General features: G+C 34.8%; 65 protein-coding genes and 2 tRNA genes (1 of these 67 only partly in view). 26 read left to right on the top strand and 41 right to left on the bottom strand.

What is annotated here, in order from left to right:
* The 8 genes in view from ACNF4Z_RS00610 to ACNF4Z_RS00575 are tightly spaced (at most 56 nt apart) and all read right to left on the bottom strand, a layout consistent with a single transcriptional unit that may run on beyond the window.
* On the bottom strand, nt 1-392 hold the 5' portion of the coding sequence (locus tag ACNF4Z_RS00610; protein WP_458327300.1) for a beta-CASP ribonuclease aCPSF1. Its footprint begins 1,531 nt before the window's first position; only the first 392 of its 1,923 coding nucleotides appear in the window; the start codon lies at nt 390-392; its stop codon lies off the left edge, out of view.
* Nucleotides 393-430: 38 nt separating this feature from the next.
* Nucleotides 431-1,066, bottom strand: coding sequence for an archaeal proteasome endopeptidase complex subunit beta (gene psmB / locus ACNF4Z_RS00605; RefSeq protein WP_458327299.1), 636 nt, complete (start codon nt 1,064-1,066; stop codon nt 431-433).
* 56 nt (nt 1,067-1,122) lie between these two features.
* The gene (locus tag ACNF4Z_RS00600) at nt 1,123-1,866 is read right to left on the bottom strand and encodes an enoyl-CoA hydratase/isomerase family protein (RefSeq protein WP_458327298.1); all 744 of its coding nucleotides are present in this window, start codon (nt 1,864-1,866) and stop codon (nt 1,123-1,125) included.
* Nucleotides 1,863-2,711 (bottom strand): 3-hydroxyacyl-CoA dehydrogenase family protein, encoded by an 849-nt coding sequence (locus ACNF4Z_RS00595; RefSeq protein WP_458327297.1) that lies wholly within the window; start codon nt 2,709-2,711, stop codon nt 1,863-1,865. Before ACNF4Z_RS00595 ends, ACNF4Z_RS00600 begins: the two co-directional genes overlap by 4 nt.
* On the bottom strand, nt 2,708-3,874 hold the full coding sequence (locus tag ACNF4Z_RS00590; protein WP_458327296.1) for an acetyl-CoA C-acyltransferase: 1,167 nt from the start codon (nt 3,872-3,874) through the stop codon (nt 2,708-2,710). The genes ACNF4Z_RS00595 and ACNF4Z_RS00590 overlap by 4 nt, the downstream gene beginning before the upstream one ends.
* A 46-nt stretch (nt 3,875-3,920) precedes the next feature.
* Entirely contained in the window at nt 3,921-4,742 is an 822-nt protein-coding gene (locus ACNF4Z_RS00585; protein ID WP_458327295.1) for a sulfurtransferase, read from the bottom strand.
* 34 nt (nt 4,743-4,776) lie between these two features.
* A complete protein-coding gene (locus ACNF4Z_RS00580) occupies nt 4,777-5,847 on the bottom strand; it encodes a sulfate adenylyltransferase (protein WP_458327294.1) in 1,071 nt (356 codons plus the stop codon).
* 5 nt (nt 5,848-5,852) lie between these two features.
* Nucleotides 5,853-6,539, bottom strand: coding sequence for a phosphoadenylyl-sulfate reductase (locus ACNF4Z_RS00575; RefSeq protein WP_458327293.1), 687 nt, complete (start codon nt 6,537-6,539; stop codon nt 5,853-5,855).
* 111 nt (nt 6,540-6,650) lie between these two features.
* Between ACNF4Z_RS00575 and ACNF4Z_RS00570 the strand changes: the two genes are divergently transcribed.
* A complete protein-coding gene (locus tag ACNF4Z_RS00570) occupies nt 6,651-7,625 on the top strand; it encodes a phosphosulfolactate synthase (RefSeq protein ID WP_458327292.1) in 975 nt (324 codons plus the stop codon).
* Between the two features lie 87 nt (nt 7,626-7,712).
* A complete protein-coding gene (locus ACNF4Z_RS00565) occupies nt 7,713-8,510 on the top strand; it encodes a DUF929 family protein (RefSeq protein ID WP_458327291.1) in 798 nt (265 codons plus the stop codon).
* Between the two features lie 12 nt (nt 8,511-8,522).
* Here ACNF4Z_RS00565 and ACNF4Z_RS00560 read toward each other — a convergent pair whose 3' ends face one another.
* The 9 genes from ACNF4Z_RS00560 to ACNF4Z_RS00520 all read right to left on the bottom strand — a co-directional run bounded on the left by ACNF4Z_RS00560 (nt 8,523) and on the right by ACNF4Z_RS00520 (nt 14,993).
* On the bottom strand, nt 8,523-8,810 hold the full coding sequence (locus ACNF4Z_RS00560) for an antibiotic biosynthesis monooxygenase family protein (protein ID WP_458327290.1): 288 nt from the start codon (nt 8,808-8,810) through the stop codon (nt 8,523-8,525).
* A gap of 84 nt (nt 8,811-8,894) precedes the next feature.
* Nucleotides 8,895-8,966, bottom strand: a tRNA-Gly gene (locus ACNF4Z_RS00555).
* 55 nt (nt 8,967-9,021) lie between these two features.
* Nucleotides 9,022-10,272: a Glu/Leu/Phe/Val family dehydrogenase gene (locus tag ACNF4Z_RS00550; RefSeq protein ID WP_458327289.1), complete on the bottom strand. Its 1,251-nt coding sequence runs from the start codon at nt 10,270-10,272 to the stop codon at nt 9,022-9,024.
* Between the two features lie 84 nt (nt 10,273-10,356).
* Entirely contained in the window at nt 10,357-10,722 is a 366-nt protein-coding gene (locus tag ACNF4Z_RS00545) for a RidA family protein (protein WP_458327288.1), read from the bottom strand.
* 35 nt (nt 10,723-10,757) lie between these two features.
* Nucleotides 10,758-11,993, bottom strand: a complete 1,236-nt coding sequence (locus ACNF4Z_RS00540; RefSeq protein WP_458327287.1) for an MFS transporter — start codon at nt 11,991-11,993, stop codon at nt 10,758-10,760.
* A gap of 34 nt (nt 11,994-12,027) precedes the next feature.
* On the bottom strand, nt 12,028-13,053 hold the full coding sequence (locus tag ACNF4Z_RS00535) for a methionine synthase (protein ID WP_458327286.1): 1,026 nt from the start codon (nt 13,051-13,053) through the stop codon (nt 12,028-12,030).
* A gap of 4 nt (nt 13,054-13,057) precedes the next feature.
* On the bottom strand, nt 13,058-13,888 hold the full coding sequence (locus ACNF4Z_RS00530; RefSeq protein ID WP_458327285.1) for a hypothetical protein: 831 nt from the start codon (nt 13,886-13,888) through the stop codon (nt 13,058-13,060).
* Nucleotide 13,889: 1 nt separating this feature from the next.
* Complete coding sequence (locus ACNF4Z_RS00525; protein WP_458327284.1) at nt 13,890-14,687, bottom strand: methylenetetrahydrofolate reductase; 798 nt, start codon at nt 14,685-14,687, stop codon at nt 13,890-13,892.
* 69 nt (nt 14,688-14,756) lie between these two features.
* The gene (locus ACNF4Z_RS00520) at nt 14,757-14,993 is read right to left on the bottom strand and encodes a winged helix-turn-helix transcriptional regulator (protein WP_458327425.1); all 237 of its coding nucleotides are present in this window, start codon (nt 14,991-14,993) and stop codon (nt 14,757-14,759) included.
* Nucleotides 14,994-15,221: 228 nt separating this feature from the next.
* Here ACNF4Z_RS00520 and ACNF4Z_RS00515 point away from each other — a divergent pair, with 228 nt between their 5' ends.
* Both ACNF4Z_RS00515 and ACNF4Z_RS00510 read left to right on the top strand, forming a co-directional pair.
* Complete coding sequence (locus ACNF4Z_RS00515; protein ID WP_458327283.1) at nt 15,222-16,013, top strand: serine/threonine-protein kinase; 792 nt, start codon at nt 15,222-15,224, stop codon at nt 16,011-16,013.
* Nucleotides 16,013-16,086, top strand: a tRNA-Arg gene (locus tag ACNF4Z_RS00510). The genes ACNF4Z_RS00515 and ACNF4Z_RS00510 overlap by 1 nt, the downstream gene beginning before the upstream one ends.
* A gap of 23 nt (nt 16,087-16,109) precedes the next feature.
* Here ACNF4Z_RS00510 and ACNF4Z_RS00505 read toward each other — a convergent pair.
* Complete coding sequence (locus tag ACNF4Z_RS00505) at nt 16,110-16,334, bottom strand: hypothetical protein (protein WP_458327282.1); 225 nt, start codon at nt 16,332-16,334, stop codon at nt 16,110-16,112.
* Between the two features lie 203 nt (nt 16,335-16,537).
* Between ACNF4Z_RS00505 and ACNF4Z_RS00500 the strand changes: the two genes are divergently transcribed.
* The gene (locus ACNF4Z_RS00500; protein ID WP_458327281.1) at nt 16,538-18,085 is read left to right on the top strand and encodes an aldehyde dehydrogenase family protein; all 1,548 of its coding nucleotides are present in this window, start codon (nt 16,538-16,540) and stop codon (nt 18,083-18,085) included.
* On the opposite strand, the gene lipB is transcribed toward ACNF4Z_RS00500, so the two are convergent.
* Together lipB and ACNF4Z_RS00490 are read right to left on the bottom strand one after the other, a co-directional pair.
* Nucleotides 18,054-18,722 (bottom strand): lipoyl(octanoyl) transferase LipB, encoded by a 669-nt coding sequence (gene lipB / locus ACNF4Z_RS00495; protein WP_458327280.1) that lies wholly within the window; start codon nt 18,720-18,722, stop codon nt 18,054-18,056. The genes ACNF4Z_RS00500 and lipB overlap by 32 nt on opposite strands.
* Complete coding sequence (locus ACNF4Z_RS00490) at nt 18,706-20,568, bottom strand: phosphoenolpyruvate carboxykinase (GTP) (protein WP_458327279.1); 1,863 nt, start codon at nt 20,566-20,568, stop codon at nt 18,706-18,708. The genes lipB and ACNF4Z_RS00490 overlap by 17 nt, the downstream gene beginning before the upstream one ends.
* A gap of 164 nt (nt 20,569-20,732) precedes the next feature.
* On the opposite strand from ACNF4Z_RS00490, the gene ACNF4Z_RS00485 reads away from it, so the two are divergent.
* Entirely contained in the window at nt 20,733-21,512 is a 780-nt protein-coding gene (locus ACNF4Z_RS00485; protein WP_458327278.1) for a hypothetical protein, read from the top strand.
* Nucleotides 21,513-21,696: 184 nt separating this feature from the next.
* A complete protein-coding gene (gene speD, locus ACNF4Z_RS00480) occupies nt 21,697-22,080 on the top strand; it encodes an adenosylmethionine decarboxylase (RefSeq protein ID WP_458327277.1) in 384 nt (127 codons plus the stop codon).
* Between the two features lies 1 nt (nt 22,081).
* Here the strand turns inward: speD and infB are convergent, their stop codons facing one another.
* The 6 genes from infB to ACNF4Z_RS00450 form a co-directional block, all read right to left on the bottom strand.
* Complete coding sequence (infB, locus tag ACNF4Z_RS00475) at nt 22,082-23,854, bottom strand: translation initiation factor IF-2 (RefSeq protein WP_458327276.1); 1,773 nt, start codon at nt 23,852-23,854, stop codon at nt 22,082-22,084.
* 21 nt (nt 23,855-23,875) lie between these two features.
* The gene (ndk, locus tag ACNF4Z_RS00470; protein ID WP_458327275.1) at nt 23,876-24,325 is read right to left on the bottom strand and encodes a nucleoside-diphosphate kinase; all 450 of its coding nucleotides are present in this window, start codon (nt 24,323-24,325) and stop codon (nt 23,876-23,878) included.
* Nucleotides 24,322-24,546: a 50S ribosomal protein L24e gene (locus ACNF4Z_RS00465; RefSeq protein WP_458327274.1), complete on the bottom strand. Its 225-nt coding sequence runs from the start codon at nt 24,544-24,546 to the stop codon at nt 24,322-24,324. Before ACNF4Z_RS00465 ends, ndk begins: the two co-directional genes overlap by 4 nt.
* A gap of 5 nt (nt 24,547-24,551) precedes the next feature.
* Complete coding sequence (locus ACNF4Z_RS00460) at nt 24,552-24,764, bottom strand: 30S ribosomal protein S28e (RefSeq protein WP_458327273.1); 213 nt, start codon at nt 24,762-24,764, stop codon at nt 24,552-24,554.
* Between the two features lie 9 nt (nt 24,765-24,773).
* On the bottom strand, nt 24,774-25,142 hold the full coding sequence (gene rpl7ae, locus ACNF4Z_RS00455; RefSeq protein ID WP_458327424.1) for a 50S ribosomal protein L7Ae: 369 nt from the start codon (nt 25,140-25,142) through the stop codon (nt 24,774-24,776).
* Between the two features lie 75 nt (nt 25,143-25,217).
* Nucleotides 25,218-26,090 (bottom strand): dihydrodipicolinate synthase family protein, encoded by an 873-nt coding sequence (locus tag ACNF4Z_RS00450; protein WP_458327272.1) that lies wholly within the window; start codon nt 26,088-26,090, stop codon nt 25,218-25,220.
* Between the two features lie 105 nt (nt 26,091-26,195).
* Between ACNF4Z_RS00450 and ACNF4Z_RS00445 the strand changes: the two genes are divergently transcribed.
* From ACNF4Z_RS00445 to ACNF4Z_RS00415, 7 genes are read left to right on the top strand one after another with little or no spacing between them, the layout of a single operon-like run.
* Nucleotides 26,196-26,798, top strand: a complete 603-nt coding sequence (locus ACNF4Z_RS00445) for a hypothetical protein (RefSeq protein ID WP_458327271.1) — start codon at nt 26,196-26,198, stop codon at nt 26,796-26,798.
* Nucleotides 26,782-27,339 carry a DUF309 domain-containing protein gene (locus ACNF4Z_RS00440; RefSeq protein ID WP_458327270.1) on the top strand — a complete coding sequence of 186 codons (558 nt, stop codon included), beginning with the start codon at nt 26,782-26,784 and terminating at the stop codon, nt 27,337-27,339. The genes ACNF4Z_RS00445 and ACNF4Z_RS00440 overlap by 17 nt, the downstream gene beginning before the upstream one ends.
* A gap of 21 nt (nt 27,340-27,360) precedes the next feature.
* Entirely contained in the window at nt 27,361-28,650 is a 1,290-nt protein-coding gene (gene asnS / locus ACNF4Z_RS00435) for an asparagine--tRNA ligase (RefSeq protein WP_458327269.1), read from the top strand.
* Nucleotides 28,578-29,630, top strand: a complete 1,053-nt coding sequence (gene hemE, locus ACNF4Z_RS00430; RefSeq protein ID WP_458327268.1) for a uroporphyrinogen decarboxylase — start codon at nt 28,578-28,580, stop codon at nt 29,628-29,630. Before asnS ends, hemE begins: the two co-directional genes overlap by 73 nt.
* Nucleotides 29,627-30,502: a ferrochelatase gene (hemH, locus tag ACNF4Z_RS00425; protein WP_458327267.1), complete on the top strand. Its 876-nt coding sequence runs from the start codon at nt 29,627-29,629 to the stop codon at nt 30,500-30,502. The genes hemE and hemH overlap by 4 nt, the downstream gene beginning before the upstream one ends.
* Nucleotides 30,489-31,388, top strand: a complete 900-nt coding sequence (locus ACNF4Z_RS00420) for an EF-Tu/IF-2/RF-3 family GTPase (protein WP_458327266.1) — start codon at nt 30,489-30,491, stop codon at nt 31,386-31,388. Before hemH ends, ACNF4Z_RS00420 begins: the two co-directional genes overlap by 14 nt.
* A 45-nt stretch (nt 31,389-31,433) precedes the next feature.
* Nucleotides 31,434-31,655, top strand: coding sequence for a hypothetical protein (locus ACNF4Z_RS00415; RefSeq protein ID WP_458327265.1), 222 nt, complete (start codon nt 31,434-31,436; stop codon nt 31,653-31,655).
* Here ACNF4Z_RS00415 and ACNF4Z_RS00410 read toward each other — a convergent pair.
* The 4 genes from ACNF4Z_RS00410 to ACNF4Z_RS00395 form a co-directional block, all read right to left on the bottom strand.
* On the bottom strand, nt 31,639-33,102 hold the full coding sequence (locus tag ACNF4Z_RS00410; RefSeq protein WP_458327264.1) for a helicase HerA domain-containing protein: 1,464 nt from the start codon (nt 33,100-33,102) through the stop codon (nt 31,639-31,641). The genes ACNF4Z_RS00415 and ACNF4Z_RS00410 overlap by 17 nt on opposite strands.
* Nucleotides 33,103-33,277: 175 nt before the next feature.
* Complete coding sequence (locus ACNF4Z_RS00405) at nt 33,278-34,231, bottom strand: hypothetical protein (RefSeq protein ID WP_458327263.1); 954 nt, start codon at nt 34,229-34,231, stop codon at nt 33,278-33,280.
* Nucleotides 34,231-34,491, bottom strand: coding sequence for a hypothetical protein (locus ACNF4Z_RS00400; RefSeq protein WP_458327262.1), 261 nt, complete (start codon nt 34,489-34,491; stop codon nt 34,231-34,233). The genes ACNF4Z_RS00405 and ACNF4Z_RS00400 overlap by 1 nt, the downstream gene beginning before the upstream one ends.
* Before the next feature lie 80 nt (nt 34,492-34,571).
* Nucleotides 34,572-35,093, bottom strand: a complete 522-nt coding sequence (locus ACNF4Z_RS00395; protein WP_458327261.1) for an acyl-CoA thioesterase — start codon at nt 35,091-35,093, stop codon at nt 34,572-34,574.
* A 41-nt stretch (nt 35,094-35,134) separates the two neighbouring features.
* On the opposite strand from ACNF4Z_RS00395, the gene rpiA reads away from it, so the two are divergent.
* From rpiA to ACNF4Z_RS00375, 4 genes are all read left to right on the top strand, one after another.
* Nucleotides 35,135-35,806 carry a ribose-5-phosphate isomerase RpiA gene (gene rpiA / locus ACNF4Z_RS00390; RefSeq protein ID WP_458327260.1) on the top strand — a complete coding sequence of 224 codons (672 nt, stop codon included), beginning with the start codon at nt 35,135-35,137 and terminating at the stop codon, nt 35,804-35,806.
* A gap of 44 nt (nt 35,807-35,850) precedes the next feature.
* On the top strand, nt 35,851-36,159 hold the full coding sequence (locus ACNF4Z_RS00385; protein ID WP_458327259.1) for an Lrp/AsnC family transcriptional regulator: 309 nt from the start codon (nt 35,851-35,853) through the stop codon (nt 36,157-36,159).
* A 5-nt stretch (nt 36,160-36,164) separates the two neighbouring features.
* Complete coding sequence (locus ACNF4Z_RS00380; protein ID WP_458327258.1) at nt 36,165-36,422, top strand: UPF0147 family protein; 258 nt, start codon at nt 36,165-36,167, stop codon at nt 36,420-36,422.
* 61 nt (nt 36,423-36,483) lie between these two features.
* Nucleotides 36,484-36,867 (top strand): ArsR family transcriptional regulator, encoded by a 384-nt coding sequence (locus ACNF4Z_RS00375; RefSeq protein ID WP_458327257.1) that lies wholly within the window; start codon nt 36,484-36,486, stop codon nt 36,865-36,867.
* 7 nt (nt 36,868-36,874) lie between these two features.
* Here the strand turns inward: ACNF4Z_RS00375 and ACNF4Z_RS00370 are convergent, their stop codons facing one another.
* Entirely contained in the window at nt 36,875-38,689 is a 1,815-nt protein-coding gene (locus ACNF4Z_RS00370) for a glycoside hydrolase family 15 protein (RefSeq protein ID WP_458327256.1), read from the bottom strand.
* 51 nt (nt 38,690-38,740) lie between these two features.
* Here ACNF4Z_RS00370 and ACNF4Z_RS00365 point away from each other — a divergent pair, with 51 nt between their 5' ends.
* From ACNF4Z_RS00365 to ACNF4Z_RS00340, 6 genes are all read left to right on the top strand, one after another.
* Nucleotides 38,741-39,421: a ThiF family adenylyltransferase gene (locus tag ACNF4Z_RS00365; protein WP_458327255.1), complete on the top strand. Its 681-nt coding sequence runs from the start codon at nt 38,741-38,743 to the stop codon at nt 39,419-39,421.
* 81 nt (nt 39,422-39,502) lie between these two features.
* Nucleotides 39,503-40,234, top strand: coding sequence for a DNA-directed RNA polymerase (locus ACNF4Z_RS00360; protein ID WP_458327254.1), 732 nt, complete (start codon nt 39,503-39,505; stop codon nt 40,232-40,234).
* A 4-nt stretch (nt 40,235-40,238) separates the two neighbouring features.
* Complete coding sequence (gene spt4, locus ACNF4Z_RS00355) at nt 40,239-40,460, top strand: transcription elongation factor subunit Spt4 (RefSeq protein WP_458327253.1); 222 nt, start codon at nt 40,239-40,241, stop codon at nt 40,458-40,460.
* Entirely contained in the window at nt 40,441-40,941 is a 501-nt protein-coding gene (locus ACNF4Z_RS00350) for a GTP-dependent dephospho-CoA kinase family protein (RefSeq protein WP_458327252.1), read from the top strand. The genes spt4 and ACNF4Z_RS00350 overlap by 20 nt, the downstream gene beginning before the upstream one ends.
* A complete protein-coding gene (locus ACNF4Z_RS00345) occupies nt 40,938-41,237 on the top strand; it encodes a 30S ribosomal protein S24e (protein WP_458327251.1) in 300 nt (99 codons plus the stop codon). The genes ACNF4Z_RS00350 and ACNF4Z_RS00345 overlap by 4 nt, the downstream gene beginning before the upstream one ends.
* A complete protein-coding gene (locus ACNF4Z_RS00340; RefSeq protein WP_458327250.1) occupies nt 41,237-41,392 on the top strand; it encodes a 30S ribosomal protein S27ae in 156 nt (51 codons plus the stop codon). Before ACNF4Z_RS00345 ends, ACNF4Z_RS00340 begins: the two co-directional genes overlap by 1 nt.
* Nucleotides 41,393-41,405: 13 nt before the next feature.
* Here ACNF4Z_RS00340 and ACNF4Z_RS00335 read toward each other — a convergent pair whose 3' ends face one another.
* Nucleotides 41,406-41,708 carry a DUF2175 family protein gene (locus ACNF4Z_RS00335; RefSeq protein WP_458327249.1) on the bottom strand — a complete coding sequence of 101 codons (303 nt, stop codon included), beginning with the start codon at nt 41,706-41,708 and terminating at the stop codon, nt 41,406-41,408.
* A gap of 99 nt (nt 41,709-41,807) precedes the next feature.
* Here ACNF4Z_RS00335 and rqcH point away from each other — a divergent pair, with 99 nt between their 5' ends.
* Nucleotides 41,808-43,613 (top strand): ribosome rescue protein RqcH, encoded by a 1,806-nt coding sequence (rqcH, locus tag ACNF4Z_RS00330; RefSeq protein WP_458327248.1) that lies wholly within the window; start codon nt 41,808-41,810, stop codon nt 43,611-43,613.
* Here rqcH and ACNF4Z_RS00325 read toward each other — a convergent pair.
* The 4 genes from ACNF4Z_RS00325 to ACNF4Z_RS00310 form a co-directional block, all read right to left on the bottom strand.
* A complete protein-coding gene (locus ACNF4Z_RS00325) occupies nt 43,608-44,546 on the bottom strand; it encodes a bifunctional phosphoglucose/phosphomannose isomerase (RefSeq protein ID WP_458327247.1) in 939 nt (312 codons plus the stop codon). The genes rqcH and ACNF4Z_RS00325 overlap by 6 nt on opposite strands.
* 127 nt (nt 44,547-44,673) lie before the next feature.
* Nucleotides 44,674-45,894 (bottom strand): arginine deiminase family protein, encoded by a 1,221-nt coding sequence (locus ACNF4Z_RS00320; protein ID WP_458327246.1) that lies wholly within the window; start codon nt 45,892-45,894, stop codon nt 44,674-44,676.
* Nucleotides 45,894-46,907: an NMD3-related protein gene (locus tag ACNF4Z_RS00315; protein WP_458327245.1), complete on the bottom strand. Its 1,014-nt coding sequence runs from the start codon at nt 46,905-46,907 to the stop codon at nt 45,894-45,896. Before ACNF4Z_RS00315 ends, ACNF4Z_RS00320 begins: the two co-directional genes overlap by 1 nt.
* Before the next feature lie 2 nt (nt 46,908-46,909).
* Nucleotides 46,910-48,061, bottom strand: a complete 1,152-nt coding sequence (locus ACNF4Z_RS00310) for an acyl-CoA dehydrogenase family protein (protein WP_458327244.1) — start codon at nt 48,059-48,061, stop codon at nt 46,910-46,912.
* A gap of 488 nt (nt 48,062-48,549) precedes the next feature.
* Between ACNF4Z_RS00310 and ACNF4Z_RS00305 the strand changes: the two genes are divergently transcribed.
* On the top strand, nt 48,550-50,037 hold the full coding sequence (locus ACNF4Z_RS00305) for a glycosyltransferase (RefSeq protein WP_458327243.1): 1,488 nt from the start codon (nt 48,550-48,552) through the stop codon (nt 50,035-50,037).
* A 2-nt stretch (nt 50,038-50,039) separates the two neighbouring features.
* Here the strand turns inward: ACNF4Z_RS00305 and ACNF4Z_RS00300 are convergent, their stop codons facing one another.
* The 5 genes from ACNF4Z_RS00300 to tes are packed head-to-tail and all read right to left on the bottom strand — an operon-like array spanning nt 50,040 to nt 57,348.
* Nucleotides 50,040-51,977, bottom strand: coding sequence for an SDR family NAD(P)-dependent oxidoreductase (locus ACNF4Z_RS00300; RefSeq protein ID WP_458327242.1), 1,938 nt, complete (start codon nt 51,975-51,977; stop codon nt 50,040-50,042).
* Nucleotides 51,978-51,982: 5 nt separating this feature from the next.
* A complete protein-coding gene (locus tag ACNF4Z_RS00295; RefSeq protein WP_458327241.1) occupies nt 51,983-54,646 on the bottom strand; it encodes a leucine--tRNA ligase in 2,664 nt (887 codons plus the stop codon).
* A 5-nt stretch (nt 54,647-54,651) separates the two neighbouring features.
* On the bottom strand, nt 54,652-55,200 hold the full coding sequence (locus ACNF4Z_RS00290) for a pyruvoyl-dependent arginine decarboxylase (RefSeq protein ID WP_458327240.1): 549 nt from the start codon (nt 55,198-55,200) through the stop codon (nt 54,652-54,654).
* 43 nt (nt 55,201-55,243) lie between these two features.
* A complete protein-coding gene (locus ACNF4Z_RS00285) occupies nt 55,244-55,630 on the bottom strand; it encodes a hypothetical protein (protein ID WP_458327239.1) in 387 nt (128 codons plus the stop codon).
* Nucleotides 55,631-55,632: 2 nt separating this feature from the next.
* Nucleotides 55,633-57,348 (bottom strand): tetraether lipid synthase Tes, encoded by a 1,716-nt coding sequence (gene tes, locus ACNF4Z_RS00280; protein WP_458327423.1) that lies wholly within the window; start codon nt 57,346-57,348, stop codon nt 55,633-55,635.
* Between the last annotated feature and the right edge of the window lie 194 nt (nt 57,349-57,542).

Genomic DNA, 57,542 nt, shown 5'->3' with positions numbered 1-57,542 from the left:
GGAGACCACCTTGTGAGGTAAAGTATTTTTTTTATATATTCGGAATCCCTTCCTGATATCACAGATGGTTCATCAAGTTCAATGACCATTTCCCCTGTATCTGCCTCAAAATATACTTCCTTAAGACCTGCCTCCTTTGGAATTATGCTCTCTGCAATTTCCCTTGCCTTTTCCTCATTTTCCATTATGGAAGGATCAGGTCTTATTGCAATTCTTCTTCTTATCTCCTGAGCCAGTTTGCTAGCAACCTCATTGCTCTCTCCAAGAAGTTCAGGATTCTTTGTGTATATTACAATGTTTGGCCCCTCGTATACAACATCTGAAACCTCACTATTGGGGTATATTCGTTCCAGAACCTCCCTCGTATTCGCTATATAATCTCTGTATGACATTAAAAAACCTCTGAAATGGTTATAATTTAAAATATAATTTAAAGATTTAATTTAAGTTTTTTTATTCTTTCAAGAACTTCTGTTTCCGGAACTTTCTGGAAACCATCTTTCTTTGTTATTACTGCAAGATCAATCATTCCACCTGAGGCAGAATCCCTTGATTTTGCTGCACTAATGCCCCTTATTGCCAAATTCAGTCCATCGTCCACAGACATGTCTTTCTGATACATACTTTCAAGAACACCGTAAACAAATGGTGACCCTGAACCTGTGCTTACAAATATGTCTTCAACCGCTCCCCCTGCTGCGTCTATTGAGTAGATATGGGGTGATGTATCAACTCCTCCAACAAGCAACTGAACCATGTAAGGATAAAACTTTGACTGGTTCAATATATTTGACAGAAGAGTGGCTGCTGCACCAATGGGCATCTCCATCTTTCGCTGCATCCTGAACAACTCAAGCTCTGCCTTCATATATCTTACAAGAACCTGAGCATCCCCAACAAGACCTGCTATGGTCATTCCTGCGTGATTATCTATTTGATATAGCTTCTGCCCATCCTTGTGTGCAATGAAATGATCCATGGTCACCCTTCTTTCTGTTCCCATTATCACTCCATCTTTGATCACGAAACCAACAGTGGTTGTACCTGTTTCCATTAATTTTTCCATACAAAGCACCTTCTTATTCCTCAAATATGCTGTAATATTAAATGTTTTCTTATTTTTCAAATGTTTTTGTTAAATTGAGGCTTTCTCTTTTCAAAGAATGCCTTTGCCCCCTCAATCTGATCTGGTGTTCCGAACAGATTTGCAAAATACTCCTTTTCGAGATCATACTTTTCATCCCTTCTATCATATACAAGTTTCTTGATATACGAAAGGGATTGAAAAGGAGCATTGCACAATCTTTCAGCCAGTGAAACAGATGCTTCGAAATAATTTTCAGATACCTCATCAATAATGCCATATTCAAAAGCTTTCTGAGCATCAATTCTTTCTCCAAAGCTGATCATCCTGAATGCCAAGGTTCTGCCGGCTATCTCCTTAAGTCTTTGGGTTCCTCCAAAGCCAGGTATGATTCCAAGGGTAATTTCAGGGAGACCCATCTGAGTCTTTGGATGCGCAACTCTAAAATCGCATGCAAGTGCAAGCTCAAATCCTCCTCCAAGTGCGTATCCATGAATTGATGCAATAACAGGCATACTTCTTTCACTGATCTGATCCATCACGTCATGACCCTTTCTTGCAAATGAATATGCAGTTGATTTGTCAAGATTGAGAAAGATATTAATATCTGCTCCTGCACTGAAAGCCTTATTTTCCCCAGTAATTATTGCCACCTTTTTTTCATCCTTAAGGACTTCCCCTATTTCCTCAAGCATCTCTATATTGAGCGGATTTAACGGATTCTCCCTTGCCATTTTTACAATCAGAATTCTTCCCCTTTCCTCGGTTTTTATGTTTTTCACTTTTTCACCTCGTATTTGTAAAATCCCTCACCAGATTTTCTTCCGAGCTTTCCAGAATTTACAAGGTTTCTCAATGTTATTGGTGGCTTAAAACGTGGATCTCCATAATCTCTGTAAAGAACTTCCATGATATCGTAACAAACATCCAGACCTATGAAATCCGCCAGCTCTAGAGGGCCCATAGGATGATTCATTCCAAGCTTCATGCATTTATCTATATCTTCTTTGGATGCAACACCCTCTTCATAGGCTAGAATTCCTTCCCTCAACAAAGGTATGAGTATTCTGTTTGAAATAAAACCCGGAAAATCCTTGGCATAAACTGGTTCTTTTTCACATTCTATGAGAATTTGCTTCACTCTTTCCATATTCTCTTCAGAAGTATCGTTTCCTTTAACTATTTCAACAAGTTTCATCACGGGTACTGGATTGAAAAAATGTATTCCCATGAATCTTTTCTTATTTCTAATTTCTGAAGATAGAAGATTGATGGAAATTGAAGATGTGTTAGTACCTATTATGGCATTTTCGGATACATATTCAGATATCTTTCTCAGTGTTTCTTTTTTTACCTCAACCCTTTCAAAAACAGCTTCAATTACCATTTCCCTGTCTTTCAGATCCTGAAAATTTGTTGAATAAATTATTCGCTGCATTATTTTTTCAGGTGACTCCCTTAATGCACCCTTCTTCTCCAGTCTGGCCAGTGATGATTTTATATTATCCTTTGACCTCTGAAAGATGCTTTCCACCACATCTATCATGATCACGTCATGACCAAATTGAGCAAAAATCTGTCCAATTCCGCTACCCATTGTTCCAGAACCTACAACTCCAATTTTCATTCAAAAACCTCCAAACTTAATGTGTGTCCTCCGCCTCCACCATGGCAGAGTGTGGCAATTCCTTTTTTCATTTTTTTCTCCCTAAGAGCAGTAAGCAGTGTTAAAACGATTCTTGAACCGCTGTTTCCAAGTGGATGACCAATGGCAATTGCTCCACCGAAGGGATTAAAATTTTCATTATCAATACCCAGCTGATCCCTTACGATTATAGATGCTGCTGCAAATGCTTCGTTATGCTCAACTAAATCGAAATCTCTTATTTTCCACCCCTTTTTATCCAAAAGTTCTCTTGTAGAGATAACAGGAGCCTCTATGAAATCTCTTGGATCAAGGCTTGAAGACCAGTATCCTGTAATCTTGCCTATTGGCCTAAGATTTTTTTCCTTAACTGCCTTCTCTGATGCTAAAACCAATGCTGATGATCCATCTGAAATTTGTGATGAATTTCCAGCAGTATGTAAACCGTTTTTATTGAATGATGGATTGAGTTTTGACAGAGTTTCCATGTCTGTCTTTCTTATGCCCTCATCCCTCTCCAGTTCCTCCATCTTTATTACCTCTTTTTGAAAGTGCCCATTATCCCAAGCTTTCTGAGCTCTCTCATAGCTCTGTATTGCAAACTCATCGAGCTGTCTCCTTGTAATATTGTATTTTAGGGCAGTCTTATCAGCATAATATCCCATTGAATTATGATAAAAAGCATCTATTAGTCCATCATTAAAAAGTGAATCTGTGATTTCCTGGGAAATGCCTGAAATCTGCTTAACACCCCACCTAAACCCTGAAGATAGTAAAAATGGTGCATTACTCATGCTTTCGGTTCCTCCTGCCACTATTATATCTCGTTCACCAAGAAGAATCTCTCTGGATGCATTTTCAATAGCAAGCATACCTGATGCACAGACCACATTTACAGTATTTTTCACAACAGTTTCACTTAAACCTGCAATGGTTGAACACTGACCAGCTATATTCTGCCCGTTTCCAGCCTGAATTACATTACCAAAAATTACCTCTTCCACATCTTCTTTTTCTATTCCTGATTTTTTAATTGCACCTTCAATTGCAATTCCACCAAGCCTGGCTGCAGATGTGTTTTTCAGTGATTTGCCAAACTTTCCCATGGGTGTCCTTGCTCCACCCACTATGTAAACATCAGTCAATAATATCGACCCTTAATCCCAATTATGTTTAAAATGTTTAAATTTTTTATATATCATCCCTTTCAACAGATAAACCCCTTGAAATCCAGTCACTGTAACTTCCTGAATAAAGAAGTGGTTTTTTCCCCAAAATCTTCATTGCAACATAATCAACACATGCTGTAACTCCTGATCCACAATATATAACAGGATTGTCACCCAATTTTTTAAAAATTTCAGATAATTCTTCAACTGGTTTGAATGAGCTCTCATCTGACATCAGTTCCTTATATGGAATGTTCAAACTTCCAGGTATTCTTCCAGGTACTGGATCAATAGGTTCCTTTATACCTCTGTATCTCTCATTTTCCCTTGCATCAACAATTGTTATACGACCTCTGTTATCTAAAATAAATTGATGATCTACCTCCATATCTCTTTTTATTTTGAATGTTATTTTACCTTTTTTCCTTATTTTTTGCTCCCCAACTTCAATATCGTATGAAAGTTTTAACCATCTGTTGAATCCGCCCTGCAATATTCTAACATTTTTAAAAGATATCATTTCCATGAGAAAAAATAACCTGCTAGCTCCTGAAAGATTGTCGTCGTAGGCAACCACAACATCTCCACTAGAGAGCCCTATTTTTTCCAGCTTTTCAACAAACTTCTCAAGATCTGGAATGGGATGTCTTCCACCAACCCTTCCCACCTGCCCTGCCATATCCTCATTAAGATCCAAAAACACTGCCCCAGGAATATGTCCTTCAAGAAATTTCCTTTTGCCATATTCCTTATCCATGAGGTTGTATCGGCAATCTATGATAAAATATCCGTCTATATTATTTTTAAGTTCCTCTGGATAAATCAATATATTTGAAAACTCCATAACACTTAATTGCGTAAATTTGATAATTATTTTTCTATTTTTCCTGTAAAGTTGATATGATATAATTTCTTATTGTCTGTAGAACTTCTGGTCTTATTAACATTAGATCATTTTTCATATCTGAAAAGATGATATTCCTGAGGGATGTGCCACTTATTTTTTCTCTAAACTGATCTGAATGTCCGCATTCCCTGTCAGTACAGAAGAGTTCACATTTTTTGCAATAAAATATCTCTTCAATAAAAAGAGGTTTTATTCTGTCTGGTAAATTTTCATTTACATATTGCCATGCTTCATACCTATCATAGAAAGAACCGATCCCACAGGGATCTCTTCCTAATACATAATGGGAGCATCCCATTTTTTCTCTCATTAACATTAGGTGGAGTGCTTCTCTTGGACCGGCATACATCATATTGTAGTTCAATGGTTCAATGATTGCATGTTCACTGTTTAGATAGTTTTTTACGTAAGTTTCGTATGAAGAAATTAAAATCTCATCTGAAAAGTCTCCAGTCTTTTTAATTCCCAAAACTGGATTGAGAAGAATTCCATCGCATAAATTAAGAACTATTCTGTGAATTGCCTCATGACCCCTGTGTGGAAAATTTCGAGTCTGGAAACCACACACATCTCTCCATTTTTTATTTTTGAACATACTTTTAATAGAATTGGCATGCCTCTGTGGATATTTGAAATATTTTTCAATTTCACCATATTTCAAAATTTTTCCCCCTATGAAATAACAAGGAAGATCAATCCAACGGCTCACTCCTGGGTGGGATTTATCAAGTGTTTTAAAAATTCCATGTATCAGATTGCGTTTATCACATGTGAATTTTTCATACACATCAATATCTGCTATAAAATCAGACTTGTAAAATATGGAATGTGTCCCTTCCCTTAAAGATATGAAAGTAATTTCATCAAGGGGAAAAAGTAAAGGAATAGGTTGTATTTTATCATTTACATCCCTTGAATTATTTAAAATTGAAGTGGTATCGTCCAATCCATTAAAATATTCTGAGTAATAACCGCATTTCATGGCGTATATTTTGGTTATTATGTCAAAACTAAAGTAATTTCCAAGTGCATCAATATTCAAAAATATCACCTTCTGTGAAGACCACATTCCCTGTCAGATCCAGACTCCCACCACCATCTTCCCTCCCTTTCCGTTTCATTTTTTATTAAAAATCTTGTGCAGGGTTGACATCCAATACTTTTGTAGCCTCTGTAGTATAGAGGATTGATGGGAACCTGAAAACATTCAATATACTCTTTAACTTGATCTGAACTCCAATCTATCAGTGGATTTATTGTTGTAAAACCGTTGATCACTTCCTCCTCTTTTAGGTTTTTGCGGTTCTCAGTCTGTTCCTTGCGAATTCCGGTTATCATCGCCTTCATTTTTCTTTTAATTTGAGCTAGTGGTTCAACCTTCCTGATATAGCAGCAAAGATCCCTTTTTTCTTTTGATTCAAAAAAAAGATTGGGGCCATGATTTTCAACCATCTCCCTTATTTTATTCGAATCACCATAAATAAAATGGATATTTATTCCGTAATTCTCCTTTATGAATTGGATTAAATCGTATGTTTCCTGAAACAGCCTTCCAGTATCTATTGTAAATATTTGAATGCCTATTCTATTTTTTTCTATTTCGTTGAGTATTATCATATCCTCCATTGAAAATGAACAAGAGAAAAAAATTTCACTACTAAATTTATTTTCTGCATTATTCAGTGTCTCCCTTAGCTTAATGCACAATTCATTCAGAGTTTCCTTTCCTTCCATATAATTGTAATATTGATAATTGGATTTACTTTGCTAAAGTTGAAAACAGCTACAAAATTGTTTTGATTTTCCTATAACATAATATTAAATCATTTATTTTATTGTGAGATTGTGAAATTTTTAGAGAACGAATTTAAATCTCATTTCGAAAAATCGGATGACAGATCAATTACAATGTGCCTGGATAAAATGTATCTAAAAAATTCAACCATAGGTTTGCTATCTACTTTTTCTACTTATGTTAAATTTGGATGGGGGCTTCCCCTTCTCTTTGATGAAAAATTTATCTCTGACAGAATTAGAGTAATAAAAAAACACAACTCTGGTGTTTGTAATGGAGGCACATTACTTGAAATAGCATCAGAGTACGGAAAATGCAAAAATATAGTGGAAAAATTGATTAGTATTGGTTTTACACACATTGAACTGAGTGAGGGTATTAACAATTTGAAAAAAAGTGATAAAAAAGAGGTTGGAGAGATTTGTAAACAGAAAGGTATAATCCTTGTAATGGAGGTTGGAAAGAAGGTTAAAAATAATCAACTCAGCCTAAGGGAAACCATCAATTCAATAAATGAAGCGTTGACATATGAGCCGGATCTCATTATTATAGAAGGGCGTGAGTCAGGAAAAGATGTTTCTATTTACGATTCTGAGGGGAATATAAAATGGACATGGGTTGAGGAGATTCTTGACAATTTCAAAGTAGAAAGACTGATGTTTGAAGCTCCAATGGAAAGCCAACAAATAGAATTTATAAAAAAACTAGGAAAAAATGTAAACCTTGGTAACATACTACCTGAATCTCTTATATCTCTTAAGTCTCAGAGACTTGGAATAAGAGGGGATTCCCTCAGTATAGAGAATACAATGGGGGAATTTGAAGCAAGTCCGGCCACAAAATTTGTTTACCATGTGATTTGTAATTCCATTAAAGCTGATCAAAATCTCATCATGAGAATAACAGGTTTAAAAAGAAGGACAGTATGTAATTCAATAAATGAACTTATAAAATTAGGAATGATAAAGGAAACACTTGATCAATCAGACCTGAGGAGAAAATTTTATACTGTGGTCAAGCATTAATGTGAAAAATTTTCATAAAAATCTTCTCTCTTTGCATATTTATTCCAATTGGAAAAAATATTTATGAGAAAATTTTGATAAATAATTATGAAAAAAGAATATATATTCATAGTAATATTAGTGGCTGCAATAATTGTAGGTTCTTTTGTTGCCTTCAACTTTGTACAATCTAAAAGTACCTCTGATTCACAGGTCCTTAAACTTGGTGTGTATGAAAAAGTAACATCAAATGATCTTATTTCAAACAATCAAAACCACATATATTTCATTTCCTGGTACGGATGTCCAATAGGTGCCGACAATTCATGGGTTCTTTATGATCTTATTAATTCTAGCATGAATGGAAATGGCACCCAATATGTCATACCACATCAGTCAATTGCCAATACTCCCGGACTTCTTTTCTTAAAAGGTAAACCTTATGACAATATTGGAGAAAATTTCACATTTTCATATGCAGGAGTTCCGTTTTGTTTTACATCCATCTATCTCTACAATCAAACACTTACAGGAATGTATAACAATCAATCATTTGGTAATATAAGCAAGAATACTTATAATATTTCAAGAATTGATGACGGACTTGCACTACTTCAAAAATATCTTCCTTCTTCAGTATACAATGTTGCAAAGCAATACGAGACTGAAATACCACTTGAAAACCACACCGAATCCATTGCCAATCTTTCAGGACATCTGGTTACAATGCTTATAATAACAGGTCCTGATGGTACATTTGTTCATTTCTTTTTCATGTTCCCATCATTCTCAAGTGGAGTAATGGCCTCCACCGTATTGAGTGATTATATGAAAAACCAGCAAATTCAAAGTGCTGAACAGGAACTAATTTTGATAATGGGAGAGGCAGACACAGCCTGCGCCTGATAAAGTAAAAATTTATCCTATTATTTCATGAATTGTGAGAATATTATCTCCATCTAATATTTCCTTATTTAATCCTTTATGTGACCTGATAAAATCTTCGCTTTTGAGCCATGCATTAAATGATTCCAAGTTCTCCCAGTAGGTTTCTACGATATAATCTTCCCCCTTGATTGGCCTCATAAAATTAGTTCTCACAAAACCTTCAATTTTTTTAATATTTTTCTCTCTTTTTATAAAGGAATCTTCAAACTCTTTTTCCCTACCCTTTTTTACTCGGATATGATTCTGTGTAACAATCATATATAAATATTGGTCGTTCCTATTTAAAAATTTTTTTAATAGGTGTTCATCTATCTTACTCATAGGAAAATTTTTTAAATTTAATGCGGGAACCGGGATTCGAACCCGGGTTAAGGGCTTGGGAAGCCCCTGTGATAACCACTACACTATTCCCGCTCAAGTTTCATATAGATAAAAAATTAATAAATAATTCTAAATGTGAATGGTACTTTCAGTACCATCCTCTTGCTTTCATTGCGTCTGCAACTCTTTTAACTGCTATTACATATGCTGCAGTCCTTGGATCAACTTTGTATTGATCAGAAGCTGCAAGAACTGCCTCTGCAGCAGCAGTCATCTTTTTATCAAGTTTTTCATAGACCTCGTCAAGTGTCCAGTAATATCCACCTATATTCTGAACCCATTCGAAGTATGATGTTGTCACTCCTCCAGCATTGGCCAGGAAATCTGGGAGAACAAGAACATTGTTTTTAAACAATATCTCATCTGCCTCCGGAGTGGTTGGTCCGTTTGCAAGCTCAAGAACTATCTTCGCCTTTATTTTTGATGCGTTGTCACTTCTTATCTGGTTCTCAATTGCCGCTGGAATTAGAACGTCCACATTTAGTTCAAGAAGTTCTTCGTTAGAGATGTTCTTAGCTCCTTCAAAATCCTGAACACTTCCGTGTTTCTGTTTGTGCTCAAGAAGTTTTTCAAAGTCCAATCCTTTTTCAGAATAGATTCCTCCCTTTGTATCTGATATTGCCACAACCTTTGAGCCAAAATGTTCCTTAACAAGTTTCATTGCAAACTGTCCTGCATTTCCAAACCCCTGAATTGCCACAGTAGCCTTTGATAGATCAATATTCTTCTTCTTTGCCCCTACCTTGAGGACGTACATTCCCCCCTTTGCTGTTGCGTCTCCCCTTCCTTCAGATCCGCCAACAGTAAGTGGCTTGCCCGTAATAACACCAGGAGCAGATTTTCTAACTATGTTCTCGTATTCATCCATCATCCATGCCATTATCTGAGGTGTTGTGTAAACATCAGGTGCAGGAACATCAACCTCGGGCCCTATGAATTCACCAAGTGCCCTAACATAGGCTCTGCTTAACCTCTCAAGCTCTCCAGCACTCATCTTCTTTGGATCGCATATCACTCCACCTTTTGCTCCACCAAGTGGAATGTCCACAACTGCAGTTTTCCATGTCATCCAAGCAGCAAGAGCCTTAACTGTTGAAATAGTCTCCTCAGGATGAAATCTAATTCCACCCTTTGTGGGTCCTCTTGCATTGTTGTAGTGAACCCTAAACCCTGTGAAAACCTTAACCTTTCCGTCATCCATCCTCACAGGAAGACTTACAGTCATTATCTGCTGTGGTTGCTTTAATATCTCAAGAGCCTGCTGGTCTAGTTTCATAACCTTTGCAGCTTTTTCAAGCTGTTTAACGGCTATGTCAAAAGGATCTAAATCTTCTGCCATTAAATCACCTTAGGCGTTTGGGTATTTAACCAATGAATTAAACCTTTATGCATTTTTTAATTTCATATTTCATAATATGGTGTTTCATATAAAAGCCGTTACCTCTAATTCAACCAGGGCGTCTTTATTTGAAAAAGAACATACAACAGTTGTCCTTGAAACGGGGTTTTTTCCAAAATATTTCTCAAATAGATCATTCATTTCTTTAAAATTATCAGCTGAAGAAAGGTAAACAACTACTCTTACCACTTTTTCCATGGAACTGCCTGAATGTTCCAGGATTTTCTTGACGTTTGAAATTGCTTTCTCAAACTGTAATGTAAAGTTCCCTAAAGTTTCCTTTGAAACGCCAAGCTGACCTGACAAAAAAACCAACCTGTCAAAAACTGTAGCATGTACGTATGGCCCTGCTCTCCCTAGATCTTCAACAACTACTGTTTTTTTATCCATAATATGAATATACTTTGTTATTATTTATTATTTTTTTATATTACACCGGAGGGTTTTTCCTTAATAAATGGAAATTCATAGTATTTTGAGTATAATGAAGTGGCAATAAAACCAGAGAATGAAAAAATACCAAAAAATATTAAACCTGAATATACGCCGTACAATCCTGACAGAATTCCAAACCCAAAGATTCCAGTAATACCGCCCAGCCTTCCAATCATCTGAGAGAAGCCTTCTCCACTTGCCGAGTGTCTTGTTTCATAGGCATCAGCAGGAGCTATTACGGTTGTTTTATCTGGCCCCATAGCACCAAAGAAAAAAGATGTGAATAAAAGAGAGAAAATCAAAATGTAATTTATATTAGTGTTGATATATCCTATTGAGCCCAATATCAAAAGTGGGATGGCCCGACCAAGAAAGCCTATTTCTTGCAATCTAAGAATGGCAATTTTTTTTATTAGCCAAACAGTTACAAGGGCCGCGGGGATTGTGACCATTTTAGTTATGAGGCTAAAATAATCTGAAACAGGATTTGATACAAATAGTATTACTGCGAAAAAAGCAGGTAAAAACACTGAAAAACCTTGATCTGACACCTGATATGAGAACCATGAATAGCTGTAAAACGCTATTCTTATTTTCTTATTACTGAAAAAGTCCTCCATTATATTTTTCATGCTTTTTCTACTTTCATTCTTCCATTTTTTTGATTCAGGAAGGAAACCTCTTAAGAAAATGAATGGCAGTGAGATAACTGACCCAGAGAGAAGAATGTACCTCCAACCATCAATTTCGAAATAAGTGTTTAGCAATGTTCCAAGTCCATATGCAACAATCATTCCAAAATTGGCGGCAAATAGAATAACTGCCATGTTTCCTTTAGAAGAACTTTCCTCACTTAACTCTTTTATGTATGGAAATGCAACTGAAAAATCCATACCGATTGCAAAACCAACAAATAATCTTGATATAAACAGTGTTTCAAAATTGAATGATAATGCAGCAAAAGTTTCGAATATAAAATATCCTATAATATCGACGGTTATCAATGACTTTCTTCCAAATCGATCAGAGAAAAGACCGGATGGGAAAGAACCTATTGCTGCACCCATAATAGAGGAAGCTGCAATTAAAGTTATCTGATATGTCCCAAGGCTGAACTGTTCACTTATTGGTTTAATTCCAACCGAGATTGCGGCAATATCAAAAGTAGAGATGAAGATGCCACTGCCAAGAATTAAAATGTATATGTTGTTGCTTCTAAAATTCATGTAAGGTTTCCCTTACAGATATTTACAATTGGTATTAAAGATTTTTTCTTATTGATTTTACAGCCTCTCCCATATTTTTCAATTTTTTATATGCCACATCCCTTGATCTTGTCCTTAGTCCGCAATCCGGGTTAACCTTTATAAGTTCCGGAAAAGGCATTAGTTTCATTGAGTATTCCAGCCTATCTTTAATTAATTCTTGACTCTCCAAATCATCAATATGGACATCTGTTACACCTATTCCAAGGAATTTCTTTTTATTCAAAGTTTCATTCATTTCATTGAACCTTTTTACGTCATAGTAACCCTTTCTTACATCATCTGTCAAGCCTCTGTTAAGGCTATCTCTGTTGGCAAATTCAAGATTGTATCCGTCAACCTTCAAATCAGGCATAACATTAAATAGCATTCCATAGTCAGAACTGTAACAGACATGTATTGATGATTCTATTCCATCTATATTTGAAATTGTTCTGTTTACTGAATTCACAACTATATCCATCTCGTCAGGATGAGTGGTTGCTGCTGGTTCATCTATTTGAATCTCTAGTTTTCCAGTTTTACCATTCTCCCTCCAGATTTTAAGAAGATGGAGAATTTCTTCCCGAAGTACCCTGGCAAAGGAATCTGCAAGTTCAGCCCTGTCCCTATAATACTCATTAAATGACCAGTCCATCATGGTGTAAGGACCAGTAACTGGAATCTTTATGTTTTCCCAACCCTGTTTAATCAGGAATTTTAATTCATCTTCAAGAGGGTGATACTTCAAATTCAGTAATCCTTTCACACTTCCTTTTTTATAATATCGGTTATCAAATGATCTGACCGGCCCATAAAATTCTATATTTTGCATCGCTATGGCGAAGTTCTCATACATTTCCCATCTAAACATTTCGCCACCAACCCCTATATTATCAATACCTGCTTTTTCAAAAAGTGAAATCGTTTCTATAGTTGCCCTTTCAGCCTTGCTTTTGAATTCCGGTGTTCCAAAAGTTTTATGGAATACACTGCTCAGATATTCAGGCTTCCTGAAACTCCCTATCTCTTGTAATATCAAATTTTTATTCGTTTTCCACCACCTCCTTCATTACTTTTACCTTTTTATCAGCAATTACCCTTGGAAGAAAATCCGGATAATCATTAAATCCAATCAAAACATTTCCGCTGTTAACTTTTTCTAATTGTTTTATAATTTTTTCCTTGGACTCTATTGTTGTGGTTTTTGCCTCAAAAATTCTCATTATCTGGATTTCTGATTCATTGGGATTTTCATTTTTCCTTTCTGAAAAACCTGCTATGGCATCCAGAACTATTTTCTTGTTTCCTAGAACCTCCTTTATTGAGATCAAAGTATCATAATGTACAGGGACTCGTTCCATTATGATGACACCTTCCTTTGAAAAATTTCTCAGAAGATCTCCGTAGGCTTCCAAAATGCTAACAATAAAATCCTCTTTTTTTAATTTGGCATCATTATAGCTGTATGAGAAAAAAGTTTCTGGCCCGGGAAGAAATCCGTAACCCCCCTTTGATCTGTAGACTGGGCCTGGTATGTTGTCCTTTCCGCTGGCCTCCGAATCTCGGAATTTTGGTTTTCCAACTATTTTAGGTTCCCGGTAAAATGTATTTGTATATTCAAGTCTCCTCAATGGGCCAACTTCAAAACCGCTAAGGGAGCCCAGTAGAGGGCGGAAAATATCAAACCAATTATACAGTGGGTCTGAGGACAAGATATTTTCCCCTCTGAATTTTAGAAATTCCTCAGTCTCCTCGTCTATTCTGTTATTAAGATCTTTAACCCCTAAAATTCCTCTTTGCCATCTTCCGATCAATATCCTTAGATTTTCATCCTTTGGATATATTCCATCAATCAAACCTTTTACATTATTCATTTTATACACACTCCAATATATTTTTAGCTATTTCATAATCATTCATTGGCATAATGTGAATCCCAATAACATACTGCTTTAGCTTTTCATATGTTTCAAGGATCAACCTTGCAGATTCTGATCTTATGTCTTCTGTATTTTCCAGTCTCCTAATTGTTTCTTCATCAATTTCTACCCCAAGTTTCTTTATGAAATTTAACTGAGATTTAGATTTAAGAGGCATAAATCCTGCGATAATTTTTTTTTCTTTCAATTTAATGAAAGAATCATGAAAACCAAAGATAATTTGGCTAACAAAAAAGTTAGCACCTGAAGAAATTTTCATTTTAATTATCTCAGTTTCGTTTGACCTGTATGGATTGAATGCCCCCCCTATTGAAAAATTTTTGTCTTTTAGGTTCTCTTCCAATGTTTTTTTAGCCAGCTCCATTGTTTTAAAAACATCCAGTTCCCTAACCTCCCTTGAATTCATACTTTCATTTATTTTATCTCCACCGATTATAAAGAAGTCCCTTATGCCAAATTTTACACCTGTTTGAAATTGAGATGACAAATAAAGAGAGTTTTTGTCCCTTGGTGTTATATGTGGAATTGCAGAAAGTGAGGTATTTTTAGATAGTTCAATAGCTGTAATTATTGGATCGATGCCGGGTTTTCCCTGTGGATTTTCCGGTATCATAACATGGTTTGCAACACCATCCATGATGTTTTTTGCCCTGTTTATATCCTCTATGGTTGGAGACTTCTCAGGCAAAAATTCAAATGACTTTACAGTCTTCGATGCTGATATGATGCTCATTTCCTGACTTTTTTAAGATTGAATTATCTTATTTAATATATTGTTAAATTTTAATTATCCATAGTAATACTATGATAGAGTCAAAAGTATATCTCTCAATTTTGTGTAAACCTCATTTCCCTTATTTGTTAATGAATAGGTAAGATTCTCTTGATCCCTATAGACAATGTTCGCTTTCTGTAAGAATTTAAGTCTCTTTGATATTATATTGTTGCTTGCATTTGGTACTGATTCCACAATCTCAGAGAATCTTGCTTTCTCCTTGTTTTTTATGACAAAAATTATCAATACCGTAAACTTTCTGATAATTTTTGAAAGAGTTTCAGCACCATTATCAATACAAACTTTTTTCCGGAAACTTCAATTATACAATTTTCCCATTTTTTTTCCAGTCTGTAAGAATCTAAATTGGGCATTAAATTCAAAATTACATTAACAGTATTAATGGTTTTAACTGTAATAATCTAAAAAGTTCTTATTGCTATTTTGAAAAATAGATAAAATGATAATATACAATAAAATGTACCCCCATAAATGATGGATTATCCTAAAAAACTTGAAGGGAATAGGGACACTTATTACATAAAAAGACATTTAGCGACTGGGGGAATGGGGGAAGTTCTTGAAGGAGTGGATTCCAGTGAAAGACCAGTTGCAATTAAGATTCCACTGAACTACAAGCCAAATAGGAATGGTGACCCCGTAAATGATCAATTACAGAATGAAATAAACAATCTAAAAATTGTAACTCATCCAAATATAGTGAAATATTATGATGACGGTATTTTTGAACAGAATATATTTCTTGTTATGGAAATGGTAAAGGGAAAAAGCGTCAAAGATCTTGTTGAGGGAGGAGAATTTGAATATGCGTTTGCAAAAAAGGTTTCACAGGGAATCGCAAATGCTTTAGGCTATCTGAGGAGATATAGGATCGTACATCGTGATGTTACCCCAGTAAATCTTATAATTTCAGAGTCAGATGATATTGTTAAACTAATTGATTTCAGCACATCTGTAAGGTTAGGGGAAGATGAAGAGTACATGAGAATAAGAGGAAGTAAGGTAGGTACTGCCAATTTTTCAGCGCCAGAGCAATTCACTCAGGGACTTTGTTATATAGATTCAGATGTCTACTCACTTGGTGCAAATGCTTATTATTGTTTAACTGGAAATTACCCAGAAAAAATTAAAAACGATCTAAAGGCCATAAAAAGGTTTGAAGGATTGTCAGTTTACGAAGTCATAAGAAAAACACTTCAGATTAAAAGAGAAGACAGAGAAAGAGATATTTTTAAATTGATAGATATTCTAAAAGGTAAGTAGGGCCTGTGGGGTAGTCAGGATATCCTTACGGCCTTCGAAGCCGAAGAGCCGGGTTCAAATCCCGGCAGGCCCGCTTTAAATATGTTATTTAAAATTTTAAATAATTTTTGTAAAGTATAATACTAGAACCACAACAATTATCACAACAACAACGCCAATACCAGCAATGAGTCCTTTATTGCTTTTTTTATCAGCTTTTGTTATATCAAGGTGGTGGACGGTCCTTGCATGTTCTATCAAAGCCTCCTTTGTGTTAAATACCTGCTGGCAACCTGCTGCTGTGCATTTAAATTTTCCCTCTGTATTTTCTGCACTGTTCATAATAATTTATAGAGGCATAATGTTAAAATTTATATAAAATATATTTTTACAAAAAATTTTATATCGAAAATAAATCATTACTGATTATTTAGTAACATACTAAATTAATTAGATACTTAATAAATATAAAAATAATATGTCAGAATCTTAATTGTTTGAAAAACTGTTTTATAACATATACCAATATAGATATTGTGATTTAAATGTTCGAAAACGAAGTGACATACGTAAGATATCAAAAAAAAGGAAAGGAAGAAGAATTTGATCAAAAATATGAAGAAGCTTTGAAAGATGTAAAAAAATATTTTCATAAAGAATACCCACTTATAATAGGATCAGAAATATTAGAGGATAAAAAGATCAGTGAAATATCCCCTGTTGACGGAAATGAATTGGCAAAATTCCAGGCTGCGTCTAAGGAAACCATTGACAATGCCATAAAAATGCTGAAGAAGGGACAGAAAAAGTGGTATGAAAAAGGATATTTGGAAAGAGCAAGAGTGATGTATAAAGTTGCGGACAAATTAAGTGCTGATAAATTTAATATTTCCGCAATTCTAGCTTTTGAAAATGGAAAAAACAGATTGGAAGCAATGGCAGATGTTGATGAGGCAATTGATTTTCTGAGGTATTATGCAACAAATCTCATAGAAAACCAGGGTTTTGCCAGACTAACAGGGAAAGGATATGACAATGAAGAAAGCTTCAGCATTATGAAACCCTATGGTGTTTTTGCAGTAATAGCTCCATTTAATTTTTATGCCATAACAGTTGGAATGACGGTTGGTCCACTGGTTGTTGGTAACAGTGTGTTATTGAAGCCATCAAGCAATATTCCGCTCTCTTCTTATCTGTTTGTAAAAACACTGATAGAATGTGGTGTTCCTGAGGATGCAATTGCGTATGTTTCAGGAAATGGTGGTGAAATAGGACCTTATATTTCACAGCATAAAGAGATTTCAGGAATACTTTTCACTGGTTCAAGGAATGCGGGACTTGATATATACAGAAATGCCACAAAGGAACACCCCAAGGTGGTAATCACAGAAATGGGAGGAAAGGATGCAATAATAGTCTCCAACAAAGCGTCCCTTAAGAAGGCTGTTAACGGAGTGTACAGAGCTGCTTTTGGTTATTCAGGCCAGAAATGCAGTGCTTGCTCAATAGCTTACGTGCATAAGGATATTTATGATAATTTTTTGAAAGAGATAAAGAGTGTTACTGATAATTTAAAAGTGGGAGAGCCATACTTAAAGGAAAATTTCATGGGTCCGGTCATAAACAAAGAGGCATTTGAGAAATATAAAAAATATATTGAAATTGCAAAAAAAGATGGAAAGATAGTTTCAGGGGGACAGATAATTGAAAAAAATGGGTTTTACGTAAGACCTACCATAGTGACAGACCTGCCAATGAATTCAGAGATAATAAAAAACGAACTTTTCTTGCCCATATTGGCTCTTGTAAAAGTCGATTCCTTGGATCAGGCAATAGAATTTGTAAATGATTCAGATTATGGACTGACTGGAGGAATATTCACAGAAGATCCTGATGAGATAAAGAAATACTTTGATACCGCTGAGGTTGGAGTGCTTTATGCAAACAGAGAGAGGGGAGGATCAACAGGGGCAATGGTTGGTTCTCAGCCATTTGTGGGCTGGAAACTTAGCGGTATAAGTGGAAAAGGTACTGGTTCTTACTATTATCTGCAACAATTCCTCAGGGAGCAATCTCAGACCATAGCTCATTGATCGACCATATTGAAAAAATTTCTCCAATTTTTTTAATTAGTATATCTTTATAAATCTCAATTTCTTTTTCAATATTTAATTTTGTACCCAACTCTATCTCCTCGGAAGTCATTATGGAGGGATCGAATCCACAAGGATTGATTTTGGAAAAATATGTCATATCAGTACATACATTTAGTGCTGTGCCATGCATTGTACAATCTTCTTCAATAGAAAATCCTGTTGATGCAATTTTTTTACTTTTAATCCATATACCAGTTTGTTTACCTAACTTAGATTCTCCTATCAATTTATTCTTTAAAAGGTAAGAAATTTCAATTTCATGAGCCAGAGATATCACATCAAGAATGTTAAATTTCAGCTTTCTAAGGTTGAGAATGTAATAGGTTACGATCTGGCCAGGCCCATGAAAGGTTACTCCACCTCCCCTTTTTATATTTACGGCATTAACAGGATAATTAGTATCCTGGTGAATACCTACTGTGTAAACGGGTTTATGCTGAAGAATCAATATGTAACCAAAATCATTATCTGCAACTTTTTTCCTCAACCTTTGCTGAAGTTCCAATACATCTAGATAATCTTCTGTAAAATTTGAAATTAATATTTTAATATTATAGTTATAGTGAAGATTCAATCCTTTTTTTCACCCTGTTAAATATATCCCACATCCTTTTTGGCATTTTGTTCCCGAATGACTGAAAGAAGATCTCAATCTGATCGAATTCATTTAGATATCCTTTTAAATCAATTTTCAGTAATTTTGACAACGTTTGCTCAGATACCAATGAATTTGGCGCAATGTCCTCAGGGTATGGAACATTTCCAACTGGTGTTTCAATATATCTGTTAACTTTTCCATTGACTCTTCCCACTATCCATTTGATAACATACATGTTGTAAGAGTAACCTGGCCACATGAATTCGCCATTTTCATCTTTTCTGAACCAATTAACATTGAATATCTTTGGTTGCTCTTTCAGACTTTTGCCAACTGATAGATAATGATCAAAATATTTACCCATATTGTATGGCATAAATGGTTTCATGGCCATTGGATCATGCCTAAGCTGTCCAACCTTCCCTATTGCGGCAGCTGTTGTTTCGACCCTTTGCATTGCTCCAAAAAGAACTCCCTCCTCCCAGTCTCTGGCCTCCATAACCAATGGAACCAGGTCAGATCTTCTTCCACCAAATAAAAATGCAGATATTGGGACTCCCTCAGGGTTTTCATACTCACCTGAAAGGTTCCTGTAATTATTTATAGGTGTTGTAAACCTGGAATTGGGATGAGCAGCTTTCTCCTTACCGTTGTATGGTTTTCCAGTCCAATCTGTAAGATTTTCCCTCTTCTCGTCCATTCCCTCCCAGAATGGTCTTCCAAGGCTGTCCACAGCAACATTTGTAAATATTGTATTTCGAGATATTGCATCCATTGCTCTTGGATTTGTTTTTCTGCTAGTATGTGGAGCAACACCAAAAAAACCATATTCCGGGTTTATTCCCATTAGTCTTCCATTCTTTGGATGCATCCAGGTTATGTCATCACTTATAAGAGAGGTATCCCATCCAAGATCCAATAATTCCTTAGGTGGTTGCAGCATTGCAAGATTTGTTTTTCCGCTTGAGCTTGGAAATGCTCCTGTTATATATGTTATTTGACCTGCCGGATCTTTAACTCCTACGGCCATCATATGTTCAGCAAGCCATTTTTCCTCCAAAGCCCTGAAAGATGCTATTCTTAAAGCATGACATTTCTTGCTCAAAAGGGCGTTTCCACCATAATTTGTGTTAAAACTAATTATCAGCCCCATTCCCTCATTTTCATCTGGAAAGTGGAAAATATATCTGTTTTCTGGATCAAGATTTACAGTTGAATGGAGACCTAGCACAAATCTACCTTCTTTTGCTATTGAGGATGCTATTTTATAACCTACCCTTGTAATTTTAATCAGATTTAGTACCACATAAAGGCTGTCAGTAAGCTCCAGACCACCCTGACCATATTCTGAGTTTAAGGGACCTAACCAATATGGAACCACATAGAGAGTTTTTCCTTTCATGGATTCTTTCATAGTTCTTTTAGATATTTCAAGCGCCTCATCTGAATGAATCCAATTATTTGTTGGTCCTGCATCCTTTTTTGAGCCTCTTGTACAAGTATATGTATCCTTTTCAGATCTAGCAACATCATGAGGTGAACTTCTATATAGATAACAACCAGGAAATTCATTCTGATTTAGAGTTATCAATTTACCTTCATTTACAAGTTCTCTTATTATACTCTCTTCTTCATCCCCCTCTATTACATTTATCTTACTGGGATTGCACAAGTTAGCATATTCTAAAACAGCTCCAAACATTTTATCTGAAAGTTCAGGATTCAAATCCTTTAATTTTTGAAAAAATTCTGATTTCTCTACTGCCTCCTCAACCATTTTCATAGCTCTGTCATCTGATCCTTGCTCACACAACCCTAACATCTACTAACCTCAAACAAATCATTTTTTTATACATTTAAATCTTTTGATAATCTCCATCGATAAATAACGAATAGAAGTTATTAATTTACATCAATTTAAATAAATAAATTCCTATTTTTTAAAAAATAATAATTTTTATATAGTTAAACTAAAATACGGATTGATTGGAAAGAGAAAAGAGAATTCCACACTTAAATGTTAACGAAATAGCAGTTCTTCTTATGCTCGCAAGAGGGGAAAAAAACCTTGCATTCATATCAAGAGAATTGAATATGACACTTCAGGGAGTACGTTATTACGTTTCAATTTTCAAAGATATGGGACTAATAAATGAACTTGATGTGACTGAAAAAGGATATGAGTATTTATATGAGACTCTTGGGGATTTGAGAAAATTCCTCATTATGGGGTCAGAAATAATTTATAAAAACAGGAACTGGGAAGCAATAGCAGACGAAGATATAAAAAATGGGGATAAAGTTTATCTTAAGATGGAGGGTGGCTTTTTACATGCATTTAAAAGTGGACCCGTAACTGGTGCCAGCGCAATTGCCAATTCAGATTGTTTAAAAGGTCAATGTGCCAGGATAAGTCAGATTAAGGGCTTTATAGACGTAAAATTTGGGAGAATAAATGTGAAAATAATAAAAAATGAAAAATTAAGAAAATACGAAGATGTCAAAAAAACACTAACTGAAATTGTGAAAAGTGAAAAAAATTCAAACGTAATTTTTGGAATTGGAGAGGGGATTAAAAGCCTCTTATGGGATTCTGAATCAGTCATATTTTTTTCCCCTGTGGAGGGTTCATTTAATGCAGCCATAAGAGGTTTGGATTCAATATTATTTTGCACAGAGGATTCTTTTAATATGTATATGGAAAAGATAAGTGAAGAAAAGTCAAAATATGAGGATGTGGAAATAAGTTTTGAGTATATTAATTGAAATTGTAAATTTAATATTATAATAATTTTATTATTTTTTAATCTATTATTAATTAGAGATATTGAAAAATATAAAAAAAAATATTCCTATGGGAAAATAGTCTTTCATTAGCAACCATATAAATATTTAAATAAATAGAAAATATTACATAGAAGCAACATTGAGGTGAAAAAAATGGAGGACGATGAAAGTGGCCGTGGGAATTCATATTTTTGCAGATCTCTATGGGATAAATCCGGAAATTATTTCCGTCAAGGAAAAAATGATGGACATAATTGAGGAGTCTGTAAGGGCTGGAAACCTAACAAAGATATCTTCTGATTACCACCAGTTCCATCCTTTCGGGGCCAGTGGTATTGTACTTCTTGCTGAATCTCATATTTCTTTCCACACATGGCCGGAATATGGTCTGATAACCCTGGATATTTTTACATGTGGAGAACCCGAAAAGGCTGACAGGGCATATGAGTATTTGGTTAATGTTTTAAAACCTGAGGCAATAAATTATAAAAAACATGAGAGAGGAGATCTAATTGGAATAGCAGTATCTTCTCCCGAAAGAACTTAAATCAAGCTTTTGAACCCCAAAAAATATTTTCCTTCCTCTTTATTTTTATGATTTCTTCCATTGTTTTCATTGTTTCCTCATCAAGGGGGTTCTCCCGTAATGCCTTGACAGTATTCTCCGTAATGTCCACATAAATAATCTCGTCTGGAAAAATATGCCTGTTCAGTATCACTCCGTCAATAGCTACCGATACTTCAGAGCCGGCATCTGCAAATTTTCTGTTAACGTCTCCATCCTTAATGCTCTTTATCGTACCTGCATATTTTCCATCCTGTCTTATCAATGTGTCATTAACCTTTATCCTTCCAGATAACACCCTAATACCAACCAAAACAGGTTTTGCCTGTCTGAATATATATTGTGGCAGTATTGTAATTTTTGAAGGAATTGGGAACGATTGTTTTTTCTCTTCCTCAAGTTCGGCTTTTTTATCTTTTAACCATTTTTCTGTTTCTTCTATTAATGAATAAATGATATTTGACGTAATAACTCCGCAATCATATGTTATTACGGAATTCCTGGCATCAGGAGAAAGCTCAACATTAAAACCAACAATTAATCTGTCCATTGCATCAGGAAGTGTTGAAACATCTATGAGATCCCTTTTACTAATCTCTCCAGTGGCAGCAGATCTTATTGGAATATTTTTCTGCTTTAGTTCATAAGCAACAGCTTCGAGAGAGCCAAGAGTGTCAGCCTTCAGTGTTACACCATTCTTACTGAGATCAACATTTACACGGCTCTCCTGGGCAAATTCTTCCTCGGCTTCAGCTATGTTTCCATTGCTAACCATAAGAGTAGAGCCAGGTATTACATTGTAAGAGTCTGATATTAAAACCCTAACTCCCGCAGCAGATTTTACCAACTCCTTTTCCTTTATTGTTGATCTTCTAGTTGATGAGTTCACAAACAAACCTTTTATTCTGGTCTCCTTTATTCCAGCATCTGTGTTTACATAAATTTTTGAGCCTTTTTTTAACTCTCCTTGATAAAGAACAGTATCAAGGAATATTCCAGCTGAGTCGTCCTTCCTAACCTCAAGCACGCTTGCCTTACCTAAACCCTCGATTCTCGATATATTTTCAGAAAGATATTTCTGAGCCAACCCAGATATTGTTAAAAGGGTTTCATATATCCCAATTCCTTCTCTTGAACTGGCAGGAATTATAGAGACAAATTTTGAAAAATCTGTTACTCTGTCATATCTTTCGGCCTGAAAACCTTCATTATACAACTCATTAACAAGATTATAAAATCTTTTGTCGAATTCCTGTATATATTCATCTCTTTGAGATTTAATAAACTTACTAAATAATTTTGACTCAGTTTTTCTATAATAGGGAATTAGATCTATTTTGTTTGCTACAACAACAAAGGGTGTGCGAAATTTTTTAAGTATGTTTATTGATTCTTTTGTCTGAGGCATTAATCCGTCATTAATGTCTATAACAAGAATGGCTATATCAGCAAGAGCGCCTCCTCTTGCCCTCATATTTGAAAACGCTACATGACCTGGTGTATCAACAAAAAGTATCCCTGGAATTTTTAAAATGCCTTTTTTTAATGTACCCTCTGATAATTCCATAATTCTGTTTATTGATATTTCAGTTGCGCCTATTCTCTGGGTGATTCCTCCTGCCTCCTTTAAAGCTACCGAACTTCCCCTTATAGCATCAAGGAGTGAAGTTTTACCATGGTCTACATGACCTAAAACACTGATAATAGGTTGCCTCAAATCTTCTTTATTCTTTAATTCTGCAGGAATAAGTATCACCCCAAATATTTAATTATAAATTTATAAAAGATTTTCGTCGCCGTAGCTGAAATTTAAAATTTCTTTTTCTGAGAAAAAAATTTTTGATTCATGTTCGTAAGCTTCAATTGAGTCTGAAGCATGGACAAGGTTTCTTTCTATGCTATTGGAATAATCCCCCCTTATTGTTCCTGGTGAAGCTTTCGAACCGTCAGTAGCTCCAACAATATTCCTCACTGTAGATATGGCATTCCTTCCTTTTACTATAATGGCTATTATGGGCCCTGATGTTATGTATTCAACAAGTTCCTTAAAAAATGGTTTTTCCTTATGAACAGAATAATGTCTTTCACCATTTTCCTTTGAAAGCTGAATCATTTTCAAAGCAACAATGTTGAGGCCTTTCTGTTCAAGTCTTTTTATTATCTCTCCAGCAAGTCTTCTTTTGACTCCATCTGGTTTAACAAGAACAAGCGTCAGCTCTTCATTCATTGCTCAGCACCTGTTTTTTTCTCAGCCATCTTTTTTAAATTCTTAATATTATGATATTCCGCTGTCCATTTAACCTTTCTCGGGATTCTTTTTAGCTTCAACATATTTACCCTGCATTTTTTACTGCAGAAGTTAAGTGTTGCCCCATCTTTTCTGATGTAAAGCATTCCGGTTCCCGGTTCAATGTCCTTTCCACAAAAAGTACAAATTCTCTCTGCCATAATCTTCACCTGATTGATAGCTTCCTAGCCTCTCTGGCGGTTTCCCTTAACATCAGTATATCTCCAACCTGTACAGGACCCATGACGTTTCTTGCGATAATTCTTCCCTGATCACGTCCAGATAGCACCCTTACCTTGACTGTGGTCGCCTCACCTGTCATTCCTGTCCTTCCCATTAATTCAACAACCTCTGCAGGTGTTGCTTCGTTATCAGCCATTTATACCCCTCATTTTACAAGATTTTTAATCTCGCCTGATATCTGCTTGTAAATTTCTTCATTTTTTCCGTAATCCACAATTGAGACAGAAGCCGTTGAATTTATGCCCACCTTTGATCCTAGATTTTCCCTCTTTTTTACATATACAAAAGGAACTTTCCTCTCTTCACACAACTTAGGCAGAAAGAACACAACTTCTGGTGGGTTTACATCCTCTGCAATAACCACAAGCTTGCTTTCTCCTCTCTCAACAGACTTAATAACTTCATTTGTACCTTTTCTTATCTTTCCATTTCTGAAAGAATTTTCAACAAGCTCAAGAACCTTCTTTTCCAATTCCTCGGGAGTTTCGAATTTTACATATCCAGATTTATCCATTTTATATTCCTCCTTCACAGAGTAAAAAGGTAATTTAAAACTCTATAAATAAGTTTTTATCGAAAAGTGATTTGTCTAGAAGACAAAATCTATTATTTCCTTTACCTTTGATTCAGGTATCTTTTCCATTGTTGTTATAGGTTCAGGTATTTTCCCTTTTATGTTGTGCTTTTTGTAGAATGAAGCATACGTCAATGCGGGGAATGGATATGAATTTATCATATTATAGAGGCGAATTAGCTTTTGCTGAAGGTTTATTGCCTCTTCTATCTCTCCAGATATGAATTTTCTGTACACATTTACAGCTAATGGATTCACATTTGTTGTTCCACAAACACCTCCCTTTGCCCCCATTATTAATGATTGCAATAGCAGGTCATCCTGTCCCTGATATACAGAAATTTTATTTTTGAAACGATCTGTGAGCGAATTAAAATACCTTATGTCACCACTACTGTCTTTCAGGCCTCGTATTCTGCATATATCCATAATGTTTTCAATGGTTTCCAATTCAAAACGAGAGCCTGTAAATTGAGGTATGTTGTATATGTATAGGTCTCCGTTGAATACCTCAGAGATTTTTTCAAAATGTCTTACCATCCACGACTGCTCAGCCTTAATATAATAGGTTGGTTGCAATACTGCATGTTTTACTCCAAGGTCTTCAGCAAATTTTGCAAATTCCACAGCCTCTTCTGTATTCTGTGAGCCAATTCCTGTTATTACCTCAAAGCCATCGCTATTATCAACAATGATTTTAAGGAACTTTTTTCTTTTTTCCATGGAAAGGAGATTAAAAAGGCCGTTGCTACCTAAAGGGAATATCTTGTTTATTCCAAATTCAGTCATGTCTTCAAGGAGTATTTTCGTATATTGCTCCGATGGTTCTCCATCAGCATCAAGAGGGGTTATCAATGGACATATTATATCAACATCAGCCTTATTCATATATCCTTATTGCCAAATCATATATTTGTTTATTCAAAACAGTTTTAACGTTAAAAAATAATAAACAAAATTTAAATACGCCGATTTGCTTTTTATTTTGATAATATGGAAGAATCAGTATATGATAAGTATCTCAAAAGGATTCTTCATTCAGACCCAAAGGCTCTTCTTATTGTGCTTGATGAGATTGAAAATGATCCTTTCTTAACAGATGCAGAAATTAATATCCTTGAGGAGGAAATTCAGAATGTACTTAAATTCAGATCAAACGTAAGCGTAAAGGTGGTTAACAAGTACACAGGAAGAGAAGAGATGCCTCCTAAAACATATGTGAATAACTTTGATGGTTCAGTAGTTTATGAAGGTGAAAAAATAATGTACGGGATAATATGGAGGGTTTATACACCAACCATAAGGTATGCAGACAGTAAATACAAAATATGGTATTACAATGAAAAAATTTCAAAAATACTTTCAGACGTTCTATTAGAGGAGGTTCCTGGAAGACTTCCTGACTATTTTGATTATCCTCCGTGGCTCTTTGGGAGAGATAATTTTCTAAGGATACAGTATGTTCCTCTTCAAGACATAGTTTTTAACGCGATAATAAATGGGACAATAAAAGGTTGGGAAACTCTTATAGAGAAGGGGATTCCCAGAGAGATGGTAGATGACCTGAGGTCAAAAAACCTTGGAAACTATAATTGAAAGAGTTATAATTGGATTGAATTTAAAGCAATTTTATCATTATAATTACCTTTTAAGAGATATAAAATTTATTAAGAGAAGAACTACCTATGGGTTTGAAATGGATTTTTTCAAAGGTATCCCAATATCTCTTATTGAGGTTATTGAAAAAGATTCATATTTTGTATCATTCCCGGAGAAGATAAACTTTCATTGTTTGATTAATTTTAATAAAATTAAAATGATGATAGAAAAAGAAAGATTTTGGGAAATCCACAACCTTCTAGAATTTTTTTGGAGAAGGAAAAAAGAACCAGACAGGCTTTTTCTTAAGGGTGTTATAGATATTTGCGTTTCCCAGGTTAAGGTTCAAATGGGTCAGAATAACCTCTGTAATAGAATAATGAAAAGAGGTGAACTGGAAATAGAAAACTCAGGTCTTTCTAAACACATAGAGAAAATTATGGATAGAAAAGAATATCCTGTAAAATTTACAAATTTTTTTTTACTGTATTTAATAAATCGTCTAAATGAAGATAATGGAATTGTAGAAAATAAATAATTATAAAGCATTAACCTTTGTATGCAATCTATATCTGAGGTTTTGCATCCTGAAATGGAAGGTAAGCAATGCCATATAAGGGGCTGGGTTTACAGAATAAGATCTTCAGGAAAAATCGTTTTTCTTATTCTTAGGGATTCATCAAATATAATTCAGACCGTCGGGAAGGTTGAATTTCTTGGAGAAGAAAAATTTTCCAAACTTGAATCTTTGACCATAGAGAGTAGCCTTGAAATTGTTGGGATTGTAAAGAAAGATGAAAGAGCAATAACCGGTTATGAACTAACGATCACAGATTTTAAGATTTATCAGAGAAATGAAAATTTTCCAGTATCAAAGGACATATCAGAAGAATTTGAACTTGATAACAGACATCTGTGGATAAGGAGCCGAGAATTCAATGCCATATTAAAAATAAGATCAACAATTTTCAAGGCATTCAGAAACTTTTATTATGAAAATGGTTTTTATGAGGTCCAGCCTCCTTTAATGGTTTCAACAGCAACGGAGGGAGGGTCTACTCTCTTTGAAGTGCCCTTTTTTGGTGAGAAGGCATATTTGACCCAGAGTTCGCAGTTTTATCTTGAAACGTTCATATTTTCATTGGAAAAGGTTTTCACAATTTCACCAAGTTTCAGAGCCGAGAAGAGCAGAACCTGGAGACACCTTACAGAATACTGGCACGCTGAAATGGAAGAGGCTTGGGTAGGTAACGAAGAAATGATGAAAAGAGAAGAAGATATGCTTCATTATATAATAAAAAATGTACTTGAGGACAACGAAGATGAATTAAAAATTCTTAACAGAGATGAAAAACCTTTAAGGGATTCATTAAACAGCTTTAACAGAATGACCTACAGAGAACTAATTGAAAAATCCAAGGATCTTGGTATGCCATTAAAGTATGGTGATGATCTTGGTGCGGACGAAGAGAGAAAAATAATGCAAAATTTCACTAAGCCGTTGTTTATTACACATTTCCCTGCAGAACTAAAGACATTTTATCACAGGCCAGATCCGAAAAATCCTGATGTTATACTCTGCCATGATTTGCTGGCACCCGAGGGATACGGGGAGATAATAGGTGGAGGGGAAAGAATCTGGGAGTATGAGGTTCTAAAGAAAAGGATTGAAGATGCTGGTCTAAAAGAGAAGGACTACTATTGGTACCTGGATCTGAGAAAGTATGGAAGTGTTCCTCATTCGGGATTTGGTTTGGGAATGGATAGACTGGCAATGTGGATTATGCATCTACCCGCCATAAAAAATGCGATTCCATATCCAAGAACAATAAGAAGGTTAAAACCTTGATTAAAGAAAATCCATTCATTCAGGCGCTTAATAAAAAGCACCATGACTCTGTTCCCGTATGGTTTATGAGGCAGGCTGGACGTTATATGAGTGAATACAGGGAGGTTAGAAAGAAACATTCAATAATTGAAATCTGTCATGATCCAGAATTGTCCAGCTATATAAGTTACAGAGCAAAGGAAATTCTGGGAGTGGATGCGTCTATAATTTTTTCTGATATAATGATACCTGTTGAAAATTTAGGGTATTCAATAAGCTATGTTGAAAATATTGGACCGGTACCAAAAAAGGAAAGAGAAAGAAAAGAGATGTATTTTTCACATGCCGCTGAGGCATGCTTTCAATTCAAAACAAAACATCCAGAGGAGCCACTAATAGGTTTTTCGGGTGGTCCCCTAACTATTGCTTCCTACATAATTGCAGAGGGACCAGATAAAAATTTGGAAAAAACAAAGATGAAATTTTTTGAGGATGAAGAGTATTTTGATAACCTTATGGATGATATAACTTCAGTGCTAATTCATGATGTTAAAAAACAGTGCGATGCGGGATGTGATGCCATACAAATATTTGACAGCTGGGCAGGTTATCTTGATCCGTATTCATTTGAATATATCAATAAATGGAATAAGAAAATTGTGAACGCAATAAGGGAAAAAAATAAGAAATCTATATATTTCTCTACACAGACTGCTGGTATGATAGATCAGTTAAAAAAAATAGGTGCAGACTTTTTAAGCATTGATTGGAGATGTGATATCTCATATGTTGCAGAACAGACCGATTCTGGCATACAGGGAAATTTAGACCCTACGATTCTCCTAAGTGATGGAAACAAATATTATGAAAGAACAAAAAATATTATTAAAAGTATGAGAGAAAAAGATGATTTCATTTTTAATCTTGGACATGGAGTATTACCTGGTACGAAAGAACATAAACTGAAAGATATAGTATCTATTTGCAGGGGATATATATGAGTAGAGAGATTGTATTGATGGCATACGGAAGCCCTTCTTCAAAGGAAGAAATAATGGATTATCTAAGAGACATTTACCATGGAAAAGAACCACCAGAATACGCTATTAAGGAAACTTTTGCAAAATATGAAGCTTTTGGATACAAATCACCATCCAACGAAATTTTGGAAAGTCTTGTTTCAAAACTGAATAAAAATTCAGGGGATCACTACGTTTTGTGTTTCAAACACTGGAAACCTTCAATCGAAGAAACTTTGAAGAACATTATAGAGAGAGGGCCTGAGCAAATTGTGCTTCTACCACTTTTCCCTTTTAAAAATAAAAGTGTTGAAAGATCTTATATTGATGTTTCAAAAAAGGTCGTTGAGGAGAAAAATTTTACGGGAAAAGTAAAAATAGTGGATAGATTGAATAATAATTTATGGAGAAATTTTTGGGCCGATCAACTAAAAAATAAGAATGACGATGGTATTTTTTTTCTTTTCAGTGCTCACAGTCTTCCTTACAATATTAGTGAAGAAGAAGATTATTACAACACAGTAAGAGGTGAAGCAACTGTTTTGTCTCAAATGGCCAGATTGAAAAATTACTCGTTTGGTTTTCAGAGCCGAGGATCATACGGTAAAGTATGGCTTGAACCAAGTGTTTATGACAGACTTAAGGAAATAGGAAAAGAAATTGATGAGATTACAACAGTTCCTTTTGGATTTTATTATGATCATCTGGAAGTTCTTTTTGATCTCGATAGACTATTTGGAGAGAAAGTTAGAGAAAACGGTTTTAAATACAGTAGATTATCCCTCCCAAACAACAGTGAGAAATCAATAAATATAATTAAAGCAGCAGTAGGTGATCAAAGTGAGGAACATTAATGCATTTTATTATGGGGATGAAGAGTGGATTAAAAAAATTGTTAAGAAGCATACAGAGAGTGACATAACCATTTATGGAAAGAAAACAGAAAACATAAACATTACTGTAATAAGACCTTCAAGATTTCCAGATAAAATTTCTTCATTAACGGATTCCATACCACCCTGCAACATTTTCATTGTTGACTTTTCCAAAAGGGATTCAAACCTGGGTGAAGTTATTCTGGCCTGTTCACTTTACAATGACAGGGAGTTCGTGGTAATAAATTCTTCAGATAAAGAAAAGGACGCAAGGATTTTAAAATCTATGAACATAAATAAAATAACATTCTTTGAAGGTGACCATGTGGAAATGGAGCAACTTCTTGAATCAAGATCAATGGATGAGGAGTTTTCTTCTGAAACAAGGATACTCATAGATCACTTCTTTAAAGTTAAAAGCGTGGGAACAGTGGTTCTTGGTTTTGTTATATCAGGCTCAGTTGAAAAGCACCAAACACTGAATCTCAACAACGGTAAAATAAAGTGCATGGTGAGATCAATACAGATGAACGATGTGGACTTTGAGAGGGCGGGGAAAGGATCAAGAGTAGGCCTCGCTTTAAAAAATATTGAAATAGATGACCTGGAACGTGGAGATATACTTTCAAATGAACCTTTGGATATCACTAACAGCATATCAGGAAAGATCAAAAGCTCCTTACCTGGAAAAACGGTTGATGACGGGGAAATATTTATATCTGGATCAATGAAGTTTATAAGAGGAAGAAAAAATTCTGATGCCATAATTATGCATAGGCCAATTGTCAAATTAGAAAAATACTGGGTTATAAAACAAAACGCAAATCCAAGAATACAGGGATTCATAAACAATAATGATTTATAATGTACTCATGAAAAGTATAATAAGGAAGTTTAAATTCTATCATCAATGACCGACGGTTTGATAACCCGTATAATTGGAAAAATTAACTATAGAAACACCATAAAAGCATTGGGGATTATACTATTCCTCATTGGATTACTGTTTTATGTGGCGTGGTCAATCCTTTACAATACGTGGTCAGATCCGGGCTTGTATTCATTCTGTATAGTTCTTATAGTTTTTGGCCTTATAGTGATTTTTGGTTCTGATCTTAAGGATGAGAACTGAATCTTAGCTTTTTCATTTCGTCGTTTGCTAAATAAAAAAAATCTGAATAAGAGCTTCCTCTTCCTCCAGCTGTGTTTAGATCATTATAACCGTATTCAAGAGGATTTATTCCAAATTCTATGAGACTCCCCCAAACCTTATTTCTAAAGATTATTTTGTTGTAACAGTTGTTAATAATTGCTCCTTTCTGATCTAATGTGAGACTGCCAAAATCCTGACATATCAGATATATTGAACAATTAAAGTGTCTTGATGTTCTTAGCATTGAAAGTACTGAATCCAAAACTATTAAGTCCTTTGTAAAAAGGTGGAATTCATCTATTATAATCAGCTTTGGCTCTTCGTTTTTATTCATGAAGCTTTGAAGTTCGGTAAGAATATTTTGATTAAAATGTTCCTTTACTTCAAATGTGTCTCTGTAAGTCTCATAATCTCCGAGAGGATCTATTATAAATATATTTTTGCTGTAAATTTTTGAGAATTCCTTGATGAAGTGTTTAGAGAAATATGTTTTTCCAGAACCAGTTTCCCCCAATATTAAAAAATTGTAGGAAGGATAATTGAAAATGTTAACCCTTATTGGATGCCCCAAGGAATCCCTGCCAAGTATAATGCCTTCCTTTTCAAACTTTTTCCACAATAGAGGGTTAAATGGAAATAAATTTCTTGAAGTTAACAGGTAATTTCCAGGTATTTTTAAATCAAGAAATCGTTTTAAAGATATTAAGGGGTAAGATTTTACATCACATTTGAATCCAATTGATCTCAATTTTTTAAGTGTTCCCTCTACATTTATATTTAATTCGTAGGATTTATTTGAAGATAAAATTACAAATACTGAGCATCTGAAAAAGTCTTCAATGGGGATTTTACTAAGATATTTTGCATCCTCTATTTTGATGTATTCTTGATTTTTAAAAAGTGATTTTTTACCTTGCAATATTTTTTCCTTAAATTTAAGATATGATATTTTACGCAGAATATATTTAGGTTGCGCTCCAACAGTCTTTTTGAGCATTACACATACCACTGAATTGTTATCATCAATCAGAGTGCTCACATTGAATGGAGTTTTAAATGCAACATCATAGATCTCAAGAATAGAGAAGTATCGATTTTGATATTCAAAAAAATATTTAAACGAGTTACCTTGTAAAAGCCAATCCAACAATTCTATTTCATTAGGCTCAACTTTTAAAATTTTTTTGAACGGAAAATAAATTTCAAAATCTTTTTTATCACTCAAAATGTATGATGAGATGTTATGATTATCTTGCAGATTTTTTATTGAGAGAATAATAAAATTTTTATTAATACTACTTATATGTCTGAAATTCTTTACATACTGAATGATTTTTTCTTCCTTTAAATTCCATGAAAAGTCAATTTCCACCTTAAAATATTTTAATGTCTCTTTTAACTTTTCAAGTTTACGGATCGTTTTCACATATTTATTTAAAAAAATTACTAAAATTAAAATTAAAAACGATATTATTATTTTAATAAAAACATTAAATTGATAATATATTATAAAAAATATTAAGTACAAAAATAAAAGTAAAAAAAGCGGAAATCTCTCATATTTTCCAGACATTATGTTTGATAAAGGAATTAGATCATTATTATTTTCTCTGTTCATTTTCAACCTTCCAGTATATTGAATTTGAGATCCTTGAAATATCATTATCCAACATATTTGATGGACTTAATTCAAATATTGATTTCTCAATATGTTTATCCTTCATTATAGAATCCTTAAAATTGTTGTAATTCCCAAAATTTCCAAATAAAAAAGGATTTAATGATATTGCAAGAAATCTGTTAAATATATTGAAACCATAGAGAAAAATTGTTGGTAGAACTGAAATTAGAATCAAGAATCCAAACTGGGAGAATGGGGAATTTCCATAATTTTGGGAAATAAAGAGCAAATATAATATTAAAGATGGGAAAAGCAAAATTTCAATATAGATTTGAACAAGTTTTACGAATATCCTTCTTGATTTTTGGAATGGAATTAAAATTATAAAGAGAGGAAAAGACAAGTAAATACTTATCAAAATTGCCTGCCTGAGCATAAGAAATATCAGTGTGGAAAGGCCTGAGCTCATGAGTATTCCGTTGAGTATTATTGTAAATAATATTGAATTGGGAGTGTATGAATTTTCCAGAAGCCTAATGATTATATCGATAGATGGAACTTTTACATTCAGGTTATAATACATATAAAGGGAAAGATCGTATGAAAACATATTTAGCTTATTCAACAATGCAAATATTGTAAAGTAAACAATCAAGTAAAATAAATAATTAAATATTATGCTATCTATATTCCTGAAAATCATTATGTAAATGGCCAAGAAAATTCCTAATATTGGAAATATATATGGAAAAATAGACATAATATTATTGTAGAAAAAAATTAAATTTGGATCAAAATAATTTGAGAACAGATATGATGAAGGATCAAGTATTCCATATTTGAAAGCCATCTCCCAACACAAAGTGGATGTGGCAACTTCAAGGCCAGTAAATGAAGTAAGAAGGGATAACAACGAAAAACCAAAAAAGGTCATCAGGATCCGACAATAATATATTTAAAAAGTGCATACAAAATTCCTGAAACGGCCATTATGTATATTATGGTTCCTATGGCACCATTCTTAGCCCTTGCATATGCTTCCATTTTTCTGTTTTCGTCCTGGCTAAAAAATGAAAGTGCTATGAATATCCAGAATATGACTATAATAGAAGCGGACACACCTATTGCAAGATCGGTAAGCCTGTTTATAATAGGTACTAATGGATCTGAGGAAAATGCAATATACCTAATCATATATTTTTGGGCATATTATTTTTTATTTATAAATTTAGAATAGTGTTTTAATCGCACTTTATTTTAAAAAAATGAAAGTTTTAATTAAATTCCTCTTCAAATCTTCTTGCCTCTTCCTTTGTACTATTTAGAAGGTCCAGACGTTTCTCAGCCCTTCTTTTCCCATCTTCGAATCTTTTTACAACGTCATCGCTTTCGAGTTTCAATTGAGGGATAAATGTTGGCCTTCCATCCTGATCTATTGCCACATAAGTAAGATAAGCTTTGGTGGCGAATTTTATCTTTCCTGTTCCTGGATCCTGAGAGTGAACGTTAACTTCAATTTCCATTGTTGATCTTGTTGTATAATTAATCCTTCCCTCCATCCTCACAATATATCCAAGATGGATGGGCGAAAGAAAAAAAATATTGTCAATGCTTCCAGTGACTGTTCTCTGCCTGCAGTGCTTGAAAGAAACTATTGCAGCAACATTATCTATCCATTCCATTAATCTTCCACCATAAAGAGAATTGAAAACGTTTGTATCTGGAGGCAGTACAAGCCTTTCCATAACTGTAAGACTTTCCGTCCAGGATTTTTCTTCGTACCTTGTATTTTTCATATACTATGAATGTTTTTTAAATAAATAAATATGTATGGGTAATGTCATTAGATTATGAAAAAAGAATTGCTGCGGAGAGCGCTTTGATAATGATTCCAGAGGGGAAAATAGTGGGTATTGGTACAGGATCCACAGTAAAATTTTTAATTGCGGCCCTTAGTGAAAAAAAAGAACGCTATTCTGATAATATATTTGTTCCAACTTCTGAAGAAACCAAAAAACTTCTTCTTTCCAATGGATTCAATGTGTCTGATGACATTGACCAGAGGATTGCACTAACCATTGATGGAGCTGATGAAATAGACCCAACTGGAAATCTTATTAAAGGTGGTGGTGGAGCGCTCCTCAGGGAGAAAATTGTAGCCTGGAACAGTGAAAAGTTCATAGTTATTGCGGATCACACAAAATATGTTGATAAACTTGGAAAATTCAAAGTTCCAGTTGAAATAATAAAATTCATGGCAAATCGTACGTTGAAAAATATAATTGAAATTGGTGGAAAATGCAGGTTAAGAGGGGTACCCCCATTTGTAACCGATAACGGGAATTTCATAGTAGACTGCGATTTTGGTATCATTGATGATCCAATATCACTTGAAAAAGAACTTGATGAAATACCTGGTGTTGTTGAAACGGGAATATTCTGCAATATGAGTCATCTGTCAATAGAAGGTAAAGATGATAAAACTTTAATACACAATTACAGGATTTAATAAAGCTTATCTGACAGAATTAAATAGCCTATGAAGGGCTGCCTATGAGATACAGCGAGGATGACTTGATTGATATGGAAATGGAAAGTAAGATACAGGCATTCATCGGATTAAACATCGATCTTAAAAAGGCAGAGGAGATTCAAATAGAACTTGCTTCAGAACCAGAAATATCAGATATTTACATGATTTCAGGTGAATTTGATCTGCTTGTCAAATTAAAACTAAAGGATTACAATGATCTACAGAAGTATATAATGGATAAACTAAGCAAAATTGATGGTATCAAGGGAAGCAGAACTATGTTTGTAATAGGCACCAAAAAAGAAGATGGTAAAGTATTCGTGGAGTGATTGATATGGATAGTGGTCTTTATAATGAGATTTTAGCAATGCTGGATGAACTGAATCAGGATCTTTCAGTACCTAAGAATGTGAGGAAAAGTGCGCAGGAAGCAAAGATGAAGATGGAAAATCAGAAAACAAGTCTTGACTTAAGGTGTGCAACAGCCATATCAATTCTTGAGGAGATATTCATAGATCCAAATGTACCCTCACATGGAAGGGAAGAGTTGTACACTATAATAAGTAAATTAGAAGCGTTATCTAAATCTTAAGTTTTAACTTACATAAAAGATATTTTTAGAAGAATATATATGTTAAAATTTTATTCCTTATATGATTTATATGACACTGAACGAAGAGAGCATGAAACTTGTAAAAATTTTATCAGACTCTGGAATACCAAGAAGTGTCGCATTCACAATAGTGTATACCAGAGGAAAGGAAGAGGTAACAAGCGTTGAAATTGAGAGAGAAACTGGTCTGAGACAGCCAGAGGTTTCAATTGCAATGCAATGGCTGAGAAGAAAAGGATGGATAAACAAGAGGAATATGAAAAAAGAGGGAAAAGGAAGACCTGTTCATGGTTACAGGCTTTCAAAGGATTTCAATGAAATACTGGAGGAAATAGTACAGGATCTGACAAATAAAATACAGCTAATAGAAGATGATATAAAACAATTACAGGAATATAAAAGAAATCCTGAGATAACACATTAAAAATTTTTTATTTTTTGACCCTATTTAATTTTGAGATTGCCCTTATAAAACCCAACATTGATATTGCCTGAGGAAAATTTCCAATCTGTTCTTTTGATTTTATGTCGATTTCTTCAGATATTATGCCCAGGCCATTTGTCAGATTTATGATTTTTCCAATTACCTCCTCCGCTTTTTTCTGATATCCCATTTCAATAAGAAGTTCAGCATACCAGAATGACATCAATAGGAATGCATTATCTTCACAACTAAGTCCATCATAATTTTTGTACCTTTTAAAAAGAAAACCGTCATACATCAGCTCATTTTCAATCCTTTTTAATGTGTTGACTGCAATGGGATCCTCTGGGCTTATAAAACCTGTAAGTGGTATTCTCAAAAGAGAGGCGTCAACTTCTTCACTTCCATAAAATTGCACAAAACTACCAGATTTTTTTGAAACACCCTTTTCCATTATATCGGATTTTATTTCACTCATCAGATTTTCCCAATCATCGTATGGTGCATTATATCCAAGGGTCCTGCCAAGCTTAATTGCTTTTGAAACCCCAAGCCAGCACATAACTTTTGAATAGACATAGTGTTTTCTCTCCGTACGAAACTCCCATATACTTGAGTCTGGAATTTTCCATATATTCCCTATTTTCTCAACTATATTCATTACAAAATCCCACATGTAAGAATTTATTATTCCATTTGCTTCATACATATGTTCAATCGCGTTTATCATAGATCCATAAACGTCCAGCTGAAATTGCTCAGACGCAAGATTTCCTATTCTCACTGGATTTGATTTTCTGTATCCCTCGTAATCTATCTCCATCTCCTTAAGATTCTGCTCCGGATCGATTGGATACAAAACTTTTATGTCACCCTCATTCTCTATAATTTCCACCATATCGTATAGATAATTGATTGCCCTTGTTTTCAGGCCAACCATGGATAGTGCCTCTATTACATAAGATGTGTCCCTGATCCATGAGAACCTATAATCCCAGTTTCTTTCACCCCCTATACATTCAGGAAGACTTGTTGTTGGAGCAGCAACCATCATACCATTTGGACCAAAGAACATTCCTCTGATTATTATTGCTGCTCTTTTGGCATATTCTGCCCATTTTCCCTCTATTTTTATTTCACTGGAAAATCTCTTCCACATGTTCATTGTCATTTCAAGCCTTTTCTCTGAATCATAATTATATAGGGAATCGTCCTCCCTCATCTGATAAGATAGAACAAATACCTGTTTTTCCCCCTTTTTCATTTTGAATTGATGATGATGCTCTTCGTTAACTAAAAGATCAAGATTGCTGGAAAAAAATAAACCCACCCTTTTATTTCCCTTCTCAAACAATAATTTTCCTTTTTCATTTTTTCTAAATAATGGTTGGATCATGTAATTAATAGTAGGTTTAATTCCCAATTCCATTTCTATATCTTCAAATGATTCCACGATTCTATGTATTTCAGGAAATTTTATGCTGTAATATTCCGTGGATGGCATGAAATCTGTGATGCATGCTGAAGGTTTACCCTCCTTGTAAAACCATGTTTTCAATATTAAAGTGTCCCCATCATACTCTTGAGAATATGAATATTTTTCCTTCTCTTTCGGCCTTATAAAAAAATATCCTCCCTTATTTTTATCGAGAATTTTATCAAAAACTGGATCTGATGAAAAATCAGGCAGGCATAACCAGTCAACCGTTCCATCCACGGCTATGAGAGCCCCTGTCCTGTTATTTGCAATATAACCGTGTGCAGATATTTTAGGATATCCATCTATAAAAATATCTTCATATCTGTATAATTCACTTTTCATGTCATACTATTGTTTGATTAATTATAAATCTTCTTTGAACATGATGGATTAATGGAAAAGATAGCTCTAATAGGGGCTGGAGCAACTGGAAATGGGATTTTGCAATCTCTTCTAATAAAAAACAAAAAAGTTACACTTATTGATGGTGATGTTGTTGAAAAAAGAAATATGAAAAGGCAACCATTATTTTCAAAGGATGATATTGGAAAAAAGAAAGTGGATGTACTCAAGAGATTCGCAGAGAAAAGTTTTGGTATGGATGTTGAAACTTACGACTGTTATATTGATTCAGGAAACATTGAAATTCTCAGTGAGTTTGATGTTATATATGACGGAACTGATTCCTTCAAAACCAGAAATTTGATAAATGAATTTGCAGTTAAAAATTCAATTAGATGGATTATGTGTTCCACCTCATCAAATTTCAGTGAAATCAAGATAATAGAACCTGAAAAAACATCCTGTTTAAACTGTATTACTCATGGAAGGAATCTCATACCTGTTGGTTGTGATAATGAAAATGAAACGTTGATGATTCCATATATTACAGGACAGTTTGCCGTAAATTATTATGAAAAATGGAGTGGGGAGGATGAGCTTCTTTTCATAAATTTTAATAAAATGATGATAGATCATATTAATCTTTCAATTGATAAAAAATGTGAAATTTGCATGAATTTTCAATTCAGTTTTCTCAATAAAAATAAAATATATGGTAGACAATACATATGATAATTAACATGAAAAAAAGTAAATTTATTACATAGTTGAATATAACCTAAAAGTCTTCCATTAAGGTGATAATTGTTGTATGTGATTGTTGAAGATGAATATATAGTTAGAGTTGATCCTACTTTACTGAATGAAGATTATGACTTGGCAGTTGAAAAGGTTGCACATGAGACAATTCAGGGAAAAATTGTTGACCAAATAGAAAATGATAACCTATCTGAAATAAAGAAAATATTCATAGTTAGTATTCTAAAAGTTGAGAGGATAGATGATGGTACCATAGTTCACGGGGATGGCGGGGTTTATCAAAAAATCAAATACACAGCACTTGGTTATTATCCAAGAATTGGAGAAATTGTTGATGGAATAATAACAAACATAATAAAAATAGGAGCTTTTGTAAAATTCGGGCCATTTGAGGGGTTTTTACACGTATCTCAAATAATGGATGACAGAATAGATATTGATGAACAGAGCAGGGTTGTAACTGGAAAGGAGACAAAGAATACATTAAAGGTTGGGGATGTCATAAGAGTAAGAATAGTAATGCTAAACATAGCATCATCTAGTCCTTCAGATAGAAGGATAGGTTTAACATCAAAACAACTTGGGCTAGGAAAAATTGATGTGAAAAAAACGGAAGGATTTGAAATACAGAAAGAAGAGACAAAGAGGAAAACGACCCCCAAGAAGAGATCGGATAAAAAAGAATCTTCACAGGAATTTGTGTCCACTGAGGAACACCCGGAGGAAATGGATGATGATGAAGAAAATCAGAACCCGTATGAGGATGTAACTGACGAGGAGGCATAAACAAATGGTACAGAAAAAAAGGAAAGAATTCAGAGCTTGCCGGGTTTGCAAGAGGATATTGCTGGATGCTGCCTGCCCTGAGCATGGAGAGAAGGCAATGTCACAGGACTGGTATGGATTCCTTATAATTGTAGATGATAAGAATTCAAAGATTTCGGAACGTGCTCAGATTAAAAAGCAGTTCGAAACAGAAAAAGAAGAAATATATGCAATCAAGGTTAGATAAGACACTTGCATTAACTGAAGAGGCCAAGTATTTAATAATTAACAACAACGGTCCTTTGATTGATCCAAGTAAACTCAAAGAAGTTGATAGGCGATTAATATGTTCGGTCGGTGACTATACCACAGAGATTTTACATAAAAATGGCATAATGCCCTTTCTTGAAGTTTGTGATCTGAAAACGCAGAGAAATGAAAAGGGCTATAAAAGTGTGGCAGGATCAAAGAAAATAAAGAACTCCCCAGGCACTATTTCTAAAGAACTTTCAGTGGAAATAAGAAATTTGCTGGAAGGTGGAATAGGTGGGAGAATAGAGGTAGAGGGTGAAGAGGATTTAGCAGTGATACCAATAATTTTTTATGGTCCTATACATACCCATATTACTTATGGGATTCCAAATAGTGGAATGGCCTGTATAGTGGTTAACCAAGATGTTAAAAAATTGGCTATAGAAATAATATCTAAAATGGAAGTGATAGGGTGAATTTAAAAATTATGGACATGAAAGAAAACAAGTTGCTTGGAAGAAAAGAGATAAAATATCTTTTGGAGTACAGTGGTTCCCCAACACCATCGAGAGACCAGATAAGAGAGGTGTTGAGCAGAAACACCAACTCAAAAGCTGAGTTGATAATAATACACCGTAATATTCAGAAGACAGGAAAGGGAGTTCTTGAGGGTTACGCGAAGATCTACAGTAAAAAGGAAGATGCAATGCTCTTTGAACCAGACTACGAATTATTCAGAAACAAACTAAAAACAAAAGAGGGTGAAAACTGATGCAGAAAAGGGAAATTTACAAATTGGAGAATAACAGAGTTGTTAGACAGAGAAGAAACTGCCCAAGATGTGGATCAGGAGTATTTCTGGCAGAACATGAGGATAGGTTCTCCTGCGGAAAATGTGGATATACTGAATTTAAGAAGAAAAAATAATTATTAAATAAATTTATAGTTCGTAAATTCTTTTTGTGGTGTCTCCAGCCTGTTTTTCAATTTCCTTATATTTTGTATTGAATAAGTTTTTAGCCTGTTCCGTCTGTGGATGAATTGAAAGCATTCCAATTAAATGGGTTAACTCCAGATCAAGTATTAGTGAAAGTGTTCTCAATTCCTCCTCTTTATCTGAATTGATTTTTCCTCTCTTGTTGGAAATAAAACAGTCAAAATGAACAGCCCCTTCTTTTGTAAATGTGAACTTTTCCCCGGTCTTCACTATTTTACCACATAGATAACATTTAAACTCTGCCATACCAAGAAATTCTTATTTTACATAAATCTTTTTTGTGAAAAATTATTATGTAAATCAGTACCCTGAGAATGCTTATTACCTTCTGAATAATTTTCCACTATGGATCTTAGAGAGAATTCCCTAGACATTCATGGATTTGTTTCAATTTACGGCAATCTCATTAGGGGATCCTTTTTTAAAAAAATTTACAGAATAAATGAAAATATCTTTATCTTTCAATTTCACAGCACTGATGTAAAAAAAGGATCACTTTACGTAGATTTGAGGAGAGGTATATGTCTGAAGGACGTCGAAAGAGGGAATGAACCAGACAGTCTTACAATGTATCTAAGAAAAATATTCTCAGATAAAAAAATTTCAGATATCAGACAGATAAACTTTGATAGGGTTGTAAGAATAGACACATTCAACGGATATTCAATTGTGTTTGAAATGTTCAGGGAAGGTAACCTCATTATTCTCAATGATAACATAATAGAGTTTGCGTTAAATCAAAAGGAGTGGAAAAATAGAAAAATAATCAAGGGTGAGATGTACATACCTCCAACACTTAATGATCCCTTAACTATGGAGGATGAAAAAATAGCTGAAATATTTAGAAGTAGCAAAGGTTCAATAGTTCAGACAATGGCAACAAGATTGAACCTTGGAGGACAACTTTCAGAGGAAATTCTATACAAGACAGGAATAAATAAAGATGAGAAACCTTTAAACCTCATTGAAAAAATTAGCTTAATAAGAAGTAGTTTTATTGAAACCATAAAACTTGTGGATATGGATAGGGGATATGTCTATGGAGATAACTTGACACCCATCCTTATGAAACATATTCAAAGTGAACCTGATAAAATATTTGAAAGTTTTAATGCAGGGCTATCAGAATTTATGGACAGGACCTTTGAAGAGGAAAAAGATACGAAAACAAAGGCAGAAAAAATAATGGAAAGCCAGAAGAAAACCATGGAAACATATGAGAAACTTGCATATATGACACAGCAAATTGGCGAATTTATATCTTCAAATTTTTCCATTTTAAATCAAATTTTAAAAAATTCCATTAAAATGAAACCGGGTGAAAAAATAAATACAACTGAAGGAGAGATGGAATTAGTTGAATTTGACGGTTCAAAAAAGATTTTGAAATTTTCTGTTAATGATAAAGTTATTGAACTGAATTTAAAAAAAAGTATTGGAGAAAATATGAATATCTACTTTGAAAAATCAAAGGAATACAGAAATAAAATTGAAGGTATAAAAGAGGCTATAAAAAAGCAGATGGAGAACGAAAAAATTGAGGAGAAAAAAAGAAAGGTGCAGAGGCAGAAATTCTGGTTTGAGGCCTACCACTGGTTCTTCACGGAATCAGACTTGCTTGTTATCGCGGGAAAAAACACAGATACAAATGAGAAAGTTGTTAAGAAACATCTTTCAGATCACGATATATATGTACATGCGGATATGTACGGAGCTCCGAGCACAGTTATTAAGTCAGAAGGTAAGGAGATAAGGGAACAAGACATAATTGAGGCTGCTAAGTTCAGTGTATCATTTTCAAGGGCCTGGCAGAATGGACTGGTAAGTTCCAGCGCATATTGGGTTTATCCTGTTCAGGTAAGTAAAACTCCTGAATCTGGTGAATATGTAAGAAAGGGCTCATGGGTTATCAGGGGACAGAGAAATTACATGTTTGAACTGCCACTTAAATTGTCAGTAAAAAAAATAACGTATAAGGGCGTGGAAATTCCAATGATCTATCCATACAGAGAAGGAGAAAATGACTGCGTCACCATAATCCCTGGAAACGAAAAAAGAGAAAAAGTGGCAGAGATAATATCAAAAAGACTTGAACTTGACAGAGATGAGATTTTTCAGATACTGCCAAATGGTGGATCCAGGATTCTATGAAGATAGGAATTTTTTAAGATTTTCTATAGACTTAACACTTTCTGGGTCCACGTTCCTGTTTTTTGCAACATAATATGTTAAAAGATCAAAATAGTGTATGAGATAAAATGATTCTTCAATTTCATTATTGCAAACAGGATTGATTTTCATAATCTCAAGATTTTGGTCCTTGGTCATGAAATCCACCCTTTTTCTTATTCTCTCATTATTAATCCTGCCAGCAAATATATAAATAAACTTATCTGACATATCCCTGTTTTCAAGCATGGGTACAATTTCGTTATGATTCTGTTCAGAAAGGTTGCTGCTGATTGCAAATATTTTTGAAATTTCGTTAAATTGAGTCTTAGCCCTATAACTGATACCAGCCTGTTTTCCCCATGTTATTATATAAGGAATTTTTCCATCAGATGCTATTTTTCTGGCCATAGTCTCAATTTCTTTCTCTTTTTCCCTTGCTTTTCTTACGGAACTAATTATACCTTCAATATCCACATTCCCAACAAGAGTATTTATCAATGGAATAAGAAGGAAACCTATGGCCTGCCTAGGCTGTAAACCCTTGGGAACACTAATTATCCTATCCGCAATTTCAGATAAAACTCCACCTGAAGTGATTGCATGAACTTCTATTCCTCTTTCCTTTGCCTGTTTTGCCACACTGATGGTTTCCTCTGTATTACCCGAGTAACTAATTGCAACAAAGAAGCTTTTCTTCCCTGCATATTTTGGCAGATCATATGAATCTACAGTAATAACAGGCATATTTTCATAAAAACCAGCCAATAACCTTCCCGCCACACCTGATCCACCCATACCAGAAATTATAACATTATTGTATGAACCTTCTGTAATTTGGAATCTTTCTTTGAATTTAACCTGGTCTTCCAGTGAAATTATCTGTTCATAAAAGGAAGGGAAGAAAGTGGCCATTTTATCACAGAGGATTTATTACCATCATGAAACCCCATATGCTTGGCAACAATGCTCCCAGGATAATCAGAAGATAGATCAGTGATTTTTTCATATTTTGGAATTAAAAATTATGTAATATATTTTTTTATTTTCTACGCAGTGCCATTGTCATGCAATGGGCACCCCCATAACCCCCTGTGAGTTCCTGGAGATCAACGTTTATGCAATCTACTCCGTTTTCAGTGAGATCCTTTCTATATGGAAACATATGTTCCTCATTTTCACCTCTTACAATATTTGAAGTTAAAATTCCCTGCTCCCTCAATCTTTTATAAACCTTTCTTGAATCTATCCCTATAATTTTTCCGTCAGAAACGGTAAGGAAATTTGAGGAATAACTTAGCTGTTCCTCAATTGACAAATCTATGAAATTGAATTGCTTCTCCTTCATATAAGAGTATAGATCAGTTTCTCCCTCCATTTCATATATCTCACCATTCCTCTTATAGATCTTTCCATTCGCCCTCTTTGCAAGGTAGACTGAACATATCACTGTGTTTTTTGATGCTATATTGAAATATGTGTCAAGGTGCATATTGTTCAAAAAGTCGTTCTTCATGAAATCATATTTTGGATTTTCCACAACAAGCACTTCTTCATGTTCAAAAATTCCTGAATTCATTGCACTTAATGCCCCCTCCATGTTTGACCTTGATCCTACCCCAATTAGACCAAATTTATCGCAGGGGATGTAATCTCCACCTTCCAGATATCCGGAATTTAGTTTCTTTACATCCTCATTGCCAAGTATTTCCTTTGCAATATTATACATAAGTTCTGTTTCATTGGCTCTTTGTGGAAGTTTCAGATTCAGTGATAAAACCCCACTACTGCCAACAATCTGCTGATCCCTCATGAAATATAAATTTGTGAGAGGCCTAATAAGAAAACCGTCCGGATACTGCATGTTTGTTTCAGCATCTTCCATAACATTAAGGCGTGGGTCAAAAAGTAGGAGGTTGAGAACAGTTTCAATGTCTACATTTTTCAGGTTTTTGGACATTTCATCCCTGTATGCTTTTCTGTTCTTTGCCTCCATGAATATTCCCTTATCCCTTAATATCCCTTCAAGGGAAATTCTTAATTTTTCATCGTTTTCTTTTACAATGTCTCTTAGAAGTCGGACCTGAACACCATTCTCTTTTAGGATGGTCCTAAGATTTTCATGTTCAATTATGCCCTTTTTTCTATTAAATGCCCTTTCAAATAGAAATGCCCTCGGAGTAAGCATTGCACAGTCAATCTCAACACCAGGTTCATGCATCCAGACCTCCTTTAAACTATCCCACTCAGCCTTGATGTACATCAGATCATCTCCGGACACAATGATTCATTATAAATGAAAACATTGACCATTTTTCCTGGTTCAGGTGCATTTTCCCATCTGTGTGCTGTATACCTTTTAAAATTTTTATCGTCAAGAAGTTCAAGCTCATCTCCATTGCTTGACAATACGATCATTTTCCTCTCTTCTGCCTTGTTTCCTGTATATTTGATCTCCATAAGGTCTATTGAATTTCTCCTTAGAAAAAAATTTCTATCGTTGTTAAAATCATATAAATTTAAGCCACCTTTCATTTTCCCAAGATAAATATAATTTTTCCCTTCAATTTCAATTATTGAGCCCACGGGTGCATCAAAAACCCTCAATAAGTATGTAAATCGATAGAACTTTTTCCCATCCTTAACCCCTGCCAGGGTATTTGAAGTGTTTGTCTTGGAATATTCTCTGCCGGAAACATCCTTCACGAAACTTTCACCGTCCCTTTTCTTTCCAAGATAAACATCTATGCCTTCTTTAAGGACTTCAACCTTTGATATAAATGATTCAGGTGAGTTTTCCTTTTTGGATTCTATTGAATGCAATAGTTGATCCTTTATTTCTATTATCCTATCTGAAATTCCCCCTGTGATTCCCCTTATCTGAATTTTTGCCTCGTAATATGAGCCGGTAATCTTATTACAATTTGGACAGCTGATATTTTGCCTTGTAAGATGGATTTTTCCCTGAAACTCTCTTGTTTCTCCACTTAATGACACTAACATTTTATAATATGCCATATCCGAATGGCCCCTTTCAATCTCAATATTTTCTATTTTAAATGGTTCACTCACAGTAAATAGTTTTTTTGAATTTTCTGACCATGAAATATCACCATTGGAATACTCCCATTTTTTTCCTACTTTTACGGATTCACATTTAGGACATTTAATATATTCTAGTGATCCTGGAACTGAAATTGAAATCTCATTCCACAGACATCTGGAGCCTTTGCCCCTCCATACTGCTTCTTCATCTCCACATATGACACATTTCATAATTATTCAACTTCCTTTCCCTGCCTGAATTCCTTAACAAGTGAATTTGATATCAATCTCTTTCTTATTTCAGTTGTGCCTGCCCCTATCTGTCCCAATATTGCATCTCTCAGAAGCATGTTGATGCCTGAATCATGAATATAGCCATACCCACCATGGATCTGTATTGCCTCCCTTGCCACCCTTTCTGAAATTATGGCAGAATAAAGTATTGATGCAGCAGCATCCTTTACATTCATCTTATTCTCTTCCACTTTTTGTAATGCGTCGTATGCAAGAAGTCTTGCAGCTCTGTATTCTGTATACATTGTTGCAAGTTTGTCCTGTATCATCTCGAATTCGTATAGACTTTTTGAAAACTGTTTTCTTTCTATGGAGTATGAAATGGACTCGTTTATTGCTCTCCTTGCAATTCCAACGAATATGAATGATAACATTGCCCTCTCAACATTCAGGCCCCCGAGTATTATGTCCTTTCCTCCCTTATATTTACCCAGGATACGATCATCACCAACCTTAATAGAATCGAAATAAAGTTCCCCAGTGGGTGACCCCCTCATTCCCATTTTATCAAATTTTTTTCCCCTTGAAAAACCCTCGTCATCTGATCTGAGCAAGAATGCTGTGTAATCATCTTCAGTTTTGGCATATGCAATGATCACATCTGCATAAGGTGCATTTGTAATGTAGGTTTTTGATCCTTTAATAATATAATGATCACCTTTTTTCTCAGCAGTGGTCTTCATGTTAAGGGCGTCTGATCCGCTTCCTGGTTCTGTTAATGCCAGTGATCCAATGGATTTTCCTGAACACAAATCAGGGAGATACATATTTTTCTGTGTTTCGTTTCCGTTTCTGAATAGATTATCCACCATGAGATTGCTATGGGCCCCATATGAAAGTGCTAAACCTGGGGAAGAGTAACCAAGCTCCTCCTCTATTATGGCCTGTCCAAGGTAACCTATTCCAGAACCTCCATATTCTTCGCTTACGGTTGCCCCAAGATAACCCTGATTACCCATCTGCCTGAACACATCTTTCGGAAAATAATCCTCAAGATCTATTTTTTTTCTTATTGGTTCAACTTTCTCTTTTACAAAGGATCTTACATTTTTTCTGAGTTCATCATAAAAAGATTGATCAATAGCAAACATATGATCTTTATGGTATTGAAATTTAAATGTTTTTCGTGTAATATTGAATATCTAGATTTCATTTAATATTTTGCTTATTATTGTGAATGAAGGTTTTAGGAAGCTGCATTTTATAAAAAAATTTTAATGTGTAGAAAGAGAATAGAGGTATTTAATTTCATTAGCTTTTTTCATTTAAAAAAAATTCAATTCAATTTGTTTAATAGTTCTCCATATTTCTTATTTTTCTTTCAATGATTTTGCAATAGCTGAGTGTTAGAAAATCCATATTGAAATGATTTTTCTTTGCTTTAAAAACATTATTTTGCTAACACAAAATTAGAAATTTCAATTCTTTGGTAATCTGAATAAAATTTTTGCAGATGCTATATATTTATTTAATTTGTTGAAGGTTGTTAATGCAAATAAATATGTAATAAATTTAAAAATGTTTATTCCCGTAATTTAATAATTAAAATACTTAATATACGTAAGAGAAATTTCAATGAGTGCAGATATGGCTTATCATATCCATAATTTCACTTGCTTTTACATTACCAGTTCTTGTTAATTCATATTATCAATTAATACTCCTTATCAGTGCTTTCTTTTATCCCTTAAATTTAGAGGCTGAGAAACCAATTTTATTTGATTTTCCAACAGTTTCAATATTGATAGCAGTATTCAATGAAAAAAATGTAATAGGGGACACTCTTGACAGAATCTCTAAGTTAGAATATCCACATGATAAAATAACTGTCATAGTGGCGGATGATTCAAATGATGAAACCCTTTCTATTGTTAACGAACATCTTAAGAAACTTGAGGAAATCGGAATTAAAACTTTTCACAGCAGGAGGGAGAATAGGGAAAATTTCAAAAGTGGAGCTTTAAATAAGGCAATGGAGTATGTTAAAAGCGATTATGTTCTACTTCTGGATGCAGATTCAAAAGTTCAGGAGGATACACTGATTAAAGGCATACATGCAATCAATACACATGAGGATACAGCATTTGTTTCCTACAGAGTTGGCCATTATAACAGGTATTTTAACAGGATTACCCAGATGTTTGCATTATCATTGGACATGGGAGATACGGTGAACAAAATGGGATCATACAGGCTTAATTTGCCATATTCACTGCAGGGTGGTTTTACCCTTGTAAAAACTGAGGATCTTAAGGATGTTGGATTATGGTCAGAAAACACAATAACTGAGGATGCTGATCTTTCATGGAAGATATATCTGAAGGGTAAAAGAGGTATTTATCTCAGTAATTGCAGGGTTTACAGTGAAGATCCATTTACTCTCGAGACCTGGAAAAAACAAACAGCAAGGGTCCAACAGGGATGGACAAAACTTGAACTGGAAAAATTTGGAGAAACATTGAAGGCGAAAAATATACGCATTAGAGATAGAATAGCTCTATTGATTATATTCATGGCTCCCTTTTCAAATATCAGCTGGATTATAACCTCCTTTCTTTCTGCCTTTGCAGTAATATTTAGAATCGAGTCTCCAGCAAATTCACTATTCAGCAATCCCATTTATGTTATTGCCCTTGCCTTACCAACTGGCCTCTTCTACCTTTCTGGAGTTTTGGCATTGAAGGTGCAGAACATTCTGTCATTAAAGGATCTGATTATGATTCCAGTTTTATCATACATAGGTGCCTGTATGATAATGAGAAGTGCAATTGGATTTGTTAACGGAATGATGAAAAAGAGGGGTAATTTTTTCAGAACGCCTAAAAAAGGTCTTGATAATAATGAGGCACTGGAATATCACAAGCAGCTAAAAATGGACAGGGCAGACATACTTGAATTGATTTTTTCAATTTCAGGAATAATCGTTGGTCTTTCAGTACTTTTCTATGGTGTATGGACACTGGCCCTGTCCATGCTAGCATTTGCAATCTTCACACTGAAATCTGTTAACTTCAGAAGGGATGAAAAAGTTGCAGTAGTAAATAAGGAGATGCTATTTGATGACTGATTTTAAAGTATTCCACCATCAACTGGTATCATTGCATCTGTTGTGCAACCGAATATTTCCTCCGTCACAAGGGCTATGAGGACATTGGCAACATGTTCAGGTAGAACCTCCTTTCTTAACAGATTTCCCTTCTTATATTCCTCCTCTGAAATACCCTTGGCCTTAGCCCTTGATTCCAGTACACCGTTCTCCCAAATTTTGGAATTTTTGAATATCTTATCCGGATTTATTATGTTTGACCGTATACCGTATTTTCCCCCCTCCTTAGCTATGTAATGAGAGAGCTGGGCAGCAAACGCCTTTGTTGTTCCGTATGATGCCATGCCCGGGCCTGGATGTGTGAGGTTCTTTGTTATGTTGAAAACGAAATTCCCTCCGATACCCTGCCTTTTCATGGCCATAAATGCAAGTTGACTGATTCTAAATGGGGCCCTTGAATTGATATCAATGTGCTTGTTCAATGTTTCAATTGAAATATCTTCAATGAATTCAGATTTGAGTATTCCCGCATTGTTGAAAACTATGTCAATTCCACCTACCTGATAAAAAATAAAATCCATCATCTTGTCTATTTCATCTATTTTTGAAAGATCAATCACATATGGTATACATCTGCTTCCTGTTTTTTTCTCAATCTTTTCTGCAACCTCTTTTACCTTGGGATCAAGATCTGCGCAGACAACTATTGAACCATTTGATGACAGTGCCTCTGCAGATGATAGACCTATACCACTGGCGGCACCTGTAACCAGGCTAATCTTCCCCTGCAAAGTTCTTGGTTTGAATCCCTTAAGCTTTGCCTCTTCAAGTGGCCAGTACTCCATTTCATATGCCTCTTTTTTTGAAATAAAAGAATGCCTGGAAATTTTTCCAGCAATTGAATTTACCCTAATTGAATGAATTATCTGATCCCTGATTATCTCACATGTATGATAATCCCTGGCCATTGTCATAATTCCATATCCTGAAAGAATGACAGCAGCGGGATATGGATCATGAGGCGGATAAAGTGATGCGTACTTTTTTTGCTCCTCAATATATTTTTCCGCAAACTCTTCCATTACTTTTCTTACTTCATCCTCTCTCTTAAGAAACACATATTCATATTTCGTTCTTATGAGCATGTCAGGGGTGGCTGGTCCACTATGCTGATATTTCTCTGCCTCCTCCGACCTGGCTATTCTCATTGCCTCTTCTGAAGTATCCATGAGGACAGCTTTGTTGAAAATCTTGGAACATGCGCCTCTTACCTCTATTATCTTATTTTTCATTTCAGGGTCTTTTTCATATTTTTCTGTGTAGAAATTAAAACCCGTTGTTTTTTTGATGTAATCTTTGGCTCTTCCAACTATTCTCATATGTCTGTCATAACTTTCCTGGGCAGTTTCACCAAACGTGAATAGACCATGTTTCCTGAGAACTATACCTTCCACATCGGGAGTTATATTCTCAATTTTTTTCAAAACTTCCCTGGCAAGAGTGAACCCAGGTCTTATGTAATCCACAATCAGTACATTTCCAAGTATCTTTTTTATTTCATCATTGCTCATTTCAGTGTTGGTAAGCATCAAAATGTGATCAGAATGTGTATGATCAACATATGTGTAAGGAATGAATCCATGCAGAAATGACTCAACGGATGGAGATGCCTCTGATGGATTAACCATGCTCCTCTTAAGATAATCCATCATTTCCTGATCGGTCATACTCTCCTTTTCCCTTGCATGAAGAATATCTTCCATTCTTAAACCAGTGAGATTCCACTTCTCCATGGAAGACATATCTGAGCCGCTTCCTTTTACCCTGAGCACTTTTATAATTCTTCCAGCATGGTCTTCTTCCATTGTTTTAACACTTACATTACCTCCACCATGCAATACCAGATCATTATCTGCCCCAAGCAACCTTGCCGTTCTGATTCTATCATCCAATAAATCCATATCAATCACTCCAAACTTATAACAGGCCTTCCAGGTAATGGAACCTTGTTTTTTTCAAAATCATCTGTTACAATAACTTCAAGGGCCAATCCAGTTGAGGCCTCAATATATTTCCTGTATTTTTCTATGCCTTCTTTTTCTTTCACTTCTGTAATAATTTTTCCCCTATTTTTTCTCACTATTCCTATTATCTCCTTCCTTTTAACCTTTGTACCACCACTTAGAATCTCTTCTACCTCCCTTTTGAGGTTCTCTCCACATATCATTATCCTGCACACTGTTTTTTCATTCTTTAATATTTTTTTTATGGACATTATATCTGATATAAGACTTTTGCAATACTCATATTCCCTTATTAACTGTTCATCATACTCCACGTTAGTTTCGATTTCTGATTTGTTCACTGTATCCCCCAATTCAAATTTTTTCCAAAAATGTTCTGAAGAAAAAGGAATTACAAAACTTAATGCTGTAATCCATTTGACAAAATCCTCTTTCTGAATATAGTCGAATGAACTTTCAATTTTCTTCATTTCGTTTAATGTGTTAATCACTCCATAAATAAGTTCCACATAGGCTTCCCTTATCCTGTATTTCTCCATGTAATTCAAAAAAAGGGAAAAATGCCTGAGGAAAAGATTGTGAAAGAGTTTTCCTGCAATACTGTCCTTCATCTGGTCGCTGTATCCTTTGCCAAGGATGTTTATAACCTGCTCGTACCTACCCCTGATTTCCTGAAGGCCTTTTTCGTTCCAATCCATAGTTGAATCCACATCGGATGCAAGTGCCACATACATTCTGAACACATCTGCTCCATAATTCCTTGAAATATCAAGAAGAGATATTGCATTGCCCTTACTTTTAGATATCTTTGCTCCATCCCTGGTCACCAGGCCTGATATCATCAAACCTCCTGGCCATTTATTCCTTTTAAAAATCGCCGTATGGTTCATAAGATAAAATATGAGATGATTTGAAAGATGAGGTTGTGCAGTAACTCTTAGATCTACAGGATACCAGTAATTAAATGAATCCTGAATTTTTTTCAATTCACTGTTATCATCTGATTGTCCAAGATAAACCTGGTCAAAGAATTGATCTGTAAGGGAATTAAAATCCATCCCTGTCAATAGTTCCCTTATTGTATAAAATGCCGGGTATATTGTGGAATCTGACAGGGACTCTATTACCCAGTTTTTATCCATCGGTAGGTTTGTTCCAAGACCTCTTCTCCTTGCACAGGGTCTTTGTCTTATCCATTCAAGGATATCTGCCATATTATTTTTTATGTATGAGGGTATAAAATCCATATTTTCTATTAGTTCCCCTGTTAATTTTTTCCACTCCTTGTTTGAGTAATCTATGAACCATTGATCCCTTATAACCGCAACTGTAACCTTCTTTCCATCTCTCGTAAATGCCTTTCGTGAAGTTTCATAAAATATGAATGCGCTTTTTTGTTGCAAAAGGTCGTTTTTGATTTTTTCCCTTGCATCCTGGACTGAAATTCCATCAATTACTCCAGTATTTGTCATTTCACCCTGGTAGAACTCAGTTCTGTATAACTGACTATTCAATTCCTTAATATCATCAGAGTTTGTTTTTTCTATCAAAGTGTCTGCCTTTGATATTATTCCGTTCACTTTTATAATGTAAATTGGTTCAATTTTATATCCCAGTTCTTTAGTGTAATATAAATCGTTTACAGAATGACCTGGTACAGAATAAACTATTCCCGTTGCATTATCAGGATCTATGAATCTGTTTTCATATATTTTGAGGCGGTTTCCTGTGATTGGACTTTCAAATATCTGTTCGAATATCTCCCCGTTATTCTCTATTTCCCTTATCACCTGTAATTTTGCAACTTGTAATGAAAGTTTTTCAGCTGCCTCTTTTGTTATGCAAACTTCCAGATCATTGAATCTTACGATAACATATTTTGCATCTGGATTCGCCCACAAATTTGTTATTCCAAATATGGTCTCAGACCTTAGTGAGGAAGCTGCGATTGAAAAATTCTCACCTTTGAAAATCACAGATGTAAATTCTTCTATTGCAACCTTATTTGTATCACCATCATCTATATCGTCTTCACCAACCGGATTGTTATCATCCTTTGAAAACAGAACAGGATATTCCCCCTTTGTAATGTATCCCAAGGAATCAAGTTTCCTGAATTGCCACTCTACCATTTTTTGATACATGGGGTCTATGGATCTGAAAGATTTAGACCAGTCAATACTGTATCCCAGAGATTTGAAATCCTGTATAATCCTTTGAGAAAAATATTCCGCAACATTCATAGGTTCTTGAAATTCTGTAAGACGCTTTTCTACCAAATCCTCAGTTTCGTACTCCCTCACATAATTGGAATACATCTCCCTTGTCTTATTGTCACCTTTTCTAATTTTTTCAGATATTGCACCAATAGGTGTTCCACTCTCATGAAAACCCATTGGAAAAAGAACGTTGAAACCTGTTGCTCTCTTATATCTCGCAACTATATCTGCTATTGTGTATGTTCTTCCATGACCAACATGCAATGGACCACTTGTATATGGCCATGGCACTGTTATAAAAAATTTCTTTTTTTGGGATATATGGGGTTTGAATGCTCCAATATTATCCCAGAATTTTAAAATCTCCTCTTCTTTTATCTCTTCCATATTAATCATTCAATTATTAAAACTGCAGCTGAAACAACTGTTGTCCATTCTTCCTCCCTCATAACAAATGCGGTTGAGCATATGTTTCCGGTCTGAAGAATTTGATCTCCCAGGCTGTAACTTTCCGTCTCTTTGTTCCATGTAAGGTCAGCCTGTTTCCCTAGAGTACTCGCGAGCATCTCTGCCGCCAATTTTTCTGCAAAAAAACCGGCCTTTTTTTCTGTCTGTCCAAAGCTATGATGCTCACTAAGATAGCCCCATCTGCTTCGATCCCTTGGAATTGCATATCCAATTGCCGCACTTGCCATTCTGTTTAATTCGTCTGTCTGATTTCTTGCAAGCACAGTGAAAAGTATCTGACCTGGCTTCAGATATTTTAAACCTTCTTCTCTACTTATTATCTCTGCTTCGGGTGGCAGTATGGAACTTACTGAAACAAGGTTAAATTGTGCTATCCCTGCATCCCTGAGGGCCTCTTCAAATGATCTAAGCATAGCTTTGTCTCTGCCTACTCCCCTTGTAAAGAAAATTTTAGATGGTACTAGATTGGTCATTTAGTGCATATGTTTTTGTTGAATAAAAATTTAAAGATTAAAATCATACATCTATTACCAATTCAAATGTATTGTGAACAATTTTAGATGCATATGTAGCAGATTTAACTGATTGCAATAGAGATATCTCATCTTCATTTAAAAGGGAGCAAGTGAGAATAAGATTGTTATTCTGTTCATCGAATTTTAAGATGGATTCAGGAAGTTTCATCTCGATCTCTAATAAATTTATTAGATAATTGAAAAATCTGATTCCTGTTTTTTCATTCAAGGTGGCATTATCAAATACAACATTGCATTTTTCAGATCCATTTTTATTGGCAGCAACTGAATGTCTAAAAACGTTTATTATACCCTCAAAAAACTCAAAACTATTGTTAAAAAAAATTTGGTATTTAATGTCCGAGGAGTGAAACTCCTCCCTGAACATCTTTACTCATCTGGCTTTGAAGATGATATAACAGGTATTGCCTCTTCCAGATTGAGTCCTATTTCGTCCTGTGTCAGTTTCCTTCCGATGCTTCTCTCGTAGAAATCAATTATTCTCTTCTTTTCTTCCATTGTGTATTCCCTGAAGTATTTGTCTCTCTTCAGTATTTTTCCAGTTCTCTCTTCGTAGACTTTTGCAGGTACTGAGTATTTTCTCTGTGTTGCATCTCTGTACAGCTCAGGTATGACGTTAAATGCACAGAATGGTACAACTCTTCCATCTGGCATTGCATAGTGGATATCGCATCTTTCTACCCTGTCAACATCGTATGTGTATGGATCCATGAAATGCATAAATCCTATGAACATTGACTTGTAATGGAAAGCTTTCAATCCATGATAATCTCCCTCTGTGAATGCATTGTATACCATATCCTTCAGGTTGAAATCTGTTGGAGCTTTTTCATAGTCCACGAATTTCTTCAGATTTGCGAGCAATTTTGTTACGGATGATATCTTTCTCACAGTCTTTATTGATGAGCCCTTTATGTCATCTGCCAGTTCGCCTATGTACTCAAACATTCCCCTAACGTCAATGAACCTTGTTATGGGTATGACTTTGTCACCCTCTTTGAAAATGTATGTTCCCATTCCGCAGGCAAAGTGTATTGAAAGTTTGTACATATCCTTTCCTTTCAGCTGTTCAACGAAGTTTGAAATTTTTGTTGTTGAAGGAACTGTAAAGAAATCCTCTCTTCCTATCATTCCATCTGTCTGCTGTTCAATCTTTTTAATGCATCCTGGTATTGTAACTCTCTGTTTTTCCCTCATCCTGTCAGGCATCCTACCAACAAGACTTACTGGCTGGAAGTTTACTGCTCTGACCACATCTATATTTGAAAGACCAAACCTTATTATGTCTCCAAGGTAGTTATCATTTATTCCTCCTATGACGGTTGGAACAAGTACTACACCCAATGGAGCATTCTTATAGTTCTCAAGAGCAGCTGGTATTTCCCAGAAGTTCTTTGGATTTGATCTTGGAGTTGGACCATCAAAGCTGGTATATATTACATTTGAACCTGCAGCCCTTATCTTTTTTGGGAAGTCTGGGTCAAAGGCAGACCTTACACTGTTTGTGTTCAATTGTATGTGGTCATAACCCTCTTCCTTTGCAATTTTTATTATGTCTATGATATCGTCCCTTATCGCCGGCTCTCCTCCAGTTATCTGAACCGCATTTGCCCCTACAGGTTTTTCATTTCTCATTCTTCTTAGCATCATTCTTACCTGATCCTGTGAAGGCTCGTATATTGGTTCATTTTCCTTGGCATAGAAGAAACAGTACCAGCATGATAGATCACATCTGTTTGTAACAACTACGTTACCAAGACCAGTGTGTGATTTGTGCTTGACACAAAGACCACAGTGAGTTGGACAGACTATCTTGGATTCCAAATAGGCAACATGTGGGTTCAATATTCTAACTCCGCCATCCTGCCACTTCTTTGCTTCCTGGTACATTTCATAGTCTTCCCAGTATTTCTCTCTTGTTATACCGTGCTCTGCACATTCTTTTATTAACTTAACTTCTCCACCGTTCTCATAAACAATTGCGGGAATTCTCATCTGATCAAATTTTTCATCATCCACACATATGGGGCACAAACTTTCTGTTACTCTTATTAACATCATATCCTCGTTTATAAGGTGTCCCATTGCCTCTACAAACTCCTCAACACTTTTAAAAGGCGCGTTCTTGCTTATCTCGAAATCAGACGCAAACCTGATTTCAGGATACTTGTTTTTTACCTCCATCGCAATCATTTTTTTACACCTAAGTAATTGATAAGACTTGGTATATTAAAAGATTTTTGTAGTGATTAAAACTAATTTTTTAACAGATTTATTCA

This window comes from Caldiplasma sukawensis (assembly GCF_052315375.1).
In the GTDB taxonomy this organism is placed as follows: Archaea; Thermoplasmatota; Thermoplasmata; order Thermoplasmatales; family Thermoplasmataceae; genus Cuniculiplasma.
This window is presented reverse-complemented; position numbering and strand designations above follow the sequence as displayed.

Bases quoted from the DNA above. Each gene is read 5' to 3' on its own strand.
- ACNF4Z_RS00545 (WP_458327288.1), bottom strand. From the start codon at position 10,722: ATGGATAAAAAAACAGTAGTTGTTGAAGATCTAGGGAGAGCAGGGCCA.
- ACNF4Z_RS00325 (WP_458327247.1), bottom strand. From the start codon at position 44,546: ATGGCCACTTTCTTCCCTTCCTTTTATGAACAGATAATTTCACTGGAA.
- psmB (WP_458327299.1), bottom strand. From the start codon at position 1,066: ATGGAAAAATTAATGGAAACAGGTACAACCACTGTTGGTTTCGTGATC.
- ACNF4Z_RS00385 (WP_458327259.1), top strand. From the start codon at position 35,851: ATGAGATACAGCGAGGATGACTTGATTGATATGGAAATGGAAAGTAAG.
- ACNF4Z_RS00350 (WP_458327252.1), top strand. From the start codon at position 40,441: ATGCAATCAAGGTTAGATAAGACACTTGCATTAACTGAAGAGGCCAAG.
- ACNF4Z_RS00525 (WP_458327284.1), bottom strand. From the start codon at position 14,687: ATGAGCATCATATCAGCATCGAAGACTGTAAAGTCATTTGAATTTTTG.
- ACNF4Z_RS00500 (WP_458327281.1), top strand. From the start codon at position 16,538: ATGTTCGAAAACGAAGTGACATACGTAAGATATCAAAAAAAAGGAAAG.
- ACNF4Z_RS00375 (WP_458327257.1), top strand. From the start codon at position 36,484: ATGATTTATATGACACTGAACGAAGAGAGCATGAAACTTGTAAAAATT.
- asnS (WP_458327269.1), top strand. From the start codon at position 27,361: ATGCAATCTATATCTGAGGTTTTGCATCCTGAAATGGAAGGTAAGCAA.
- rpiA (WP_458327260.1), top strand. From the start codon at position 35,135: ATGTCATTAGATTATGAAAAAAGAATTGCTGCGGAGAGCGCTTTGATA.
- ACNF4Z_RS00335 (WP_458327249.1), bottom strand. From the start codon at position 41,708: ATGGCAGAGTTTAAATGTTATCTATGTGGTAAAATAGTGAAGACCGGG.
- ACNF4Z_RS00395 (WP_458327261.1), bottom strand. From the start codon at position 35,093: ATGAAAAATACAAGGTACGAAGAAAAATCCTGGACGGAAAGTCTTACA.
- spt4 (WP_458327253.1), top strand. From the start codon at position 40,239: ATGGTACAGAAAAAAAGGAAAGAATTCAGAGCTTGCCGGGTTTGCAAG.
- ACNF4Z_RS00575 (WP_458327293.1), bottom strand. From the start codon at position 6,539: ATGGAAGGAAAGGAAACTCTGAATGAATTGTGCATTAAGCTAAGGGAG.
- ACNF4Z_RS00560 (WP_458327290.1), bottom strand. From the start codon at position 8,810: ATGATTGTTACACAGAATCATATCCGAGTAAAAAAGGGTAGGGAAAAA.
- ACNF4Z_RS00585 (WP_458327295.1), bottom strand. From the start codon at position 4,742: ATGGAGTTTTCAAATATATTGATTTATCCAGAGGAACTTAAAAATAAT.
- ACNF4Z_RS00300 (WP_458327242.1), bottom strand. From the start codon at position 51,977: ATGGATTTATTGGATGATAGAATCAGAACGGCAAGGTTGCTTGGGGCA.
- ACNF4Z_RS00595 (WP_458327297.1), bottom strand. From the start codon at position 2,711: ATGAAAATTGGAGTTGTAGGTTCTGGAACAATGGGTAGCGGAATTGGA.
- ACNF4Z_RS00315 (WP_458327245.1), bottom strand. From the start codon at position 46,907: ATGAAATGTGTCATATGTGGAGATGAAGAAGCAGTATGGAGGGGCAAA.
- ACNF4Z_RS00405 (WP_458327263.1), bottom strand. From the start codon at position 34,231: ATGACCTTTTTTGGTTTTTCGTTGTTATCCCTTCTTACTTCATTTACT.
- ACNF4Z_RS00460 (WP_458327273.1), bottom strand. From the start codon at position 24,764: ATGGCTGATAACGAAGCAACACCTGCAGAGGTTGTTGAATTAATGGGA.
- ACNF4Z_RS00550 (WP_458327289.1), bottom strand. From the start codon at position 10,272: ATGGCAGAAGATTTAGATCCTTTTGACATAGCCGTTAAACAGCTTGAA.
- rpl7ae (WP_458327424.1), bottom strand. From the start codon at position 25,142: ATGGATAAATCTGGATATGTAAAATTCGAAACTCCCGAGGAATTGGAA.
- ACNF4Z_RS00310 (WP_458327244.1), bottom strand. From the start codon at position 48,061: ATGTTTGCTATTGATCAATCTTTTTATGATGAACTCAGAAAAAATGTA.
- ACNF4Z_RS00515 (WP_458327283.1), top strand. From the start codon at position 15,222: ATGATGGATTATCCTAAAAAACTTGAAGGGAATAGGGACACTTATTAC.
- ACNF4Z_RS00530 (WP_458327285.1), bottom strand. From the start codon at position 13,888: ATGAATAATGTAAAAGGTTTGATTGATGGAATATATCCAAAGGATGAA.
- ACNF4Z_RS00415 (WP_458327265.1), top strand. From the start codon at position 31,434: ATGACCGACGGTTTGATAACCCGTATAATTGGAAAAATTAACTATAGA.
- ACNF4Z_RS00370 (WP_458327256.1), bottom strand. From the start codon at position 38,689: ATGAAAAGTGAATTATACAGATATGAAGATATTTTTATAGATGGATAT.
- ACNF4Z_RS00490 (WP_458327279.1), bottom strand. From the start codon at position 20,568: ATGTTAGGGTTGTGTGAGCAAGGATCAGATGACAGAGCTATGAAAATG.
- ndk (WP_458327275.1), bottom strand. From the start codon at position 24,325: ATGAATGAAGAGCTGACGCTTGTTCTTGTTAAACCAGATGGAGTCAAA.
- ACNF4Z_RS00465 (WP_458327274.1), bottom strand. From the start codon at position 24,546: ATGGCAGAGAGAATTTGTACTTTTTGTGGAAAGGACATTGAACCGGGA.
- ACNF4Z_RS00285 (WP_458327239.1), bottom strand. From the start codon at position 55,630: ATGTTCAGGGAGGAGTTTCACTCCTCGGACATTAAATACCAAATTTTT.
- hemH (WP_458327267.1), top strand. From the start codon at position 29,627: ATGAGTAGAGAGATTGTATTGATGGCATACGGAAGCCCTTCTTCAAAG.
- ACNF4Z_RS00295 (WP_458327241.1), bottom strand. From the start codon at position 54,646: ATGGAAGAGATAAAAGAAGAGGAGATTTTAAAATTCTGGGATAATATT.
- ACNF4Z_RS00380 (WP_458327258.1), top strand. From the start codon at position 36,165: ATGGATAGTGGTCTTTATAATGAGATTTTAGCAATGCTGGATGAACTG.
- ACNF4Z_RS00400 (WP_458327262.1), bottom strand. From the start codon at position 34,491: ATGATTAGGTATATTGCATTTTCCTCAGATCCATTAGTACCTATTATA.
- ACNF4Z_RS00565 (WP_458327291.1), top strand. From the start codon at position 7,713: ATGAAAAAAGAATATATATTCATAGTAATATTAGTGGCTGCAATAATT.
- ACNF4Z_RS00450 (WP_458327272.1), bottom strand. From the start codon at position 26,090: ATGAATAAGGCTGATGTTGATATAATATGTCCATTGATAACCCCTCTT.
- ACNF4Z_RS00505 (WP_458327282.1), bottom strand. From the start codon at position 16,334: ATGAACAGTGCAGAAAATACAGAGGGAAAATTTAAATGCACAGCAGCA.
- speD (WP_458327277.1), top strand. From the start codon at position 21,697: ATGAAAGTGGCCGTGGGAATTCATATTTTTGCAGATCTCTATGGGATA.
- tes (WP_458327423.1), bottom strand. From the start codon at position 57,348: ATGGGACACCTTATAAACGAGGATATGATGTTAATAAGAGTAACAGAA.
- ACNF4Z_RS00540 (WP_458327287.1), bottom strand. From the start codon at position 11,993: ATGAATTTTAGAAGCAACAACATATACATTTTAATTCTTGGCAGTGGC.
- ACNF4Z_RS00365 (WP_458327255.1), top strand. From the start codon at position 38,741: ATGGAAAAGATAGCTCTAATAGGGGCTGGAGCAACTGGAAATGGGATT.
- ACNF4Z_RS00445 (WP_458327271.1), top strand. From the start codon at position 26,196: ATGGAAGAATCAGTATATGATAAGTATCTCAAAAGGATTCTTCATTCA.
- ACNF4Z_RS00340 (WP_458327250.1), top strand. From the start codon at position 41,237: ATGCAGAAAAGGGAAATTTACAAATTGGAGAATAACAGAGTTGTTAGA.
- rqcH (WP_458327248.1), top strand. From the start codon at position 41,808: ATGGATCTTAGAGAGAATTCCCTAGACATTCATGGATTTGTTTCAATT.
- ACNF4Z_RS00320 (WP_458327246.1), bottom strand. From the start codon at position 45,894: ATGTACATCAAGGCTGAGTGGGATAGTTTAAAGGAGGTCTGGATGCAT.
- ACNF4Z_RS00290 (WP_458327240.1), bottom strand. From the start codon at position 55,200: ATGACCAATCTAGTACCATCTAAAATTTTCTTTACAAGGGGAGTAGGC.